At 70.1% G+C, this 43,335-nt stretch carries 47 protein-coding genes, 1 tRNA gene and 1 pseudogene (1 of these 49 running past the window's edge); 24 read left to right on the forward strand and 25 right to left on the reverse strand.

All coding sequences use genetic code 11. From position 1 onward, the window contains the following. Both KUM40_RS10035 and KUM40_RS10040 read right to left on the reverse strand, forming a co-directional pair. Positions 1-498 carry the 5' portion of an aldose epimerase family protein gene (locus tag KUM40_RS10035; RefSeq protein WP_217165253.1) on the reverse strand. Its footprint begins 483 nt before the window's first position, so 498 of the gene's 981 nt are visible here — the first part of the coding sequence; it begins with the start codon at positions 496-498; its stop codon lies beyond the left edge, outside the window. Positions 499-569: 71 nt separating this feature from the next. Beyond that, a complete protein-coding gene (locus KUM40_RS10040; RefSeq protein WP_217165254.1) occupies positions 570-1,487 on the reverse strand; it encodes an SGNH/GDSL hydrolase family protein in 918 nt (305 codons plus the stop codon). A gap of 284 nt (positions 1,488-1,771) precedes the next feature. On the opposite strand from KUM40_RS10040, the gene KUM40_RS10045 reads away from it, so the two are divergent. Beyond that, positions 1,772-2,266 carry a DUF3145 domain-containing protein gene (locus KUM40_RS10045; RefSeq protein WP_217165256.1) on the forward strand — a complete coding sequence of 165 codons (495 nt, stop codon included), beginning with the start codon at positions 1,772-1,774 and terminating at the stop codon, positions 2,264-2,266. A gap of 88 nt (positions 2,267-2,354) precedes the next feature. On the opposite strand, the gene KUM40_RS10050 is transcribed toward KUM40_RS10045, so the two are convergent. The 5 genes from KUM40_RS10050 to fasR form a co-directional block, all read right to left on the reverse strand. Beyond that, positions 2,355-3,644, reverse strand: a complete 1,290-nt coding sequence (locus tag KUM40_RS10050; protein ID WP_217165259.1) for a beta-ketoacyl synthase — start codon at positions 3,642-3,644, stop codon at positions 2,355-2,357. Between the two features lie 109 nt (positions 3,645-3,753). After that, positions 3,754-4,002 (reverse strand): acyl carrier protein, encoded by a 249-nt coding sequence (locus KUM40_RS10055; protein ID WP_007449219.1) that lies wholly within the window; start codon positions 4,000-4,002, stop codon positions 3,754-3,756. A 104-nt stretch (positions 4,003-4,106) separates the two neighbouring features. Next, complete coding sequence (locus KUM40_RS10060) at positions 4,107-5,138, reverse strand: ketoacyl-ACP synthase III (protein ID WP_217165261.1); 1,032 nt, start codon at positions 5,136-5,138, stop codon at positions 4,107-4,109. 16 nt (positions 5,139-5,154) lie between these two features. Beyond that, complete coding sequence (locus KUM40_RS10065) at positions 5,155-6,087, reverse strand: ACP S-malonyltransferase (protein ID WP_217165262.1); 933 nt, start codon at positions 6,085-6,087, stop codon at positions 5,155-5,157. An 89-nt stretch (positions 6,088-6,176) separates the two neighbouring features. Further along, on the reverse strand, positions 6,177-7,382 hold the full coding sequence (gene fasR / locus KUM40_RS10070; RefSeq protein ID WP_217165265.1) for a fatty acid biosynthesis transcriptional regulator FasR: 1,206 nt from the start codon (positions 7,380-7,382) through the stop codon (positions 6,177-6,179). A 62-nt stretch (positions 7,383-7,444) separates the two neighbouring features. On the opposite strand from fasR, the gene KUM40_RS10075 reads away from it, so the two are divergent. Then, a complete protein-coding gene (locus KUM40_RS10075; protein WP_217165340.1) occupies positions 7,445-8,101 on the forward strand; it encodes a pirin family protein in 657 nt (218 codons plus the stop codon). A gap of 30 nt (positions 8,102-8,131) precedes the next feature. Here KUM40_RS10075 and KUM40_RS10080 read toward each other — a convergent pair whose 3' ends face one another. After that, on the reverse strand, positions 8,132-8,404 hold the full coding sequence (locus KUM40_RS10080) for a hypothetical protein (RefSeq protein ID WP_217165267.1): 273 nt from the start codon (positions 8,402-8,404) through the stop codon (positions 8,132-8,134). Positions 8,405-8,518: 114 nt separating this feature from the next. Here KUM40_RS10080 and KUM40_RS10085 point away from each other — a divergent pair. Further along, positions 8,519-8,764: pseudogene (locus KUM40_RS10085) on the forward strand (hypothetical protein); the annotation flags it as partial. Positions 8,765-8,784: 20 nt separating this feature from the next. Here KUM40_RS10085 and KUM40_RS10090 read toward each other — a convergent pair. Then, positions 8,785-10,167 carry an IS701 family transposase gene (locus tag KUM40_RS10090; RefSeq protein WP_374227363.1) on the reverse strand — a complete coding sequence of 461 codons (1,383 nt, stop codon included), beginning with the start codon at positions 10,165-10,167 and terminating at the stop codon, positions 8,785-8,787. Positions 10,168-10,184: 17 nt separating this feature from the next. Here KUM40_RS10090 and KUM40_RS10095 point away from each other — a divergent pair, with 17 nt between their 5' ends. From KUM40_RS10095 to KUM40_RS42640, 3 genes are all read left to right on the forward strand, one after another. Further along, positions 10,185-10,469 carry a hypothetical protein gene (locus KUM40_RS10095; protein WP_217165269.1) on the forward strand — a complete coding sequence of 95 codons (285 nt, stop codon included), beginning with the start codon at positions 10,185-10,187 and terminating at the stop codon, positions 10,467-10,469. 8 nt (positions 10,470-10,477) lie between these two features. Then, positions 10,478-10,888, forward strand: coding sequence for a hypothetical protein (locus tag KUM40_RS10100; RefSeq protein WP_217165271.1), 411 nt, complete (start codon positions 10,478-10,480; stop codon positions 10,886-10,888). Between the two features lie 233 nt (positions 10,889-11,121). After that, the gene (locus KUM40_RS42640; RefSeq protein WP_374227364.1) at positions 11,122-11,697 is read left to right on the forward strand and encodes a transposase family protein; all 576 of its coding nucleotides are present in this window, start codon (positions 11,122-11,124) and stop codon (positions 11,695-11,697) included. Here KUM40_RS42640 and KUM40_RS10115 read toward each other — a convergent pair. From KUM40_RS10115 to KUM40_RS10140, 6 genes are all read right to left on the reverse strand, one after another. Further along, complete coding sequence (locus KUM40_RS10115) at positions 11,666-12,052, reverse strand: hypothetical protein (RefSeq protein ID WP_217165273.1); 387 nt, start codon at positions 12,050-12,052, stop codon at positions 11,666-11,668. The two genes, KUM40_RS42640 and KUM40_RS10115, sit on opposite strands and share 32 nt — an antisense overlap. Before the next feature lie 50 nt (positions 12,053-12,102). After that, on the reverse strand, positions 12,103-12,495 hold the full coding sequence (locus KUM40_RS10120; RefSeq protein ID WP_217165274.1) for a hypothetical protein: 393 nt from the start codon (positions 12,493-12,495) through the stop codon (positions 12,103-12,105). Positions 12,496-12,520: 25 nt separating this feature from the next. Further along, the gene (locus tag KUM40_RS10125; RefSeq protein WP_217165276.1) at positions 12,521-12,718 is read right to left on the reverse strand and encodes a DUF397 domain-containing protein; all 198 of its coding nucleotides are present in this window, start codon (positions 12,716-12,718) and stop codon (positions 12,521-12,523) included. Beyond that, positions 12,687-13,523, reverse strand: a complete 837-nt coding sequence (locus KUM40_RS10130) for a helix-turn-helix transcriptional regulator (protein WP_217165278.1) — start codon at positions 13,521-13,523, stop codon at positions 12,687-12,689. Before KUM40_RS10130 ends, KUM40_RS10125 begins: the two co-directional genes overlap by 32 nt. 200 nt (positions 13,524-13,723) lie before the next feature. Then, positions 13,724-14,545 carry a serine hydrolase gene (locus KUM40_RS10135; RefSeq protein WP_217165280.1) on the reverse strand — a complete coding sequence of 274 codons (822 nt, stop codon included), beginning with the start codon at positions 14,543-14,545 and terminating at the stop codon, positions 13,724-13,726. Positions 14,546-14,563: 18 nt separating this feature from the next. After that, the gene (locus KUM40_RS10140) at positions 14,564-15,046 is read right to left on the reverse strand and encodes a GNAT family N-acetyltransferase (RefSeq protein WP_217165282.1); all 483 of its coding nucleotides are present in this window, start codon (positions 15,044-15,046) and stop codon (positions 14,564-14,566) included. 88 nt (positions 15,047-15,134) lie between these two features. On the opposite strand from KUM40_RS10140, the gene KUM40_RS10145 reads away from it, so the two are divergent. Further along, the gene (locus KUM40_RS10145) at positions 15,135-15,632 is read left to right on the forward strand and encodes a MerR family transcriptional regulator (protein WP_217165284.1); all 498 of its coding nucleotides are present in this window, start codon (positions 15,135-15,137) and stop codon (positions 15,630-15,632) included. Next, positions 15,629-16,642: an aldo/keto reductase gene (locus KUM40_RS10150; protein WP_217165286.1), complete on the forward strand. Its 1,014-nt coding sequence runs from the start codon at positions 15,629-15,631 to the stop codon at positions 16,640-16,642. Before KUM40_RS10145 ends, KUM40_RS10150 begins: the two co-directional genes overlap by 4 nt. Positions 16,643-16,658: 16 nt before the next feature. Here KUM40_RS10150 and KUM40_RS10155 read toward each other — a convergent pair whose 3' ends face one another. The 3 genes from KUM40_RS10155 to KUM40_RS10165 form a co-directional block, all read right to left on the reverse strand. Continuing rightward, the gene (locus tag KUM40_RS10155; protein ID WP_217165288.1) at positions 16,659-17,570 is read right to left on the reverse strand and encodes a DUF4429 domain-containing protein; all 912 of its coding nucleotides are present in this window, start codon (positions 17,568-17,570) and stop codon (positions 16,659-16,661) included. Between the two features lie 66 nt (positions 17,571-17,636). Further along, on the reverse strand, positions 17,637-18,857 hold the full coding sequence (locus KUM40_RS10160; RefSeq protein ID WP_217165290.1) for an alpha/beta hydrolase family protein: 1,221 nt from the start codon (positions 18,855-18,857) through the stop codon (positions 17,637-17,639). A gap of 86 nt (positions 18,858-18,943) precedes the next feature. Continuing rightward, the gene (locus KUM40_RS10165; protein WP_217165291.1) at positions 18,944-19,615 is read right to left on the reverse strand and encodes a TetR family transcriptional regulator; all 672 of its coding nucleotides are present in this window, start codon (positions 19,613-19,615) and stop codon (positions 18,944-18,946) included. Between the two features lie 104 nt (positions 19,616-19,719). Here KUM40_RS10165 and KUM40_RS10170 point away from each other — a divergent pair, with 104 nt between their 5' ends. After that, on the forward strand, positions 19,720-21,330 hold the full coding sequence (locus KUM40_RS10170) for an MFS transporter (protein ID WP_217165294.1): 1,611 nt from the start codon (positions 19,720-19,722) through the stop codon (positions 21,328-21,330). A gap of 258 nt (positions 21,331-21,588) precedes the next feature. Next, a complete protein-coding gene (locus KUM40_RS10175; protein ID WP_217165344.1) occupies positions 21,589-21,897 on the forward strand; it encodes a small hydrophobic protein in 309 nt (102 codons plus the stop codon). 203 nt (positions 21,898-22,100) lie between these two features. On the opposite strand, the gene aceE is transcribed toward KUM40_RS10175, so the two are convergent. Continuing rightward, positions 22,101-24,857 carry a pyruvate dehydrogenase (acetyl-transferring), homodimeric type gene (aceE, locus tag KUM40_RS10180; protein ID WP_217165296.1) on the reverse strand — a complete coding sequence of 919 codons (2,757 nt, stop codon included), beginning with the start codon at positions 24,855-24,857 and terminating at the stop codon, positions 22,101-22,103. 387 nt (positions 24,858-25,244) lie between these two features. Here aceE and KUM40_RS10185 point away from each other — a divergent pair, with 387 nt between their 5' ends. The 6 genes from KUM40_RS10185 to KUM40_RS10210 all read left to right on the forward strand — a co-directional run bounded on the left by KUM40_RS10185 (position 25,245) and on the right by KUM40_RS10210 (position 29,849). Beyond that, entirely contained in the window at positions 25,245-25,682 is a 438-nt protein-coding gene (locus tag KUM40_RS10185) for a DUF3052 domain-containing protein (protein WP_007449195.1), read from the forward strand. 122 nt (positions 25,683-25,804) lie between these two features. Further along, complete coding sequence (locus KUM40_RS10190; protein ID WP_217165298.1) at positions 25,805-26,263, forward strand: peroxiredoxin; 459 nt, start codon at positions 25,805-25,807, stop codon at positions 26,261-26,263. Between the two features lie 176 nt (positions 26,264-26,439). After that, positions 26,440-27,015, forward strand: coding sequence for a calcium homeostasis/redox stress adaptation protein (locus tag KUM40_RS10195; RefSeq protein WP_217165300.1), 576 nt, complete (start codon positions 26,440-26,442; stop codon positions 27,013-27,015). A gap of 176 nt (positions 27,016-27,191) precedes the next feature. Continuing rightward, complete coding sequence (locus KUM40_RS10200) at positions 27,192-27,767, forward strand: TerD family protein (protein WP_217165302.1); 576 nt, start codon at positions 27,192-27,194, stop codon at positions 27,765-27,767. Positions 27,768-27,816: 49 nt separating this feature from the next. Continuing rightward, on the forward strand, positions 27,817-28,959 hold the full coding sequence (locus KUM40_RS10205; protein ID WP_217165304.1) for a DUF475 domain-containing protein: 1,143 nt from the start codon (positions 27,817-27,819) through the stop codon (positions 28,957-28,959). A gap of 152 nt (positions 28,960-29,111) precedes the next feature. Beyond that, complete coding sequence (locus KUM40_RS10210; protein ID WP_217165306.1) at positions 29,112-29,849, forward strand: Tellurium resistance; 738 nt, start codon at positions 29,112-29,114, stop codon at positions 29,847-29,849. Positions 29,850-29,958: 109 nt separating this feature from the next. On the opposite strand, the gene KUM40_RS10215 is transcribed toward KUM40_RS10210, so the two are convergent. Next, positions 29,959-30,924 carry a TerD family protein gene (locus KUM40_RS10215; protein ID WP_217165308.1) on the reverse strand — a complete coding sequence of 322 codons (966 nt, stop codon included), beginning with the start codon at positions 30,922-30,924 and terminating at the stop codon, positions 29,959-29,961. Positions 30,925-31,132: 208 nt separating this feature from the next. Here KUM40_RS10215 and KUM40_RS10220 point away from each other — a divergent pair, with 208 nt between their 5' ends. The 3 genes from KUM40_RS10220 (at position 31,133) to KUM40_RS10230 (ending at position 35,793) form a co-directional block, all read left to right on the forward strand. Further along, positions 31,133-32,299 carry an HpcH/HpaI aldolase/citrate lyase family protein gene (locus KUM40_RS10220; RefSeq protein WP_217165311.1) on the forward strand — a complete coding sequence of 389 codons (1,167 nt, stop codon included), beginning with the start codon at positions 31,133-31,135 and terminating at the stop codon, positions 32,297-32,299. Positions 32,300-32,377: 78 nt separating this feature from the next. Continuing rightward, a complete protein-coding gene (locus KUM40_RS10225; protein WP_217165313.1) occupies positions 32,378-34,981 on the forward strand; it encodes a phosphoribosyltransferase in 2,604 nt (867 codons plus the stop codon). After that, on the forward strand, positions 34,981-35,793 hold the full coding sequence (locus KUM40_RS10230; RefSeq protein WP_217165315.1) for an HAD family hydrolase: 813 nt from the start codon (positions 34,981-34,983) through the stop codon (positions 35,791-35,793). Before KUM40_RS10225 ends, KUM40_RS10230 begins: the two co-directional genes overlap by 1 nt. On the opposite strand, the gene KUM40_RS10235 is transcribed toward KUM40_RS10230, so the two are convergent. Then, a complete protein-coding gene (locus KUM40_RS10235) occupies positions 35,711-36,580 on the reverse strand; it encodes a DedA family protein (protein WP_217165317.1) in 870 nt (289 codons plus the stop codon). The genes KUM40_RS10230 and KUM40_RS10235 overlap by 83 nt on opposite strands. A 132-nt stretch (positions 36,581-36,712) precedes the next feature. On the opposite strand from KUM40_RS10235, the gene KUM40_RS10240 reads away from it, so the two are divergent. Together KUM40_RS10240 and KUM40_RS10245 are read left to right on the forward strand one after the other, a co-directional pair. Continuing rightward, positions 36,713-37,855, forward strand: coding sequence for a sensor histidine kinase (locus tag KUM40_RS10240; protein ID WP_217165319.1), 1,143 nt, complete (start codon positions 36,713-36,715; stop codon positions 37,853-37,855). Then, positions 37,846-38,490, forward strand: a complete 645-nt coding sequence (locus KUM40_RS10245; protein WP_217165321.1) for a response regulator transcription factor — start codon at positions 37,846-37,848, stop codon at positions 38,488-38,490. The genes KUM40_RS10240 and KUM40_RS10245 overlap by 10 nt, the downstream gene beginning before the upstream one ends. A 24-nt stretch (positions 38,491-38,514) precedes the next feature. Here the strand turns inward: KUM40_RS10245 and KUM40_RS10250 are convergent, their stop codons facing one another. The 3 genes from KUM40_RS10250 to KUM40_RS10260 form a co-directional block, all read right to left on the reverse strand. Continuing rightward, complete coding sequence (locus KUM40_RS10250; RefSeq protein ID WP_217165322.1) at positions 38,515-38,745, reverse strand: zinc ribbon domain-containing protein; 231 nt, start codon at positions 38,743-38,745, stop codon at positions 38,515-38,517. Between the two features lie 114 nt (positions 38,746-38,859). Then, a complete protein-coding gene (locus KUM40_RS10255) occupies positions 38,860-40,275 on the reverse strand; it encodes a hypothetical protein (RefSeq protein ID WP_217165324.1) in 1,416 nt (471 codons plus the stop codon). Between the two features lie 71 nt (positions 40,276-40,346). Then, on the reverse strand, positions 40,347-41,117 hold the full coding sequence (locus KUM40_RS10260) for a DUF4097 family beta strand repeat-containing protein (protein ID WP_217165327.1): 771 nt from the start codon (positions 41,115-41,117) through the stop codon (positions 40,347-40,349). A gap of 226 nt (positions 41,118-41,343) precedes the next feature. Here KUM40_RS10260 and KUM40_RS10265 point away from each other — a divergent pair. The 3 genes from KUM40_RS10265 (at position 41,344) to KUM40_RS10275 (ending at position 42,760) form a co-directional block, all read left to right on the forward strand. After that, positions 41,344-41,418 (forward strand) — tRNA-Val (locus tag KUM40_RS10265). Between the two features lie 83 nt (positions 41,419-41,501). Beyond that, complete coding sequence (locus tag KUM40_RS10270; RefSeq protein ID WP_217165329.1) at positions 41,502-41,987, forward strand: DUF6153 family protein; 486 nt, start codon at positions 41,502-41,504, stop codon at positions 41,985-41,987. 83 nt (positions 41,988-42,070) lie between these two features. Further along, positions 42,071-42,760 carry a DUF305 domain-containing protein gene (locus tag KUM40_RS10275; RefSeq protein WP_217165331.1) on the forward strand — a complete coding sequence of 230 codons (690 nt, stop codon included), beginning with the start codon at positions 42,071-42,073 and terminating at the stop codon, positions 42,758-42,760. Between the two features lie 38 nt (positions 42,761-42,798). On the opposite strand, the gene KUM40_RS10280 is transcribed toward KUM40_RS10275, so the two are convergent. Then, positions 42,799-43,155 carry a hypothetical protein gene (locus KUM40_RS10280; protein WP_217165333.1) on the reverse strand — a complete coding sequence of 119 codons (357 nt, stop codon included), beginning with the start codon at positions 43,153-43,155 and terminating at the stop codon, positions 42,799-42,801. Between the last annotated feature and the right edge of the window lie 180 nt (positions 43,156-43,335).

Here is a 43,335-nt window from a genome sequence, read left to right on the forward strand (position 1 = left end):
GTCCGTGACCGCCTCGTAGGCGATCCGCAGCGCCCCCGGCTCCTGAAGCGTGTACGTCACCGAGATCTCCACCCGGCCCGGGAAGCCCTCCTCGCCGTGCGGGCTGACCAGGCGGAGCCGGATGCAGTGTCCGGCGTCCCCGACGGGCTCCACGTCCCACACGCGCTTGTCGAAGCCGCGCTCGCCGCCGTGCAGCGAGTTCGGCCCGTTGTTGAGGGCCAGCGTGTACGTCCGCCCGTCCAGCGCGAGACGTCCGCCCGCGATCCGGTTGGCGTAGCGCCCGACGAGCGCGCCGAGGTAGGGCTCCGGGTGCGTCACATAGCCGTCCAGATCGGCGAACCCCAGCACCACGTCGGCGGTGTTCCCGTCCCGGTCCGGGACCTCGGCCGACTGCACGATCCCGCCGTACGACAGGACCCGTACCCGTACGCCGGACCGCTCCAGGGTCCAGCGGTGTACCGGGGTGCCGTCGGAAAGTGTGCCGAAGAGTTCGCTCATGTGCGGAACTCTAGGACATGCCCAGGTCAGGCCGGTCAGGTCGGTCACGCTGGTTACGCCGGCCACGCCGGTCAGGGCGTCTTCGCGGTCACCGCGCGGTACGCGATCTCGGCCAGCCGGGCCTGCCCGCTGACGCTCGGGTGGAACCAGTCCCAGTGGCTCAACTGGTCCGTGCCGAACCGGTACGCGTGGACCGCGCCGTCGTCGGTGCGGCACCGCCGGTCCTTCGCGCAGACCTCCCGCAGCACCTCGTTGTAGTCCTCCACCCGGTCCCGCACGGTGTTGCGCCGCAGGGTCGCCGCCGAGTCCATGGAGTCCGCGTCGCCCAGCATCGACGGGCACAGGCCCAGCTTCCACACCTGTTTGCCCAGCGCGTTGGTGCGCCCCTGGGACCACAGCCGCTTCAGGTCCGGGATGCTCGACACGTACACCTGCGCCTTGGGCAGCTTCTCGCGCAGGGTGGCCATCGCCTCCTCGAACTGGGCCCGGAAGTCCGCCACCGAGGTCATCGCCGAGGTCGTGGACCGGCACGCGTCGTTCGCCCCGGCCATCACCGCCACCAGTTGCGGCTCGTGCTTCGCCGCCCGGGTCACCTGGGCGGTCAGATCCGCCATCCGGGCCCCGGTGACCGCGTAGTTCCAGCTTTTCCCGGGCGCCTTCGCCTTACCCAGCAGGCGTACGGCGAGAGAGTCGACCTCGGCGCTGCTGCCGGTCGCCCACGACACTTCGGGGCAGTCCGACAGGACCGTACAGGCGTCGAAGCCGCGCGTGATGGAGTCGCCCACGGCGGCGACCGACGCCGGACTCGTGTCCCAGGCCGGAGCGGTCTTCGACCGCTTCGACGCGCTGGGCGAGGGGGCGGGGGAGTCGCCGCCCGCGGCGTCGCAGCCCGCCACGCCCAGGACGGCGGCGGTCAGGACGGCGAGCGCGGCACGCGCACGGCCAAGGCCGCGGCCACCCCGCGTCCTGCGCTCCGACACTCGCCCCATACCGGTCCCACCCCTCGCCTCGTGCCTCCAACGTGCTCAACCCATGACACCGCGCGAGGGTTCCCGAGGGCGGCGATGCAACGGCTCACACCCGTACAAGGGTCCTGCCGGGTGAATGGCGGAGGTTTGTCGGCGGCGGGACCGACGGTACGTCACACTCCTTGCGCCGTCGCACGGTAGCCTCGCCATCAACGTGACCCGCCCGGTCACCGCCGTTCCACCAGTTCCACCAGTTCTACCCGTTCCACCCGTTCCGAGATGTCCCGCTCAGCCCGGAGGTTCCGGTGACGACACGTGGAGTTCTGTACGTGCACTCCGCGCCGCGCGCGCTCTGCCCGCACGTCGAGTGGGCCATCGCCGGGGTGCTCGGCACGCGCGTCGGCCTGGACTGGATCCGGCAGCCCGCCGCGCCCGGCACCTGGCGCTCGGAGTTCTCCTGGCAGGGCCAGGCCGGCATCGCCTCCAAGCTCGCCTCCGCGCTGCGCGGCTGGCAGTTGCTGCGCTTCGAGGCCACCGCGGAACCCTCCGCGAACGCCGAGGGCGAGCGCTATAGCTGCACTCCCGACCTCGGCATCTTCCACGCCGTCACCGGCATCCACGGCGACATCATGATCCCCGAGGACCGGCTGCGCGCCGCCCTGGTCCGCTCCCGGCGCGGCGAGAGCGACCTGGAGTCCGACATCGCCAAGCTCCTCGGCAAGCCCTGGGACGACGAACTGGAGCCCTTCCGCCACGCGGGCGAGGGCGCCCCGGTCCGCTGGCTGCACCAGGTGGTGTGACACCTCCTGCTCCCCGCCCCGGCACACGTGAAGGGCCCCACCGAAACGTTCCGTTCGGTGGGGCCCTTCACGTACGTACGGCAGTCGCTCAGACCGACCGGAACGCGAGCACGACATTGTGCCCGCCGAAGCCGAACGAGTCGTTCAGCGCGGCGATACGGCCCTCGACCGGGAGCTTGCGGGCCTCGCCGCGGACGATGTCCGCGTTGGCCTCGGCCTCGGGGTCGAGGTTCTCGACGTTGATGGTCGGCGGCGCCACCCGGTGGTACAGGGCGAGCACGGTCGCGACCGACTCCACGCCGCCCGCGCCACCGAGCAGGTGACCGGTCATCGACTTGGTGCCGGAGACCGCCATGTGGTCGACGTCGTCTCCGAGGACCTTGCGCAGCGCCTTCAGCTCGGCGATGTCACCGGCCGGCGTCGAGGTGGCGTGCGCGTTGACGTGCACGATCTCGGCCGGGTCCAGGTCATTGCGGTCCAGCAGGTTCTGCAGGGCGGCCGAGATGCCGCGGCCCTCCGGCTCCGGCTGCACGATGTCGTGGCTGTCGGCGGAGACGCCCTGGCCGACCGCCTCCGCGTAGACGCGGGCACCGCGCGCGGCGGCGTGCTCGGCGGACTCCAGGACGACGACGCCGGCGCCCTCACCGAGGACGAAGCCGTCCCGGCCCGTGTCGAAGGGGCGCGAGGCACCCTGCGGGTCGTCGTTGTTCTTGGACATCGCCATCATGTTGCCGAACGCGGCGATGGGCAGCGGGTGGATCGCCGCCTCCGTGCCACCCGCGACGACGACGTCGGCGCGGCCGGTGCGGATCATCTCGATGGCGTAGCCGATGGCCTCGGCACCCGACGCGCAGGCGGAGACCGGCGTGTGCACGCCGGCACGGGCGCCCACGGCCAGGCCCACGTTGGCCGAGGGGCCGTTCGGCATCAGCATGGGGACGGTGTGCGGGGAGACGCGGCGGACGCCCTTCTCCTTCAGCACGTCGTACTGGTCGAGCAGGGTCGTCACGCCGCCGATGCCGGAGGCGATGACCGCACCGAGCCGGTCGGGGTCGACATGGGCCGCCCCGTCGTCCACGGGGCTCTCGCCCGCCTTGCCGGAGTATCCGGCGTCCTTCCAGGCCTCCTGGGCCGCGATCAGCGCGAACTGCGCCGAGCGGTCCAGTCGGCGGGCCTGCGGTCGCGGGATGACCTCGGAGGGGTCCACGGCGGCGGGCGCGGCGATGCGGACCGCCTGGTCGGCGGCCCACTCCTGCTCCAGGGGCTGGACGCCGGACTTGCCGGCCACCAGGCCCTCCCAGGTCGAGGCTGCGTCGCCACCCAGCGGTGTGGTTGCGCCGATACCGGTGACGACCACGGTGCGATTGGTCGAGCTCACGGGAATTCTTTCTCCAACGGGATACGGATTCGTACGGCGCCACCGCCGGGCGGCGGGGCAGTCTGCCCGGATCTGTCCGATACCCGGGTTATGCCCGAGTATCGACGGATCAGGCCTGGTGGTCGAGGATGTACTTCGTCGCGTCGCCGACCGTCTTGAGGTTCTTGACGTCCTCGTCCGGGATCTTGACGTCGAAGCGCTCTTCGGCGGCGACGACGACCTCGACCATGGACAGGGAGTCGACGTCCAGGTCGTCGGTGAAGGACTTGTCCAACTGGACGTCCTCAACCGGGATGCCGGCGATCTCGTTCACGATGTCCGCGAGACCGGCGACGATCTCTTCCTGAGTGGCGGCCATGATGGCGCTCCTTCTTTGTTGTCCGGAGGGTGTGGCGGCCCGCCGCGTCGGCGGCAGGGTGTTGCTGCTCTCCGTTCCGGACCGCGTGATCCGGCACGGAGTGCCTAGGGGAGGGTAACGACCGTCGCGGCGTAGACGAGACCCGCCCCGAAGCCGATGACGAGGGCGGTGTCGCCGCTCTTCGCGTCGCCGGTCGCCAGAAGCCGCTCCATCGCGAGCGGAATCGAGGCGGCCGAGGTGTTGCCGGTGGTGCGGATGTCACGGGCGACCGTGACGTGCTCCGGCAGTTTAAGCGTCTTCACCATCGAGTCGATGATCCGCACGTTGGCCTGGTGCGGGATGAAGACGTCCAGGTCGTCCGGGCTGATCCCGGCCGCGTCCAGCGCCTGCTGAGCGACCTTCGCCATCTCGAACACGGCCCAGCGGAACACCGCCTGGCCCTCCTGCGTGATCGCAGGAAACTTGACGTTGCCCTCGGAGTCGAGGGGCAGTTCGGAGACGTCGCCGATCCTGAACCGGTCCCAGGGGACCGTCTGCTTGATCGTCTCGGACTTGTCGCCCTCCGAGCCCCAGACCGTCGGGCCGATCGCCGGCTCCTGGGACGGGCCGACCACGACCGCGCCGGCGCCGTCGCCGAAGAGGAAGGCGGTGGCCCGGTCCTCCAGGTCGGTCAGGTCGGACAGCCGCTCCACGCCGATGACGAGTACGTACTCCGCCGAGCCCTCGACGATCATGCCCTTGGCCAGGGTCAGGCCGTAGCCGAAGCCCGCGCAGCCCGCCGAGATGTCGAAGGCCGCGGCCTTGTCCGTGCCGAGCCGGTCGGCGATCTCGGTGGCGATGGCCGGGGTCTGGCTGAAGTGCGACACGGTCGAGACGACCACGGCGCCGATCTGCCCGGCGTCGATACCGGCGTCCGCGATCGCCTTGCCGGACGCCTCGACCGACATCGCGGCGACGGTCTCCTCGGGGCCGGCCCAGTGCCGGGTCTCGATGCCGGAGCGTGAGCGGATCCACTCGTCGGACGAGTCGATCGTCTCGAGGATCACCTCGTTCGGCACCACCCGGGTCGGACGGTATCCGCCGACGCCGAGGATGCGCGCGTACGGGGCGCCCTTGCTGGGCTTGATCTTCGACATGCTGTCGCGCTCCTTGTCAGGCCTGCTGGGTGTGCTCGGCGACGAGCTCGCGGGCCGCGTCGAGGTCGGCGGGGGACTTCAGGGCCAGCGTCTTCACGCCGGGCAGCGCACGCTTGGCCAGCCCGGTCAGCGTGCCGCCCGGGCACACCTCGACGATCGCGGTGACGCCCAGCTCCTTGAACGTCTCCATGCACAGGTCCCAGCGGACCGGGTTGGCCACCTGGCCGACCAGCCGCTCCAGCACCTCGGCGCCGGTGGCGACGGCCCGCCCGTCCTTGTTCGAGACGTACGTCACCTTCGGGTCGCCCGGCGTCAGCGCCTTCGCCGCCTCGGCGAGCGTGTCCACCGCCGGCGCCATGTGCCGCGTGTGGAACGCGCCGGCCACCTTCAGCGGGACGACCTTGCGGACACCCTCGGGCTTGTCCTCGCTCAGCGCGGCCAACTGCTCCATGGTGCCGGCCGCCACGATCTGCCCCGCGCCGTTCACGTTCGCCGGGGTCAGGCCGAGCTTCTCCAGGTGCGCGACGCTCACCTCGGGGTCGCCGCCGAGCAGCGCCGACATGCCGGTCTCCGTCACCGCGGCGGCCTCGGCCATGGCCAGGCCCCGACGGCGTACGAGGGTCAGCGCGGCGGTGTCGTCGAGGACGCCCGCGAACGCGGCGGCGGTGATCTCACCGACGCTGTGCCCCGCGACCGCGCCGGGCGCGATCTCGGCCGCAATGTCACCGAGTGCCGCGGCGGAGAGGAGACCGGCGGCGACCAGCAGCGGCTGGGCGACGGACGTGTCACGGATCTCGTCCGCGTCGGCCTTGGTACCGAAGTGGGCGAGATCGAGTCCAATGGCGTCGGACCACGCGGCGACGCGGTCCGCGGCGCCGGGAAGGGCGAGCCAGTCAGTCAGGAAGCCGGGCGTCTGGGCGCCCTGGCCGGGAGCGACGAGTACGAGCACTCTCACACTCTCTCTTGAGGACGGCCAAGACCGCCCGTGAGGACAGGGACGAAGAACACGAAGGGGTTTTGTGGACCCCCGACAAAAGCTTAGAGTTGCGGATCTCCATCGGCCAGACGCCCCAGGATGAGCGCGATCCGCAGTGTGAACGCAGACCGTACATCAGAGGGTGACCATCCGGTGACGTCAGTCACACGTCGGAGCCGGTAGCGCACGGTGTTCGGGTGAACGAAGAGCATGCGGGCAGCGCCCTCCAGACTGCTCGCCTGCTCCAGATAGACGCTGAGCGTCTCAAGGAGCGCCGCCCCGGCCTCCTCCAACGGTCTGTAGATCTCCTCCACCAGTTGCTCGCGGGCCGAAGGGTCGGAGGCGATCGCGCGCTCCGGCAGCAGATCGTCCGCCAGCACGGGGCGCGGAGCGTCCTGCCAGGCGGTACCGGCCTTCAGCCCGGCCGCGGCGGCCTGCGCGGACCGGGTCGCGGCCTGCAGGTCCGGCACCACGGGACCGGCCACCACCGCACCCTGCGCGAACGGCCCGATCAGCGACTTCGCGACGGCCAGCGGATTGTCACTGCCCCCCGCGATCACCACCAGCCGGTCCCCGAGCACCCCGGTCAGCACCTGGAGCTTGGCATGCCGGGCCGCGCGCCGGATCGCCTCCACCGTCAGCTCGGAGTCCCCGTCGGGAGCGGTGCCCAGCACGACACACACATGCTCCGGCGAGCTCCACCCCAGCGCGGCGGCCCGCGACACCGCCCCCTCGTCGGCCTCCCCGCTGAGCACGGCGTTCACCACCAGCGACTCAAGGCGCGCGTCCCAGGCACCGCGTGCCTCGGCGGCCTGCGCGTACACCTGGGCGGTCGCGAAGGCGATCTCCCGCGCGTACACGAGCAGCGCCTCGCGCAGCACCGACTCGTCACCGGGCGCGGCCACCTCGTCGATGGCGGACTCCATCACCTCGATGGTCGTCCGCACCATCTCCACGGTCTGCCGCAGCGTGATCGCCCGGGTCAGCTCCCGGGGCGCCGTGCCGAAGACATCGGTGGAGATGGCCTGGGGCGCGTCCGGCCGCCGGAACCACTCGGTGAACGCGGCGATGCCGGCCTGGGCGACCAGCCCGATCCAGGAACGGTTCTCCGGTGGCATGGCCCGGTACCACGACAGGGTCTCGTCCATGCGCGCGATGGCCTGCGCGGCGAGCGACCCGGAGGACTGCTCCAGCCGCTTCAGCGTCGCGGTATGCGGGTGGGCGGGCTGGGCGGGGGCGTCAGGCTTGCCGGTTTCGGGTTCGGGCACGGGGACAAGACTGCCTTATCGGAACGGGCGGGGGTGCCGCCGGGGCTACGGTGGACGACGTGATGGACGTACGGCGCGCCGACGAGCGCTACCCCGGAGGCGACGAGGCGGCGGGCATCACCTCCCGCCACGCCTTCTCCTTCGGCCCCCACTACGACCCCGACAACCTCCGCTTCGGAGCGCTGATCGCCTGCAACGAGGAACGCCTCGCGCCCGGTTCGGGCTTCGACGAGCACCCGCACAGCCACACGGAGATCGTCACCTGGGTCGTGGAGGGCGAACTGACCCACCGCGACAGCACCGGCCACGAGACGGTCGTCCGCGCCGGGGACGTGCAACGCCTCAGCTCGGCGGGTGGCGTCCGCCACATCGAACGCAACGACGCCGCCGTCCCCCTCACCTTCGTCCAGATGTGGCTGGCCCCGCACGACCCCGGCGGCGACCCCGCCTACGAGATCGTCCACGGCATCGCCGACTCCACCCCGTACGCCGTCCCCGAGGCCGCCGCGATGCTCCACGTACGCCGCCTGTCGCCGGAGGAGCGGACGGCGGTGCCGGACGGGGCGTTTGTGTACGTGCATGTGGTGCGGGGCGAGGTACGCCTGGGCGACGAGGAGCTGACCGCGGGCGACGCGGCGCGCGTCACGAACGCCGAGGCGCTGGACGCGGTGGCGGTGACGCGGGCAGAGGTGCTGCTGTGGGAGATGGCGGCGCCGTGAAGACGTCGGGTGATCTCGACCTCAGTTGTCCTACTGCTGACGCACCGTCAACCATGGTGAAAGGACAGCACAGAACTCCTCGTCAGTTATATGCTTGTCTCCCCAGTCGAATCGCTCCCATGCCTGAGCGCGTTGCAATACAGGTAGGGGGATGTCGAACGCGTGACGGAAGACGGCGATGAATGAGATGACGCCGAACGTCGCCCCCATTCTCTCTCGGGAAAGCAAGGCAAGTTCCATCGCGTCCATCCCTTCGGCGTGGGCCGCTTGCAGCTCGCCCGCAATTTTCTCCAGCTCGGTCATCTTGTACTCAGCCTCATCTTGTGTGCTGATGGGCGATTCCGAAGTGTGCCGGGGTGGGCTCCAACCGTGGTCCCGGTCCTGACCGCGGCGTCCGCCGTCAGCTTGGCGGCCTGCGCGTCGTACGCCGTCCCCGAGGCCGGCGTGATGCTTAACGTACGCCGTCTGTCGCCGGGAGAGCGGACGGCGGTGCCGGACGGGGCGTATGTGTACGTCCATGTGGTGCGGGGCGAGGTACGCCTGGGCGACGAGGAGCTGACCGCGGGCGACGCGGTCCGCGTCACGAACGCCGAGGCGCTGGACGCGGTGGTGGTGACGCCGGTCGAGGTGCTCCTGTTACTCCAGTCGCACTTCGTGATCTGACGGGTGGTTGAGGCGCGGAATCACGCAAGGGCGGCCAGGTGGCGCTTGTAGTGGTGCCAGCGGGAGCGGGCTTGGTGGCGGCGTCGCCAGCTGGACCATTGCAGGTGGAAGATCATCCGGCGGGTGGCCACGGCGGTGGGCAGGTCCCGCAGCAGGGCAGTGAACAGTTGGAACAGGCGGCGGGCCTCGGTGACGGTCAATGCGATCTGGCCGAAGTGCTCGGGCGGGGCCGCATTGCCGTCGGCAGGCAGGACCGGGTCGGGATGGGCGCATCGGTCCAGGCTGGCGATCACGGCGAGCAGGGCGAGGGCGGCCATCGCGAGCACGACGTGTCGGCGCCAGGAGCGGTAGCGGCGGGCCTGCGTGTGGTCGAGGCCGACGGCGTCCTTGCCGTTGGCGAAGTCCTCCTCGACCGCCCGTCTGATCCCGGCGATCTTGACGAGATCGGCCAGTGCCATCGACCGGCCCGGTGGTACGTAAGTGTAGAAGAAGGCCAGTTCGGTGGGGTCGGCGAGGGAGCGGCGGACCAGTAGATGGTGCCGGGGGCCGGCCGTGGCGGCCAGGGCCCAGTCGTAGACGCGTGGCCCTTTGGCGCCCTGTCCGCACGAGAGCCGGTTCCACGCCCGTTTGGGGATCTTCCGTGCCGTCAGCAGGTCGGCACGCATCGGCCCGACGCCGGTGGACACCTGGAAGTTGATGCCGACGGCGAAGACGTAGCCGATGGCGTGCTCCTCGAAGAAGCCGCGCAGTCTGGAGCTGCGGCCGTAGACCTCGTCGCCCGCCGCCCAGTCAACTGCGACGCCGGCCGCGAGTGTCCGTCGGGCCTGTTCCAGGGCGATGGCGGTCTTGGTGCGGAAGGTGAAGTCCTGTCCCAGGCCGGCACGTTCACAACGGTCGGGGTCCTTGGCCCAGTGCTCCTGGACGTACAGGTCACCGTCGATCAGGCAGTGCCCCAGGGCGCTGGCGTAGGTGCAGTACACCGCGACCACCGCGTTGCTGACCTGGCCGGTCGTGCCGGTGTACTGGCGTCCGACCCCGGCGGTGGCGGTGCCCTTCTTTTCCTGGCCGGTCTCGTCGAAGACCAGCACCGCGCCGGGAGCGGTCAGGTGACGCACGGCGAAGCGGCGGACCGCGTCGCGGGCGCCGTCCTCGTCCCAGACAGCCTGGTAGAGCAGGCGTTGCATCCCGAACGCACGCGTCCGCCCGGCGTGCTCGGCCAGCGTCCAGCAGTTCTTGCGCGGCAGGTCGGCCAGCAGGCCGCGCACGTACGCCACGGCATGCGCCCGAGGCTCACGACGGGCGAACAGCGGCGCCAGCTCGGCCTCGACCTCGTCGAACTTCTCCTGGAACAACGAGGGATCTATGCTGACGGCAGAGGCCGCCTGATCTTCATGATGCGTCACAACACCATGATCAACAGGTGGCCTCGCCCATGCCCCGGCGCCCCCACACCGCCCGTCACCCCGTCAGATCACGAAGTGCGACTGGAGTACTGGGCGACGGTCAGATCGTCCGATTTGGCCCGGCAGGCACGTTCTTTGGCAACTATCGTCGTCAGGAGACCATCAACTGGAACAACGGCAACCACGTCGTAGTAGTACTCAATGGCCGGGTCTACGACGCGTTCACTCCGAAGGGCGGGGAGTCAATCGCGGAGTACAAGGCCCAGTGGGACTTCGGCGATATCATCGATTTCGGGTTCTAAGGACATCCATGAACGACAGGGAAGTCATCGAGCAGGTCCGATCCAGACCCGGGCTCTACGGCTTCGAGGGATCGTACGAAAACGTGCACATGTTTCTCGTCGGATTCAACGTGGCCCGCTCGGGCGGGCTCATGCGGGGATTCACCGAGTGGATGGTCGTGCGCAAGGGAGAATGCACCAGCTTCGGATGGCAAGCGCTCGTCCTTGACGAGGCGTTCCCCGACCTCCAGCCCATGGGCTGGAACAAACTGGGCCAGCTGACGCCGGAGCAACAGCAGGAGGCTGTCGACCTGCTGCTGTCCCTCCTGCTTGAGTTCCTGGCCATGCGGGACGATGCGCATGGGCCGAAGTTGGCCCACATGTATGCGAAGTACTACGCGATGTACGCGGCGATGCCCGAGAGGGGCTCTGAGCACTAGCCAGGACCCGAAGTGCGCGAGCGAGAGGTCGCCGCCGGAAGTACCGGCGGCGGCCTCTCACCGCTCCAGAAAGCCCTGGAACACCGTCACCCCTACCCCCAGGGCTCCGGTAAATTCGTCTGGTAGCCCCGTGACGTGGGGTTTTGCGGTGGGTGAGGTGCGCGGGCGTGCTCCGGTCCGGTTGGATGGAGGTTCCTACGCCTTCTGTCCGACCAGGGAACAACGCCTGCGTCATGCCATCGTCCCGCATCTCCGCACCTGTTCGCACGCCCGTTCCGGATCACGAGCTCCTCTTTGACCTGCTCGGCCGGATGCCCGATCCGCGCCGGCTGCGCGGGGTCCGCCATCCGGCAGGAGCTCTTATCGCGGTCGCGGTGTGCGCGGTCATGGCCGGAGCACGGGGCTTCACCGCGATCGGGGAGTGGGTCCGGGACGCCGGGGCGGTGGCCATGACGCGGCTGGGTCTGGAGCGGGGTTCAGATCGACATCCCGTAGTCGCTTGCGGCCCCCGGACCCGGCCACCGGGCTCATCGCCTGCTTCAGTTCACGCAGCCCGCGCGACACCGTGGACGCCGCCACTCCCGCAGCTTCAGCCACCAGGCGAACTCCGCTGTGCCCCCGTGCCCGGACGGCAGCCCCCAGCACCAACCGCCGTTGCCGCTCATCCAGATGCGGCAACAGCAACTCGAACACCCCTGCCAGATTCGCCTCGGTCCCCTCCGTCACCCCTGCATCCTACGGGCCAACAGCCCACTCAAACAGAGGAGTTATTTTCCGTCAGCTCCCTGCCTCGAAGGCCGCCAGGGTGATCGCGGGAATGAAGACGGAATCGTCCTCCATTCCCTCGGGCAGGTGTACGCGCATGCCCTCAGGGCAGAGGAAGGCGCCGCTGGGAATGAGGATTCCCGCGCCAAGTCGATCCGTCAGCTTAATGACGATCTTCCAAACCTCACCGGCCTGCGGATTTTCCACGCTGACGAAGTTTTCGAAGATGCTCACCTCGGCTTCGCTGCCGTCATCGGCCCGGATCCAGTACTGCGTGGCGCCGTCGCCGACCTTCTCCCGCCCGGCGCGGACGGGCGAGAGGACTGCCCGGACCACGTCCATGTCGGGCTCGGCCAACTCGCCGTCCGTGAACCTGTAAAGGCTCAGGGTGTAGCTCATTACGCTTGCTCCTGCCCGAACATGATTTCGGCATGGACATGCAGTTGGAGCTATCCAGGGGTGACGCGTACCGCCAGCGGGTCCATGTCGTCCTTGCTGGGGGCAGCTTCAAGCCCTGCTGCCCCGAGGATTCCGATGATGGCTTCCTGCATGTGCCGAGCAACGGCTCCGTTCTGTCGGATCACCGGTGCCTGCAGGTCTCCGCTCAGCAGGCTCTCAGTGAGAGCTGGCCCGAAATTGGCTGTCCAGGTCACGAAGATCCCTCCCGCTGAATCTTCCCCCGGATCAACGGCGACTTCTGCACCGACCGATCCATCCACGTCGCGATTCCAGCGATGGACTGGGAGGCCGGCCATGCGCAGTTCCTCACATACGCGGTCAGCGATTCCGCTTCGCTCAGCCAGTACCTCTTCCGAGGCGTATGGGTAGCCGTAGTCGCTCACGGTGTGACGACAGGTGTTGCGCGGACTACCGCAGGCCGTCGACGAACGTCTGCCAAGCGTGTGCACCCACGGTCACGACCGGACCGGCCGGGTTCTTGCTGTCGCGCACGGGGACGGAGCCGATGGGGCAGTTCTCGGCGACCTCGACGCATTCGCCGCCGTTGCTTCCGCTGTAACTGGACTTGCGCCACTCAACGTTGCTCGGTGCTGTCCGGGACCGCATAGCGTTCCTCCATCACGCGGGTGATCAGTCTCGCCGAGTCCTCGGGGGAGAGGGCTGAGGCTTGCAGTCGAGCGTAGCCGAATGAGCGTTCCTTGATCACATTCGGGCTGGCGGTCATGTGACCTTGGTCGTAGCCGTCCTTGTAGAAGAGGTCAGGGTTTGAGTCGAACCTCAGCAGCGTGAACGTACCCATCATGCCCGCGTGTTGGCCCGCAGCAAGCGGCAGAATCTGGATCTGGACCCAGGGTGCGGCCGCGAAGCCCAGCAGGTGGGCGAGTTGACCACGCATGACGTCCCGCCCACCGATCTCTCGCAGCAGGGCCGCCTCGTCCAGGATGACCCACAGCGCGGGTGGCTGGTCTCGCTGGAGGATGCGCTGGCGTTCCAGCCGGGCGGCGACCATCTCGTCCACATTGCCGCCCTCAACGCTGAGCACCGCCCGCGCGTACTCCTCCGTCTGCAGCAGCCCGTACACCAACTGCGCCTGATACGTGGAGATGTACGTCGCCTTCGCCTCCATCTCCGCGTACGGCTGGAACCACGTGGGGAGTTGGCTGCGCAGGACCAGGCCGATCAGGCGGGAGAACAGGCCGTCGGTGCCCAGCGCGGCGTCCAGGCGCTCGGAGAAGTCCCTGGTCGGGACCTTCTTCGTGGTCTCGATCTGGCCGACCAGTGAGCCGGTGCAGAAGATGATGTCGCCGAGCTGGCCCTGTTTGAGGCCGTGGGCCTCGCGCTGGCGGCGCAGTTCCCAGCCGTAGTAGTCGAGTGGGGACGCGGTCGGGTCGAGGGACTGGATGTTGGCCACTGCGGCACCTCACTCCGGGACTACGGACAGCGACGCCTTACGACGTTCGTTTCTGTGCGTAGTCGAGCGTACGCAGTGCGTCGCAGTCTTGTGGCGTGAATCACGTAACCGGTCCGCAGGCTGCCGACGTTGAGAGGGAGGCACATCCGACGTGACCGAATCCGTCGCGTGTGCCTCCTGCTCCAGCCCGGTGAGGGTCGTCAGCCTCGTACTTCCGCGAGTACCGCGTCCGTGAAGGGCGGCCACGCCTCCACCGCCCAGGGGCCGAACGCGCGGTCGGCGAGGGCCACGCAGGCGATGGCCGCGTCCGGGTCGATCCACAGGAACGTGCCGGACTGGCCGAAGTGGCCGAAGGTGCGCGGGGAGGAGGCGGAGCCCGTCCAGTGCGGGGACTTGCCGTCGCGGATCTCGAAGCCGAGGCCCCAGTCGTTGGGGCTTTGGTGGCCGTAGCCCGGCAGGACGCCCTTCGTGCCGGGGTACTGGACCGTCATCGCCTCGGCGACCGTGCGCGGGTCCAGCAGTCGCGGGGCCTGGACCTCGGCGGCGAAGCGGAGCAGGTCCTCGAGCGTGGACACGCCGTCTTTCGCCGGGGAGCCCTCCAGCGAGGTCGCCGTCATGCCCAGCGGCTCCAGCACCGCCTGGCGCGCATACTCGGCGAACGGCATGTCCGCCGCCTTCGCGATGTGGTCGCCGAACTGCTCGAAACCGGCGTTGGAGTACAGCCGGCGGTCCCCGGGCGGGGCGGTCACCCGGTGTTCGTCGAAGGCCAGGCCCGAGGTGTGCGCGAGCAGGTGGCGGACCGTCGCCCCGGGCGGCCCGGCGGGCTCGTCCAGCTCGATCGCACCCTCCTCGTACGCCACGAGCGCCGCGTAGGCCGCGAGCGGCTTGGTGACCGAGGCGAGGGGGAAGCGGTGCGTGGCCGGGCCGTGGGTGCCGAGGGGCGTGCCGTCGGCACGTACGACGCCTGCCGCGGCGGTGGGGACCGGCCAGTTCTCGATCGACGCGAGGCTCTGCAAGGACATGGCGTCGAGCCTAAGCGCTCAGAGCCGCAGCTCCAGCAAGGGGTTCGGCTTGAGCCGGAAGCCCATCGACACGTACATGGGCTCGGCCTGCGTGGACGCGGTGAGACGGACCCGCCGGGCGCCACGCTCGCGGAACCACTCCAGCAGCCCTTCCATGCAGGCGCGCGCGTACCCGCGGCGGCGCGTGTCCGGGTCGGTGGCGACGCTGAACACGTAACCGTCGGTGCCCTGTGGATTGCCCGCGCCGCCGATGCGGTAGTCGATCGTCCCGGCCACCAGCGCCGCCAACGCCCCCGGGCGCTCCGGATGGTCCACGACGAACGCGGCGAAGACGCCGTCCGGCTCGGCCAGCCTGCCGCGCAGCACGGGCAGGGACTCCGCGTGCCACCCGGTGGAGGCATCGGACCGGGCCAGTGAATCGATCATCACCTGACGCAGCCGGATTACTTCCTCCGCGTCCTCGGGCAGTGCACGGCGTACAAGGGTCGTCATGCCGGGCATGCTAATCAGTCGTCGCGCCCGCCATCCCGCGATTTTCCCACCGTACGCGCTTGCTTGGAGTGCACTCGAAGGTCATAGCGTGGAGGTCATGACGGTGATGCAGAGCACGGCCGGGACACTCGGGCCGAACGCCACCAGAGACGCCACCAGAACAGACATCTGCTCGGCTCCGCCCCGGCGCCACCCGTGCCCCGACGGGCAGGACCACTACACGATCAGCGAGGTCGTCGCCTTCACCGGACTGACGGCCCACACGCTGCGCTGGTACGAGCGGATCGGCCTGATGTCCCACATCGACCGCTCGCACACCGGGCAGCGCCGCTACAGCAACCGCGACCTGGACTGGCTCGACTTCGTCGGCAAGCTGCGCATGACGGGCATGCCGGTCGCCGACATGGTCAGGTACGCGGAGCTGGTGCGCGAGGGCGAGAGCACCTACCTCGACCGGCGGGAACTGCTGGAGTCCACCCGGCGCGACGTGCTGACGCGGATCGCCGAGCTCCAGGAGACCGTCGCCGTACTCGACCGGAAGATCAGCTTCTACGGGGACGCCGGACGCCCCCGTGAAGGAGAGAGGAACCGATGACGGACAGCAACATCCCGACGGCGCGGCTCGGCGGGGACGGCCCCGAAGTGGGCGTCCAGGGCCTCGGCTGCATGGGCATGAGCTGGGCCTACGGCCCCGTCGACACCGACGCGTCCCGCGCCACGTTGGAACGGGCGCTGGAACTCGGCGTCACGCTCTACGACACGGCCGACGCGTACGGTGCCGGGGACAACGAGCGGTTTCTGGCACCGTTTTTCCAGGCCCACCGCGACGAGGTGGTGATCGCCACCAAGTTCGCGCTCTCCTCGCCTCCCGATGCCCCCTTCCGGCGGATCATCCGCAACGACGCGCCCTACATCCGCGAGTCGGTCGAGGCGAGCCTGCGCCGCCTGGGCGTCGACGTGATCGACCTCTACTACATGCACCGGCGCGACGTGAACGTGCCGATCGAGGAGACCGTCGGCGTCATGGCCGACCTGGTGCGCGAGGGCAAGGTCAAGCACCTGGGCCTGAGCGAGGTGACGGGCGACGAGCTGCGGGCGGCGCGGACGGTGCATCCGATCGCCGCCGTGCAGTCGGAGTGGTCGCTGTTCAGCCGGGACATCGAGGCGGGCGTGGTGCCGGCCGCCCGCGAACTGGGCGTCGCCCTCGTCCCGTACTCACCGCTCGGCCGGGGCTTCCTCACCGGTGCCGTCACCGGCACCGACACGCTCGCCGCCGACGACTTCCGCCATCGGCAGCCCCGCTTCACCGGCGACAACGCGGCGGCCAACGCGGCCCTCCTCGACCCGGTCCGCACCCTCGTCGAGGCCCACGACGCCACCCTCGGCCAGATCGCCCTGGCCTGGGTCCAGCAGCGTGCCCAGGTCCACGGTCTGCCGGTGGTCCCGATCCCGGGCACGCGCAAGCCCGCGCGGGTGGAGGAGAACACGGCGGCGACGAGGATCGTGCTCACCGACGCGGAGCTGTCCCTGCTGGAGCCGATCGCGGAGAAGGTCGCGGGGGACCGGTACGCGGACATGACGTTCACGTCTGCCGGACGGGAGTAGAGACACCCGGGGTGTGCTAGAGCTCCGCCAGCAACTCCGCCTTCTTCGAGGAGAACTCCTCGTCCGTCACCAGCCCCTGCTGGTGCAGCTCGCCCAGGTGCCGGATCCGCTCGGCGATGTCCGCGGGGTCACGCCTGGGCGCCGGCACCGGAACCGGCATGGCGGGGCCCCGGCCCCGCACCGCCGCCAGTACCGCGGCGGCGAACGGCAGCGACTCGTGCACCGGTCCGTACCCGAGCCCGAAGACGACCGCCGCCGGATCCTGGTCGGCCTGCGGGACGGCCGGAGCGGCGGGGGCGGCGGAGACGGAGGAGACGGAAGAGGCGCCGGAGACGGAGGCGGCGGAGGCGGCGGCTTCGCGCGGCAGTAGGCGCAGGTAGCCCTCGAACATCTCGGGGGACCGCCATTCCACCCCGCCCAGGTCGGCGACCGGGAAGCTCTGGTCGCCGGCCTTCCACTTCGCCGACGACGCGCCCGTCCAGGACCACCGGAAGGACACCGCCTTGCCGTCGAAGGACGCCTTCCCGTCGTACGCCTTGAAGTGCAGCGGAGCCTCGGGCGCGGCGACCAGGTACCGCTCGGTCTTGCCGGGCTCGGTCAGCAGCGCCCGCAGCTCGTCGGCGTAGTACTCCGCGAGCGTCTCCCGTTCGGCGGGCAGCACCAGGCGGTAGGGGTCGCCGCTCTCCTTCAACTGTCCGGCCGCCGCCTCGATGAGCGGGTCGGCGCCCGCACGTGGTTCGATGCGCAGCACGACGGTGCCACGCCGGCCGGGCGTGAGCGTCACGCCGGCGATCGCCTCCAGGGGGACACGGCGTTCCCCCAGGGCCTGGAACAGCTTGGGTGTTCGAATCCCCCGTTCGTAGCGGATGAGCACGGAGTCGGACTCGAACTCCCAGGCGGCATGAAATCCGGCCAGTACGTCACCCATGCGGCTCATCGTATGCGGCACGAGCCTCTCCGTCCCCTCCCCGTGCAAACCGGAGTTTCTACGCCTCTACGCGCGTCCGGCCGCCGTCGCCACGGACAAACCCGCCCGGCATGTGTCATCTTCGCCGGCACAGGCCACCGTGCGGTATGCGCCAACCCCGATCTCCGCGAAGTTCCGCAGGCTGTCCGTACCGGGTACGAAGTAGCCCGCGTGGCCCTCGGCACCCCGCGCCGACAGCACGCGTGCCCCGAACGCGGCGGACACCGGGTCGGCGCCGTGTCCGAGGCCGCCGACCTCCAGGTACGGCACGTCCTGGATCCAGTCGTCGGCGTCCCGCATCGCCCACACATGGGCGGAGGTGTCCAGGTGGGAGGCGTTCTCGGCGCGCATGCCGGGACTGCCCGCCACCGCTATGTCGGTCACCCGGGCCGGCAGTGCGTCGGCGGCGAGGCCGCACACCACCGAGCCGTAGCTGTGGCAGAAGAGGGAGACCGGGGCCCGGCCGGGCAGCGCCCGCAGCAGCGCGTTCAGCCGCACCGCCCCGTGCTCGGCGCGGTTCGCGGTGGCCGCCTCCATGCCGAGCCCGCTGGGGGAGGTGTAGTCGGCCCAGGCGATCACGGCCGTGCCGGTGCCGGGGCTCGCCGTGCGCTCGGCCGCGTACAGGGACTCGGCCATGCCTACGGGCGCCGAGTACTTTTTGCGGTCGGTGCGCTGGAAGGTGAGCAGTTCGGTGTCCACGCCGGGCACGACGACGGACACGCGGTCGGCGCGGTTCAGGTTCCCGAACACCTCGGCGACCTTGCCGGAGCCCGCCGGGTCGAAGGCGAGGATGTGCCGGTCGGGGTCGAGCAGCGACTCGTAGTTGTGCATGCGCCGGCCCGCCTCGCGCTTACCGGCCGGGGACAGCCGCTTGTCGTGCGTGCGTTCTCGCGCCACCGCTCTCGCTTTGTCGAGTGCGGCCCGGTTGGCGAGGTAGCGCACCTGGACGGGGGCGCCGTTCATGTTGCCGACGGCCAGGGGGTAGCGGCGGGCCAGGCTCGTGCGCTGCCATTCGGAGAGCGAGGCGAAGAAGCGGGCCAGCCGGGCGGGAGCCGCCTGCGCGTCGGGCAGCCGCCGTCCGTCGATCCGGCCGTGCTCCCAGGCCGTGACCGACGCTTCGAGGGCCGTGGGGCCCCGCTGGTCGCGCAGGGCGGTCCAGCCGGTGGTCGCCAGCATCACGAACACCACGGCCAGGGCGAGCAGTACGCGCCAGACGTTTAGCTGCGGGGAGGTGTCGAAGGAAGTCACTGGGAGGACACACTAGGAGAACGGCACGGTCTCGCGTGAATCCAGTGACACGGATCACGTTTCGGCGTGGTGCTGATGCTGCTGTGCTACGGGGCTGGGTCTGCGGGTTCGGTGTCCGCGGGTTCGGCGAGGGGGCGGTCACGCCAACTTCCGGTGAGCGCGGGCGCCACCTGGTCGAGGTAGGAGGCCGTCAGGTCCCGTAGCGCCGCCAGACTGGCGTCGTCCCGCGCCGACCAGATCCGCTCGGTCACCCGCATCACCGCTCCGAAGACGGCCACGACCACACGGGGCCGCGGGTCCGTGTCCACGTCCAGGCCCTCGCGGCGGGCGACGACGCGGGCGATCTCCTCCTCCAGCTCCGTCGCGCGCCGCAGATGGGCGGCGAGCAGTGCGGGTGTCGACTCGATCACCCGGTAGAACCGCATGTGCAGCTCGAGCGGAATCAGTTGCTCCACGGCCTCGCCGATGGTGCTCCAGCTCTCCACGAGGGCCAGACGCAGGGCGTCCAGGGGCGCCTCCTCGGGCGGGCGGGCGCGCACGGCCTCGACGAAGCGGGACTCCGCGAGCCGCGACACGAAGAACGCCGCGTCCTCCTTGGAGGCGAAGTAGCGGAAGAAGGTGCGCTGCGAGACGTCGGCGGCCTCCGCGATGTCGTCGACGGTCGTCTCCTCGTAACCGCGCTCGGTGAACAGTTCGAGGGCGGAGCGCAGCAGGAGGTCCCGGGTGCGCTGCTTCTTGAGTTCGCGCAGGCCGCCCAAGAGTTCACTCCTTCACGCAGGTGACACAGGTGCAATTTAAAATGTCAGTTACTGACTCGTGAATTGGTTTGTCAACTGTCAGAGGCTGTCATTAGCCTCACGGTATGACTAGTCAGACCACGCTCGACAAGCCGGGACCGGGCGACGGCGCCCCGTCGGGTTCCGCGCCCGCCAGGGGACTGCGCGGCCATCCGTGGGTCACCCTCGTCACCGTCGCGGTCGGGGTCATGATGGTGGCCCTGGACGGCACCATCGTGGCGATCGCCAACCCGGCCATCGGCAAGGACCTGGGTGCCAGTTGGTCCGAACTGCAGTGGATCACCAACGCCTACTTCCTCGCGCTCGCGGTCTGCCTGATCACCGCGGGCAAGCTCGGCGACCGCTTCGGTCACCGGCAGACCTTCCTCATCGGTGTGGCCGGCTTCGCGGCCTCCTCCGGCGCCATCGGGCTGTCCGACAGCATCGCGATGGTCATCGTCTTCCGGGTCTTCCAGGGCCTGTTCGGCGCGCTGCTGATGCCGGCCGCGCTCGGCCTGCTGCGGGCCACCTTCCCGGCCGAGAAGCTCAACATGGCCATCGGCATCTGGGGCATGGTCATCGGCGCCTCCACCGCGGGCGGCCCGATCCTGGGCGGCGTGCTGGTCGAGCACGTGAGCTGGCAGTCGGTGTTCTTCATCAACGTGCCGGTCGGCATCCTCGCCGTGGTGCTCGGCGTGCTGATCCTGCTGGACCACCGGGCCGAGAACGCCCCGCGCTCCTTCGACATCCTCGGCATCGCCCTGCTGTCCGCCTCGATGTTCTGCCTCGTCTGGGCGCTCATCAAGGCGCCGGAGTGGGGCTGGGGCTCCGGCCAGACCTGGCTGTTCATCGGTGTGGCGGTCGTGGGCTTCGCCGCGTTCTCCTTCTGGGAGACCAGGGTGCGGGAGCCACTGATCCCGCTCGCGATGTTCAAGTCGGTGCCGCTGTCGGCGGGTGTCGTCCTGATGGTCCTGATGGCCATCGCCTTCATGGGCGGCCTGTTCTTCGTCACCTTCTACCTGCAGAACGTGCACGGCATGAGCCCGATCGACGCCGGCCTGCACCTGCTGCCGCTCACGGCCATGATGATCGTCGCCTCCCCGCTGGCGGGCGCGATGATCACCAAGGTCGGTCCGCGGATCCCGCTCGCGGGAGGCATGGTGTGCACCGCGGTCGCCATGTACGGCATGTCCACCCTGGAGACGGACACCGGCAGCGTGACGATGTCCATCTGGTTCGCGCTGCTCGGTCTCGGTCTCGCGCCGGTCATGGTGGGTGCCACGGAGGTCATCGTGGGCAACGCGCCGATGGAGCTGTCGGGCGTCGCGGGCGGCCTTCAGCAGGCGGCGATGCAGATCGGCGGCAGCCTGGGCACGGCGGTGCTGGGCGCCGTGATGGCCTCCAAGGTCGACAGCGACCTCGCGGGCAACTGGGCGGACGCGGGGCTGCCCAAGCTCTCGCCGGCCCAGGAGGAGCTGACGGCCCAGGCCGTGCAGCAGGGCATCGCACCGGTGCCCGAGGGCACCCCGGCCCAGGTCGCCGGAAAGATCGCGGACGTCGCCCACGACACCTTCATCTCCGGCATGAGCCTGGCCTCGCTCGTCGCCGCCGGCGTCGCGGTCGTGGCGGTGTTCGTCGCCTTCCTCACCAAGCGCGGTGACAACGCGGAGGCGGGCGCGGGCGCGGGCCACATCTGATCCGCGCCCACGAAGTCCTCGACCACGCGATCCCGGGGCCGCCCTGTCACCCGATTCGTCCATCAGGGTGACAGGGTGCGCGAACCCTCCCCTCGGCGGGACACCGCAGGTCACAGTGGGTCAAGTCCTCCGCAGGGCACGGGGGGTGAGAGGCTGCGGCGCGCTGCCGGAGGGGGGCGGCGCGCAGGCAGCACGTTCGAGGCAGGCATGACACGCCGCACGCGGGTACCCGAACTCCACGAGGAGTTCAGGGAGTTGATGATGGCGAGCTTCGGACAGGGATCGCGCGGGCACCCCCGCTCACGTGGCCGGACGAGGTTACGGGCCGGGCCGGATCGCGCGACGTTCGGAATCGTCGGAGTCGTCTGCGCGGTCGCCGGGTTCTTCGTGCTGGGGATCGTCCTCGGCCCCGTGGCGGTCGTCTGCGGCTGGCTCGCCATGGGCCGCGGCTGGGCGGGGTCCCGCCCGGTACCGGCCGTGGTCGCCCTGGTCCTGGGAGCCATCGACACGCTCCTGGCGCTCATCCGGCTCGTCGGAGCGGCAAGCCCGGGCTACGGCATGTTCTAGCCGTACCCGCGCATCACCCGTCGCCCAGATGTTCCCACCCCCGCCCGCCACGGACGGGGGTGAGCCACGCACGACCGGCGGCGGGCGGTGTGACGCCCTGTGCTGTGCGACCGGCGGCAGGGCGGCGTGACGCCTACACGGTACGAGCAGCGGCGCCCGGTGTGACGCCTACGCGGTGCGACCGGCGGCGCCCGGGGCTGCGCCTACGCGTCCCCGCCGGCCACCCCCGGGTCCGCCGCGGTCACCTCGAGCAGTTGGTACCGGTCGATCGCCTGCTTCAGCACCGACCGGTCGACCTTCCCCTCGCGTGCCAGCTCCGTCAGCACTCCCACCACGATCGACTGGGCGTCGATGTGGAAGAACCGCCGCGCCGCCCCCCGCGTGTCCGCGAAGCCGAAGCCGTCCGCGCCCAGCGACTGGTACGTCCCCGGCACCCACCGCGCGATCTGGTCCGGCACCGACCGCATCCAGTCGGACACCGCCACGAACGGCCCCTGCGCGCCGGCCAGCTTCCGCGTCACGTACGGCACCTGCTGCTCCTCCTCGGGATGCAGCAGGTTGTGCTCCTCGCAGGCCACGGCCTCGCGCCGCAGCTCGTTCCAGGAGGTCGCCGACCAGACGTCGGCGCGCACGTTCCACTCCTCGGCGAGGATCCGCTGGGCCTCCACGGCCCACGGCACCGCGACCCCGGACGCCATGATCTGCGCCGGAATGGAGCCGCCCGTGCCCTCGCTGAAGCGGTGGACGCCCTTGAGGATGCCCTCGACGTCCACGTTCTCGGGCTCGGCCGGGTGCCGGATGGGCTCGTTGTAGAGGGTGAGGTAGTAGAAGACGTCCTCGCCGTGCGGGTGCTGTTCGTCCCCGCCGTACATCCGGCGCAGCCCGTCCTTGACGATGTGCGCGATCTCGAACCCGAAAGCCGGGTCGTACGCCACGCATGCCGGGTTGGTCGAGGCCAGCAACTGCGACTGCCCGTCCGCGTGCTGAAGGCCCTCACCGGTCAGAGTCGTACGGCCCGCGGTCGCGCCCAGCACGAATCCGCGCGCCAACTGGTCGCCCATCTGCCAGAACTGGTCGCCGGTGCGCTGGAAACCGAACATCGAGTAGAACACGTAGACCGGGATGAGCGGCTCGCCGTGCGTGGCGTACGCCGAACCCGCCGCGATCAGGGAGGCCGTGCAGCCGGCCTCGGAGATGCCGTCGTGCAGCATCTGCCCGTTCGGCGCCTCCTTGTAGGCGAGCAGCAGATCGCGGTCCACGGACTCGTACTGCTGCCCGAGCGGATTGTAGATCTTCGCACTCGGGAAGAACGAGTCCATGCCGAACGTGCGGTACTCGTCCGGCGCGATCAGCACGAAGCGCTTGCCGAGCTCCTTGTCCCGCATGAGGTCCTTCAGGAGACGCACGAAAGCCATCGTCGTCGCGATGGACTGCTGCCCCGACCCCTTCTTCACGGTCGCGTACGTCTTGTCCTCCGGCAGAGCGAGCGGCTTCGACCGCACGACCCGGGTCGGCACGTATCCGCCGCAGCCCAGGCGCCGGTCGTGCATGTACTGCATCTCCTCCGTGTCCCGGCCGGGGTGGTAGTACGGTGGCGGGCCGGACTCCAGCTCCTTGTCGGAGATCGGCAGGTGCAGCCGGTCGCGGAAGCGCTTGAGGTCGTCGACCGTCAGCTTCTTCATCTGGTGCGTGGCGTTGCGGCCCTCGAAGTTCGGGCCCAGGGTCCAGCCCTTGATCGTCTTGGCGAGGATGACCGTCGGCTGGCCCTTGTGCTCCTGGGCCGCCTTGTACGCCGCGTAGATCTTCCGGTGGTCGTGACCGCCGCGGCCCAGGTGCAGGATCTGGTCGTCGGTCATGTTCTCGACCATCGTGCGCAGCCGGTGGTCGTCGCCGAAGAAGTGGTCGCGGATGTACGCGCCGGACTCCGTGGCGTAGGTCTGGAACTGGCCGTCCGGGGTCGTGTTCATGCGGTTGACCAGCACGCCGTCGCGGTCCTGGGCGAGCAGCGGGTCCCACGTGCGGTCCCACACCAGCTTGATCACGTTCCAGCCGGCGCCCCGGAAGACCGACTCCAGCTCCTGGATGATCTTGCCGTTGCCGCGCACCGGGCCGTCCAGGCGCTGGAGGTTGCAGTTGACCACGAAGGTCAGGTTGTCCAGGCCCTCGCGGGCGGCGATGGAGAGCTGGCCCAGCGACTCCGGCTCGTCCATCTCGCCGTCGCCCAGGTAGGCCCACACGTGCGAACGCGACGTGTCCGCGATCCCGCGCGCGTGCATGTAGCGGTTCATCCGCGCCTGGTAGATGGCGCCGATCGGGCCGAGGCCCATCGAGACCGTCGGGAACTCCCAGAAGTCCGGCATCGACCGCGGATGCGGATACGACGACAGCGCGTGCGGCGCCTTCGACTTCTCCTGCCGGAAGCCGTCCAGGTGCTCCTCACTGAGCCGGTCCAGCAGGTACGCGCGCGCATAGATGCCGGGCGAGGCGTGCCCCTGGAAGAAGACCTGGTCACCGCCGTCGCCCTCGTCCTTGCCCCGGAAGAAGTGGTTGAAGCCCACGTCGTACAGGGACGCGGAGGACGCGAACGTCGCGATGTGGCCGCCGACGCCGATACCGGGCCGCTGCGCGCGTGAGACCATCACGGCGGCGTTCCAGCGGGTGGCGTTGAGGATCTTGCGCTCGATCTCCTCGTTGCCGGGGAAGAACGGCTCACTCTTGGTCGGGATGGTGTTGACGTAGTCCGTGCTGCGCATCTCGGGCACGGCCACGCGCTTCTCGCGGGCCCGCTCGATCAGCCGCAGCATCAGATAGCGGGCCCGCTCCCGGCCGCGCTCGTCGACGGCGGCGTCGAGGGAGTCGAGCCACTCCTGGGTTTCCTCGGGATCGAAGTCAGGAACCTGACTCGGAAGGCCGCCAATGATGATCGGACTGCGATCATTGCGATCGGATGCGGAAGCCACGCTGTTCCTTCGCTTTCAGAGGGCCACTTTGCCGGGTGTGTGGGCCGATTCCCCCGTTGGTTCCCCATCGTGTACCTCACGGGGGCAATCGTCATCTGTACCGTGGGGTAACCGGTTCTCCCATGAGGATCGGGGGCACGTTCATTCGAGTCTCGTACCCACACTTGGTTCCCAAATACGCAAACGGGGCAGATAGGTGTGGTGTACGTCACCTTCGGGTTGGAGGGCATGGCTGGAGTTGCGGCGACACGGCCGGGATCGTCACCGTTTCGGCGGTCCCAGACGCCGGGTACTTGCGCGATCCGTCCCGCCCGTGTGGACTACGGCCAAGCCTCGCGCACGCGCGTGGCTGAAGACATCTACCGAAACATGATCAGGAGGCAACCCGTGAGCGCGACCGCGGACCACGCGGAGGAGCGGACGAACCCTGCCGCCAGGCTGGGGTTCCAGCCCGGGCAGGTGGTCCAGGAGATCGGCTACGACGACGACGTCGACCAGGAGCTCCGCGAGGCCATTGAGGGCGCCGTCGAGGGCGAGCTGGTGGACGAGGACTACGAGGACGTGGCCGATGCCGTCGTGCTGTGGTTCCGTGACGACGACGGCGACCTGACGGATGCGCTGGTGGATGCCACCACGTACATCGAAGAAGGCGGGTCGATCCTCCTTCTCACGCCGAAGACCGGCCGTGACGGGTACGTCGAGGCCAGTGACATCTCGGAGGCGTCGACGACCGCCGGACTGACGGCGTCCAAGAGCGTCAGCGTCGGCAAGGACTGGAGCGGCAGCCGGCTGGCTACGCCCAAGGCCGCAAAGTCCAAGCGGTAGCCCCGGCTCCGCACCACCCGGACTCCGGACGGGCCGACCGCGGTCGGCCCGTCCGCGGGTTCGCGATCGTCCCTGCGTAGGGTGTTTCCAGCGAACCATCCTCGGAAGGGACGAAACAGGACATGGCGATCCAGGTAGGCGACAAGGCCCCCGACTTCGAACTCAAGGACAACCACGGCGCGACCGTCCGGCTGTCCGACTTCCGCGGCCGGAAGAACGTCGTGGTGCTCTTCTACCCCTTCGCCTTCACCGGCGTGTGCACCGGCGAGCTGTGCGAGATGCGCGACAACCTGCCGCAGTTCTCCGACCGCGACACCCAGGTGCTCGCCGTTTCCAACGACTCCATCCACACCCTGCGCGTCTTCGCCGAGCAGGAGGGTCTGGAGTACCCGCTGCTGTCCGACTTCTGGCCGCACGGCAACGTCTCGCGCGCCTACGGCGTCTTCGACGAGGACAAGGGTTGTGCCGTCCGCGGCACCTTCATCATCGACCGGGAGGGCGTCGTGCGCTGGACCGTGGTCAACGGCCTGCCGGACGCCCGTGACCTGACCGAGTACGTGAAGGCGCTCGACACCCTGTGACCGGCGCCCCCGCCGTTCGGCATCACGGCTCGCCGTGTCGACTCCACGTGTCGACACCACGTGATTTGTCGCCTCCGGGGACTGCGGGGCGCGGGAACCCGTCACTAGGATCGAATCGTTGATCCGATATCCATGCACTACGGGGCACCCCGCCCCTGGACACCAATGGAGGACTCGTGGGAGTCAGCCTCAGCAAGGGCGGCAACGTTTCGCTGACCAAGGAGGCCCCCGGCCTGACCGCGGTCATCGTCGGTCTGGGGTGGGACATCCGTTCCACGACCGGCACCGACTTCGACCTCGACGCCAGCGCGCTGCTGCTGAACAGCGCCGGCAAGGTCGCCAGCGACGCGCACTTCATCTTCTTCAACAACCTGAAGAGCCCGGACGGATCCGTCGAGCACACCGGCGACAACACCACCGGTGAGGGCGAGGGCGACGACGAGCAGATCAAGATCAACCTCGCCGGCGTCCCGGCCGACATCGAGAAGGTCGTCTTCCCGGTCTCGATCTACGACGCCGAGAACCGCCAGCAGTCCTTCGGCCAGGTCCGCAACGCGTTCATCCGCGTCGTCAACCAGGCCGGCGAGGCCGAGATCGCCCGCTACGACCTGAGCGAGGACGCCTCCACGGAGACCGCCATGGTCTTCGGCGAGCTGTACCGGCACGGTGCGGAGTGGAAGTTCCGGGCCATCGGCCAGGGCTATGCCTCCGGCCTGCGCGGCATCGCCCAGGACTTCGGCGTGAACGTCTGAGCGACCCGGCCACCGGCCACCGGCCACCGGGGCGACGGCCTCGAACGTCCGGCGAGGCGATGATCTCGATACGTCCGGCGAGGCCACCGTCTCGATACGTCCGGCGCCGCACGGTTTACGTGCGGCGCCGGACGCGCAGGAACCCAAGAACCATCACCCGGGGAGGGACCATCACCATGGGCGTCACGCTTGCCAAGGGAGGCAACGTCTCCCTGTCCAAGGCCGCACCGAACCTCACACAGGTACTGGTCGGGCTCGGCTGGGACGCGCGTTCCACCACCGGAGCACCCTTCGACCTCGACGCCAGCGCACTCGCGTGCAGCAGTGGCCGGGTGCTCGGCGACGAGTGGTTCGTCTTCTACAACCAGCTCAAGAGCCCGGACGGCTCGATCGAGCACACCGGCGACAATCTCACCGGCGAGGGGGACGGCGACGACGAGTCGGTGCTGGTCGACCTCTCCAACGTGCCCGCCCACTGCGACAAGATCGTCTTTCCGGTCTCGATCCACATGGCCGACGAGCGCGGCCAGACCTTCGGCCAGGTCAGCAACGCCTTCATCCGGGTCGTCAACCAGGCCGACGGCCAGGAGCTGGCCCGCTACGACCTCAGTGAGGACGCCTCCTCGGAGACCGCGATGATCTTCGGCGAGCTCTACCGCTACCAGGGCGAGTGGAAGTTCCGTGCAGTGGGACAGGGGTACGCGTCGGGGCTTCGGGGCATCGCTCTAGACTTCGGAGTCAACGTTTCGTAAAGCCGAGTACGGCGCGGGGGAGCCCCGTACACACACGATTGGGTAGCCAGTGCTTCTGAAAACCTTCGGCTGGTCGTTCGCGGTCACCGCGCTCGGCCTGGTCGCGGCGGTCTTCTACGGGGGGTGGACCGCCTTCGGCATCGTGGCGATCCTCTCCGTCCTGGAGATCTCGCTGTCCTTCGACAACGCGGTGATCAACGCCGGGATCCTGAAGAAGATGAATGCCTTCTGGCAGAAGATCTTCCTCACCATCGGCGTTCTCATCGCCGTCTTCGGCATGCGCCTGGTGTTCCCGGTCGTGATCGTGGCGGTCAGTGCCCAGCTCGGACCGATCGAGGCCGTCGACCTCGCGCTCACCGACAAGGACCGCTATCAGGAGCTGGTGACGGACGCCCATCCGTCCATCGCCGCCTTCGGTGGCATGTTCCTCCTGATGATCTTCCTCGACTTCATCTTCGAGGACCGGGACATCAAGTGGCTGGCCTGGCTGGAGCGCCCGCTGGCCAAGCTCGGCAAGGTCGACATGCTGTCGGTCTGCATCGCCCTGATCGTGCTGCTGATCTCCTCCATCACCTTCGCCACCAACGCCCACCAGCACGGCGGTACGCACGCCGACAAGGCGGAAACCGTTCTGCTCGCCGGCATCGCGGGCCTGATCACCTACATGATCGTCGGCGGTCTCTCCGGCTTCTTCGAGGACAAACTCGAAGAGGAGGAGGAACGCGAGCACGAGGCGGAGGAGGCGGCCGCCCGCGCCGGCAAGCCCAAGTCGGCGGTCGCCCTGGCCGGCAAGGCCGCGTTCTTCATGTTCCTCTACCTGGAGGTCCTGGACGCGTCCTTCTCCTTCGACGGTGTCATCGGCGCCTTCGCCGTCACCAACGACATCGTCCTGATGGCCCTCGGCCTCGGCATCGGCGCCATGTACGTCAGGTCGCTCACGGTCTACCTGGTCCGCCAGGGCACCCTCGACGACTACGTCTACCTGGAGCACGGCGCCCACTACGCCATCGGCGCCCTGGCGATCATCCTGCTGGTCACCATCCAGTACCAGATCCACGAGCTCATCACCGGCCTCGTCGGCGTCGTCCTGATCGGCTGGTCCTTCTGGTCCTCGGTGCGCCGCAACCGCGCATTGGCGGCGACCGGGGGAGACGGCGACCAGGAGAAGGCGGAGGTCTCCTCCGGGGTGTGAAACCCTTTCGTTCCCGGGCCGGGTTCGCCCCCGGTGCGCCTGCTCCGCTGGTGTGAACAGGGCCCGGGCGAGGAACGCTCTGTGCGGGGCGGCCGACGAGGACGACTCCTCGGGGGCCGCCCCGTCGGCGGTCGAGTGAAGGTGGGGCGGGAATGGGCTTCTTGGACGGGCTGAGGCGCGGCCGCGAGTCCGAGTTCGACTCGGGCAGCGCGGCGACCAACTCCATCCAGTTGACCAAACGGCACAGCCAGGTCTCCCTGACCAAGCAGGGCGCGGCGACCGGCAATCTGCGCATCAACCTCTCCTGGCGGATGCGGACCTCGGACATCAGGGGCGTCCAGCGGGAGAGCCTGCTGCGGCACCCCTTCAAGGCGCTCAAGCCCCCCGAGGTCGTCGGCCACAGCCAGAGCATGGTCAACGTCGACCTCGACCTCGGCTGTCTCTACGAACTCATGGACGGCACCCGCGGCGTCGTCCAGCCGCTCGGCGGCTTCCTGGGCGACGTCAACGGCCCGCCGTACGTCAAACTCAGCGGCGACGACCGGTTCGGCTCGGCCTCCGGCGAGACGATCTACGTCAACCTCGACCACAAGGACGCCATCAAGCGCCTGCTGCTCTTCGCCTACATCTACGACCAGACCCCCGCCTTCGACCGGACGCACGCCATTGTCACGCTCTACCCGAGCAACGGCCCCCGCATCGAGATAGGCCTCGACGAGCGGCATCCGCAGGCCCGGTCCTGCGCCGTGGTGATGATCGAGAACGTCAAGGGCGAGATCTTCGTCCGCCGCGAGGTGAAGTTCGTGTACGGCTTCCAGGGAGAACTGGACCGGCTGTACGGGTGGGGCCTGCAATGGGGCCGGGGACACAAGAGCAAGGCGGACCGATGAGTCCCGCCCCGCATCACTGAGCCGCCACGCGGCGCGGTCTGTGACACGTCACACGGTCGGTCCTGTGACGCGTCACACGGCCGGGCCCCCGCGGCGGCCGGCGAGGCGACTACCGTCCGACGAACTGCGGGCCCTGCGGGGGCAGCCGGAAGTCCGGATCGGGCACGCCCGTGACCGGCTGCGGATAGCCGTAGCCGGACTGCGCGCCGGCGGCCCCGGCCGCCGCGGGCGCCTGCGGATAGCCGTACCCGGACCGTGCGGCGGCCGGCTGCGGATAACCGTAGGCGGGCTGCGTCGTCGGCGGCTGCTGCGGATAGCCGTACGTGGGCTGTGCGGGTACGCCGGCGGGCTGCTCCGGCGGCAGCGGCCGCGAGGCCTCCGGGAGGGGCTGCACGGTCGTCGGCTGGTCGTCGGGACCGACCACCGGAGCGGCGGGCGCGGACCGGGCCGGTGTCGGCCGGTCGGGTGTGGACTGAGAGGGAGCGGACGGGACCGGTTCGGGCCGGGGGGCCGACATGGGGTCGTCCGCCCCCTCCGACTCGTCCACCGAGATGCCGAAGTCGGTGGCCAGGCCCGTGAGCCCGTTGGAATACCCCTCACCCAGCGCCCGGAACTTCCAGCCGTCCCCGCGCCGGTACAGCTCACCGCAGATCAGCGCCGTCTCCTGACCGGTCTCCGGTTTGACGTCGAAGTACGCCAGCGGTTCCGCGTCGGCCGAGGCGTCGTGCAGCAGGATGCGCAGTGACCGGACCCGGTCGAAGGTGACGCCGTCCGCCGACGCGACCAGCAGGATCCGCCCCACGGAGGGCTCGACCCCGGAGAGATCTGTCTGGATCGTGTCCGTCAGGCCCTCGGTGACCCGCTTCTTGCCGAGCCGCCAGACCTGCCCGGAGGGGTGCCGGGGCTGGTTGTAGAAGACGAAGTCCTCGTCGGAACGCACGCGGTCGTCCGGCCCCAGCAGCAACGCGGAGGCGTCGACGTCGGGAACCCCCTGCCCGGGTGTCCAGCGCAGCACGGCGCGTACCGTGGTGGCTTGCAGCGGGACGTTCGACCCCTTCAGCATCGCGTGCGTCATGCCGTCATCCTGCCCTCTCGGTCCTGGTCACGACAACGCGGGGGCGGGTACTCGGTTCGTGTCCGCTCGCCCCGGGTGGCCATCGCCGACATGGCCGGGTTACCTGGAATTCATGCCCGGTGGGAACCTCCGACATGGATATGTACGTACTATTACCGGCCACCTTTCGACGATTCACAGGTTGCCCAGACACCACGGGGGAGTTTAAATGCGTCATTTCGGACAGATAGCCCCTGATGTGCGGAAGCGTCTCTTTCATCAGGAGCCCTGCTCCTTCACGGCGGACGCCCCGGCCCGGCTGCTGTCCGCGGCCCTGGGTGCCACGCTCTACAGCCCGGCCACCAGACCGGGCCTCGCCGACGACATCCTGAAGCAGAGCGCGCGCGGGCTGGTGTCGATGGTGCTGTGCCTGGAGGACTCGATCGACGACGCGGACGTACCCGTCGGCGAGGCGAACCTCGTCCGCCAGCTCACGGACCTGGCGAAACGTTCCCCTTCCGACCTCCCCCTGCTGTTCATCCGGGTCCGTACCCCCGAGCAGATACCCGACCTCGCACGGCGCCTCGGCCCCGCCGTGCGGCTGCTGTCCGGATTCGTGCTGCCGAAGTTCACCGAGGAACGCGGCATGCCCTTCCTGGAGGCGCTCTCCGCCTCCGAGACCGCCAGCGGCCGCAGACTCTTCGCCATGCCCGTGCTGGAGTCCCCGGACCTGCTGTACCGGGAGTCCCGGGTACAGACGCTGGAGGGCATCTTCCGCGCGGTCGACAAGTACCGCGACCGCGTACTCGCCCTGCGGCTCGGCGTGACCGACTTCTGCTCCTCCTACGGGCTGCGCAGAGGCCCCGACATGACGGCCTACGACGTCCAGATCGTCGCCTCCGTGATCGCCGACGTGGTGAACATGCTCGCCCGCGCCGACGGCACCGGATTCACGGTGACCGGACCGGTGTGGGAGTACTTCCGCGTCCAGGAGAGGATGTTCAAACCGCAACTGCGCCAGAGCCCCTTCCTGGAAGGACAGGCCGTCGAACTCCGCCAGAAGCTCATCGAGCACTCGATGGACGGCCTGCTGCGGGAGATCTCCCTCGACCGTGCCAACGGCCTGCTCGGCAAGACCTGCATCCACCCCTCGCACGTCCTCCCCGTGCACGCGCTGTCCGTCGTCAGCCACGAGGAGTTCAGCGACGCCCAGGACATCCTGCGGCCCGAACGGTGCGGCGGCGGTGTGATGAGGTCGGCCTACACGAACAAGATGAACGAGGTGAAGCCCCACCGAGCCTGGGCCGAGCGGACACTGCTGCGCGCCGAGATCTTCGGGGTGGCGAACGAGGACATCGGCTTCGTGGAGCTGCTCGCCGCCGGCCTGTCCGACTGAACGCAAGGAACCCATGACCGACACCAGGGCCCATGCCGCGATGGACAAGCCACGATGGACAACGGGAGGCACCAGCACATGACCGAGAGGGCGCACGCCGAGGGACGCGCCGGAGTGTGGTCCGGCAACTGGGTCGCCGAGCGGCTCGGCGTCGAACTCACCGGCGACGACACGCTGACCGGCCTGCTGGGCCTCGCCCTGCGCCGCAACCCCAAGCGGGCGCACCTGCTCGTCTCCAACGTGCTCGGCAAACACGTTCCGCAGTCGCCCTCCGTCGTGTACGGCCACGGCGTCGCCCTCGGCCGGCGCGTCCGTGAACTGCTCGGCACGGAGGCGGCCGGACACGCGGTCGTCCTCGGCTACGCGGAGACCGCCACCGGACTCGGCCACTCCGTTGCCGACGGCCTGGGCCTCGCCCCCTACCTGCACTCCACCCGCCGTCCGGTCACCGGAGTCGCCCGGGCGGGCGGCTTCGAGGAGTCCCACTCGCACGCGACCTCCCACCTCCTGCTGCCGGAGGATCCGGCGCTGCTGGCGGGCGACGGGCCACTGGTCCTCGTCGACGACGAGTTCTCCACCGGAAACACGGTGCTCAACACCATCCGCGCCCTGCACGAGCGCTATCCCCGCAAGCGGTACGTCGTGGTGGCCCTGGTCGACATGCGCTCGTCCGCGGACGCCGGCCGGCTGGAGGACTTCGCCCGGGAGATCGGCGCCCGCGTGGACCTGGTGACCACCGCCTCGGGCACCGTCCAACTGCCGCCGGGCGTGCTGGAGAAGGGCCAGGAACTGGTCGCCCGCCACGAGACGCCCGGCACGGACGGCGCGCCGGACGCCGCAGCCCCCGCAGCGGCCCCCGCAGCGGCCTCCGCGGCGGCCCCCGCAGCGGCCTCCGCGGCGGCCCCCGCAGCGGCCTCCGCGGCGGCCCCCGCAGCGGCCTCCGCGGCGGCCCCCGCCGAGGCGTCCGCCCCGCAACCGTCCGGCTCCGTCGCACGGGTCGAGCTGGACTGGCCCGACAGGGTCCCCGACGGCGGGCGGCACGGGTTCACCGCAGCCCACCGGGACCGGCTGGAGGGCGCCCTGCCCGGCATGGCGGAGCGGATCGCCGAGGCGCTGCCCGCCGGGGCGCGCCGCGTGCTGGTCCTCGGCTTCGAGGAGCTCATGTACGCCCCGCTGCGACTGGCCCACGCGCTGGAGCAGACCACCGGCCTCGAGGTGCGCTACTCCACCACCACCCGCTCTCCCGTCCTCGCGGTCGACGACCCCGGCTACGCCATACGCACCCGCCTGGTCTTCCCCGCCCACGACGACCCGGCCGACGGCCCCGGCGAGCGCTACGCCTACAACGTCGCGGGCGCCGGCTTCGACGCCGTCGTCGCCGTCGTCGACTCGGTCGCCGACACCCTCGCGCTGCACGCCCCGGACGGACTGCCGGCCCGGCTCGCCGCCCACGTCCCACACGTCCTGCTCGCGGTCGTCCCGTCGTACGTCCCGCACAACCCGCACGCCCCCGAAAGGCCCTCCATGCTGCCCGAGCCCCTGCGCGGCCCCGACTTCTCCTCGTACGCGCCCGACGAGGTCGGCTGGCTGCTCCAGGACCTCTCGGACGTGACGCTGGAGGCGCCGACCGAGGAGCGCGAGGAGGCGATCCAGCGCGGCGGCGCACACTACGCCGAGTCGCTGCCCGTGGAGTACCAGCCCAGCGAGCAGTACCAGGACCTGTTCCACGCGGCGCTGGAGACGTCCGCGGCCCGGCTGGCGCGCGCCGTCGGTGCCGTCACCGAGATCGTGCTCGCGGAACGATCGCCCCGCCCCGTCCTGGTCTCCCTCGCCCGCGCGGGCACCCCAGTCGGTGTTCTGATGCGCCGCTGGGCGCAGTTCCGTCATGGTCTCGACCTCCCTCACTACGCCGTGTCGATCGTCCGGGGCCGCGGCATCGACGCCAACGCGCTGCGCTGGCTGGCCGACCACCACGACCCCGCCGACGTCGTCTTCGTCGACGGCTGGACCGGCAAGGGCGCCATCACCCGCGAACTCGCCGCGGCCCTGCTCGACTTCGAGGCCTCCGACGGCGTCACCGGCTTCGACCCGGAGATCGCCGTACTGGCCGACCCCGGTTCCTGCGTACGCACCTACGGCACGCGTGACGACTTCCTCATCCCCTCCGCCTGCCTCAACTCCACCGTCTCCGGCCTGATATCCCGCACCGTGCTCCGCGACGACCTGGTCGGCCCGCACGACTTCCACGGCGCGAAGTTCTACCGCGAACTCGCCGGCGCCGACCTGTCACCGGCCTTCCTCGACGCCGTCTCCGCCCGCTTCCCGGACGTCACCGACACGGTCGACGCCCAGGCGAAGGACCTCCTCTCCGCCGACCGCACCCCCACCTGGGAGGGCTGGGCCGCCGTCGAGCGCATCAGCGAGGAGTACGGCATCCACGACATGAACCTCGTCAAGCCCGGCGTCGGCGAGACCACCCGCGTGATGCTGCGCCGCGTCCCCTGGAAGGTGCTGGCCCGCGCCGGTGCCGGCACCGACCTGGACCATGTGCGCCTGCTGGCCGAACAGCGGGGCGTACCCGTGGAGGAGGTCGCCGACCTGCCCTACACCTGTGTCGGGCTGATCCACCCCCAGTACACGCGGGGCGCCACCGGCGCCGACGGCACGGCGGTGACGCTCTGATGCCGGTGCTCGTCGCCAGCGACCTCGACCGCACGCTCATCTACTCGGCGGCCGCGCTCGGACTGACCATGCCCGACCTGAGGGCACCACGCCTGCTGTGCGTGGAGGTCTACGAGAGCAAACCCCTCTCCTACATGACCGAGACGGCCGCCCAACTGCTGTCCGACCTCGGCGACACGGCGGTCTTCGTACCGACCACCACCCGGACCCGCAAGCAGTACCAGCGCATCAACCTCCCCGGCCCCGAGCCGAAGTACGCGATCTGCGCCAACGGCGGCCACCTGCTGGTGGACGGCGTCTCCGACCCCGATTGGCACGCGCGGGTGACCGCACGGCTGGCCGACGAATGCGCGTCGCTGGCCGAGGTCCGCGACCACCTGATGAACACCGCCGACCCACTGTGGGTGCGCAAGCACCGGGTCGCCGAGGACCTCTTCGCCTACCTCGTGGTCGAGCGTGAACTCCTGCCCGAGGACTGGGTGAAGGAACTCGCCGTGTGGGCCGAGAACCGCGGCTGGACCGTGTCCCTCCAGGGCCGCAAGATCTACGCCGTCCCCAAGCCGCTCACCAAGAGCGCCGCCGTGCACGAGGTCGCCCGCCGCAGCGGTGCCGAACTCACCCTCGCCGCAGGCGACTCACTCCTCGACGCCGACCTGCTTCTCGCCGCCGACCACGGCTGGCGCCCCGGCCACGGCGAACTGGCCGACTCCGATTGGACGGCTCCGACGATCAACGTCTTGCCCGAGCGCGGTGTCCTGGCCGGTGAGCGGATCCTGCGGGAGTTCCTGCGTGCGGTGAGCCCGGCTCGCTGACCCGGCCGCCCGGATCCCCGGCATCGTCCCCGGTGCCGGTGCCGGTGCCGGTGCCGGTGCCGGTGTCCGTGCCGGTGGTGTCGCTGTCGCCGTCGGCCGGCGGTCGTATGTCCTGCCGCCCGTCGCGTCCGCGGCCCCGCCTGCGATGGCCGGCTCCCGGCCGCAGCAGGCGCATCACGACGAAGACCAGCAGTGCCAGAGCGGCGATCGCGAGGATCACCTTCGAGTACGTGGAGGCGATGCCCGAGACCTCGGACCAGTTGTCCCCCAGGGCGTAGCCCGCGAGGACGAACACGGTGTTCCAGATCGCGCTGCCCAGCGTGGTCAGGGCGAGGAAGAGGGGCAGCCGCATCCGTTCGACACCCGCCGGCACGGAGATCAGGCTCCGGAAGATGGGAATCATCCGGCCGAAGAACACGGCCTTGGTCCCGTGCTTGAGGAACCACGCCTCCGTCTTCTCTATGTCGGACACCTTCACCAGCGGCAGCTTCCCCGCTATCGCCACCGTGCGGTCCCGGCCGAGCAGGGCTCCGATCCCGTACAGGGCGAGCGCGCCGATCACCGACCCCGCCGTCGTCCACAGCAGGACGGCGATCAGGTTCATCCGGCCGGAACTCGCCGCGAACCCGGCGAGCGGCAGGATCACCTCGCTCGGCAGGGGAGGGAAGAGATTCTCCAGAGCGATGGCAAGGCCGGCGCCCGGCGCGCCGAGCGCGTCCATGAGGTCGTTGATCCACTGCGGTGCCGCACCGTTGTCCACGGCCGGCTGCGCTGCGATGGCTGTCATGACGACCACGCTAGAAAATCTCGGCTGAAGGGACCCTGAGGAAGACCGCAGGATCGACTGCGGTGTACCGCAAGCGGGAATTGCGGTTTTCCGCAGTGTGCGCCACTACCGCGCCCGACTAGCCTCGCGATCATGCGAGAAATGGTGCGACGAGTAGTGCGGTGCGGGGTGGGCCTCATCATGGGGACCGCCGCGGCCGCCGTCGAGCTGCTCTTCGCCCTGCTGGCCGGCGCGGCCCTGCTGCCGGTGGCGGCCTGGCCGGAAGGACGCCGTGCCGTGCTGCGCCCGGTCCTCGCGAGCGCGCGGATACTGGCGGAGCTGGAGCGGGCCCGGCTGGGAATGTGGCTCGACCTGCGCGTCACACCCGCGTACGAAGACGTGCGGGCGCTGCGGTACGTGGCCTGCCACTGGGCGCTGGGCGTCCTCGGCGGGGTGGTGATGCTGACGGCCGCCATCGGCCTCGGGTACGGCACCTTCGGGATATACGGCTGGCTCCTGCTGGACGGCATACGCAACCCCGGTTCGTTCGTCCTGAGCAGTCTGGGCGGCTTCTTTCTCGTGTTCCTCGCCGTGCAGGGAATATTCGGCGTAGTCGGATTGGAGGGGCAGCTCGCCCGTCACTTCCTCGGCCCTCGCCACCAGGAGGAGCTGGAGCGACGGATCGCCGAGCTGTCCGCCAGCCGCGCCGCGGTGGTCGACGCGGTGAACGACGAACGGCGCCGCATCGAGCGGGACCTGCACGACGGTGTGCAGCAGCGTCTCGTCGCCCTCGGCATGCTGCTCGGCCGGGCCCGCCGCAGTCAGGACGCCGACCGCCGGAACCGGCTGCTGGGCCAGGCACACGACGAGAGCCGCCATGCCCTGGACGAACTGCGCGAGGTGGCCTGGCGGATCTATCCGACCACCCTGGACGAGGCAGGGCTGCGCGCGGCCCTGGAAACGGTCGCCGAGCGGGCGTCCGTGCCGGTGGGGGTGGAGTACGACCTCGCCGACGAGCCCGAGCAGGCCGTGGCGACCGTCGCGTACTTCGTGGTCTGCGAGGCGGTCACGAACGCGGTCAAACACGCGGCGCCGACCTGTATAAGCGTCGCCGTCAGAGCGGAGGAGGAGCGGATGTACGTGAGCGTGCGGGACGACGGCTGCGGCGGGGCGAACGCCGCCGGCAGCGGACTGTTCGGGCTCGCCCGGCGCGTCGCCGCCCTCGACGGCAGCCTCAGCGTGGTCAGCCCGCCGGGCGGGCCCACCCTCGTGGCCGCGGAGCTGCCATGCGGGTGATCCTCGCCGAGGACTCGACCCTGCTGAGGGAGGGGCTGGTGCGGCTGCTGGCGGAAGAGGGCCACGAGGTGCTCGCGGCCGTCGGCAATGCCGAGCTGCTCCTGAAGGCGGTCGCCGAGGATCCGCCGGACGTGGTCGTCGCCGATGTCCGGATGCCGCCCACGCACACGGACGAGGGCCTGCGCGCGGCCCTGGAGATACGCGGGCGCTGGCCGGAGGTCGGGGTGCTGGTGCTCTCGCAGTACGTCGAGAAGCGGTACGCGACCGAGCTGCTCACCGGAGAGACGGAAGGAGTCGGATACCTGCTCAAGGACCGGGTGGTCCAGGTCGACGAGTTCCTTGACGCGCTGGAGCGGGTGGCCGCCGGACGCGCCGCATTCGACCCGGAGGTCGTCCGTCAGTTGCTCGGCCGCACGACCCACACCGACCTGCTCGCCCGGCTCACCGTGCGGGAGCGGGACGTGCTGGCCGAGATGGCGCAGGGCCACACCAACGCGGCCATCGCCCGTCGCCTGCACATCTCGCAGAGCGCGGTGGAGAAGCACACCAACGCGATCTTCGACAAGCTGGAACTGTCCGGAGGTGAGGGCTATTCGCGCAGAGTGCTGGCAGTGCTGCGCTATCTCGGGAGCTGAGGGGAGGTGAGAGGGGAGCTGACCTCAGCCGCAGCAGCCGCCACCGCAGCAGCCGCCACCCCCACCGCCACCGCCACCGGGCGAGGGGGCCGGCGCGGAAGCGGAGGCCGAGCCGCCGACCGCGACCGTCGACAGCAGCTTCACCGTGTCGTCGTGGCCCGCCGGACAGGCGGCGGGGGCGGAGGACTCGGCCATGGGACGGCTCAGTTCGAAGGTGTCGCCGCAGCTCCGGCAGCGGTACTCGTAACGAGGCATGCGCACAGGTTAACCGGCGCGGTCGGCGGCCGACCCCGGCGGCGGAGAACCCGTCGCCACCGGCTCCCCGGTGACGGGGACGCCCGCCGGTCGGTGACGGGGAGCGCCCGCCGGTCAGTGACCTCCCCCGCGCTCCTCACGGATCTGGGTGACCACGTGGGCCACCGTCTGCCGGACCGCTTCCGTCTCCGTCAGGAAGTGCCAGTAGTCGGGGTGCCGGCCCTCCAGCGTGGTGATCGCCTGTTCCAGCCGGGCCACGGCGTCGTCCAGTGGGCGCGCGTGACGGGGGTCGGGGGTGTTGCGTCCGGCCATGGCCAGGCGCTGGGCGTCGCGGATCGCGAAGCGGGTGCGCTCGATCTCCTGCTGCGGGTCCTTCTGCACGGCGTTGAGCTGCCGCAGCCGGTCGCCGGCCGCCGAGACGGCCTCGTCGGTCGAGTTCAGCAGGGCTCGCACCGTCGACAGCAGGGCGGTGGCGTCGGGCCAGCGCTGCTCGTCGCGGGCGGTCTGCCCCTCGGCGAGTTTCCGCTCCGCCTGCCGGACCGATTCGGTGGCCTGGTCCGGCACCCCTTGGAGATCTTGCCAGCAGGCGGCGGTGAACCTGCGCCGCAGCTCGCTCAGTACCGGCTCGACCTGCTCGGTGCGGGTCGTCAGGGCCTGGGCGCGGGTGCGCAGGGAGACCAGGCGGTGGCTGATCTCGGCGGCGCGTTCGGGCAGCCGATCGGCCTCGGCGCGCACCGCCTCGGCCTCGCGGGTGACCCGTTCGGCCCGCTCGAGGGTCTGGGGCACTCCGTGCTGTCCCGCGCCCTGGTTCAGCCGGGTCAGCTCCGGGCCGAGGGTGGCGAGCCGGGCGGCGAGGTCGTCCGCCTTCAGCCCGGATCCACGCGCGGCGTCCAGGGCGTTGGAGGCGGCGAGCAGAGCCTGCCGGGCGCGCTCGACGGCGGGCGCCAGCCGCGCAAGCTGGGTCTCGGCCTTGCCGAGCAGGGGGCCGAGGCCCTCGGCGAAGCGGTCCAGTTCCTGCTTGACCCGGCCCAGCTCGTTCTTCGCGGCGGACAGTTCGGTGCGGGCCTGGGCGGCGGCCGAGGCCTCCAGGTCGTCCCGGTCCAGGTCGTGGGCATCGACGGCGCCGATGTACTGGTGGCTGACCTCGTCGATGCGCCGGCCGAGTGCCTCGAAGTCGGTGACCGCGCGCCGGGCGGCGGGGGAGGAGTCGACGGCCGCGATCGTCTCTATCGAGATCCGCAGGTCCCGCTGGGCGGTGTCCAGCTCGTAGAACGCGGCCGCCGCGTCGTCCTTCGCGGTCTGGGCCTCGGCCCGCTGGCTCTCGGCCCGCCCGCCGAACCAGCGCCGCGTACCGCCCCCGGCGAACGCGGCGGGCAGTGCGAGCACGGCGAGGAGCGGCAGGCCCATCAGGGTGAGCGTGTCACGGACCGCGCCGGGCGGGCGGCGGTGGGGGCGGCGGTAGGGGCGGTGCGGCAGGCGCCGGGCGCGCGCCACCATCGGCGAGTACGGCTGCGATGGTGTCGCCGTCACATCCCTCTCCCGTGTCGTCCGTCCTGCCCGGGTTCATTCTCCCACCCGTAAGGAACGAACACACGGGCCAGTCAGTTCGCGGTTCGGACCGTGACTTTGCCGTCACCGGTGCGGGCGTCCACCACGTGGGCGCTCGCACCGTCCCGGGGCACGGACACGTCGACCCCGCCGTCACCGGTCTTCGTCGACACCTTGTACGTGGCCCGGGGCAGGGTGATCGTCACGGAGCCGTCGCCGCTGCGGGACTCCACCAGGTCGGGGACGGTGCCGAGTTCGAGACGGACGGAGCCGTCGTTGGTGTGCGTGCTCACCCGACGGGAGGAGACCTCCGCGCGCACGGACCCGTCACCGGTGCGCACCTCAAGCGGTCCGGTCGAGTCGGTGACGTGCACGGACCCGTCGCCCGTGCGGATGCTCAGCGCGTCCCGGAACCCCCGTGCCCGTACGCTGCCGTCCCCGTCGTTCACGTTGACGGCGATGCCTCGCGGAACCTCGACGCGGTGTTTGGCCGCGCAGTCGGCGATCACGCCGGAGCAGTGCATCCGCAGCACCAGCCTGTCGCCGTCCATCTTCCAGGTCACCTCGGGATCCGAGCCGACGGCGACCGACCCGGAGAACCACCGGGTGACCTCGATCTCCCCGGACGCCTGGTCGTCCGAGGCGACGATCTCCAGGGCCGAGTCGCCGGAGTCGACGGTGAGCGTGCTGCCCTGGAGCGCGAACGACCGGTGCTCGGGTTCCTTGTCGTCCGAGGCGGAGGCGCAGGCGCTCAGGCCCGCGACGAGAACGGCGACGGTGCCGACGGCGGCGAACGCGCGGACGGGAACGGTACGGGCGGGCATGACGGTCTCCCCCTGGAACGGACGACGAGGTGCCCCGCCCGGACCCTCCGCAGTGCCGGAGACACCCTTTTCGACGAGGCTCTTCGACCGTACGGAGCACGGGCGCCCGGGGGGATCCGGGCCACTACCGGATCGAGGGTGGGGTTAACCCCCGCCCCGGCCGGAGTACGGCGCCAACACGTTTGCCGGGCGGTGCCCGGGGCCATGTAGGCTGTCCACTCGTCCTGGGTGCGTAGCTCAGGGGTAGAGCGCCTGCCTTACAAGCAGGATGTCGGCGGTTCGAAACCGTCCGCGCCCACCAGGACCGGCGCCGGTGTCGTCGGTGCGGGCCCCCGGAGATCTTCCGGGGGCCTTTCGCGTGCGGTGGTTCGTGCTCTCCCTAGGATGAGGTCCGTGAGGAGTTCCGAGCAGCACGTCCAGCGGCCGCCCGCGCGGTGGTGGCAGGCCGTGCGCGTGCTCGGGCTGCTCGCCGGGCTGATGGGCATGCACGGGCTCGCTCCCGGCGGCGGCCTCCCGGAGCACACCGATCGGCATCCCCACGCGTCGTCGGCGTCCTCAGCGCTTTCGGCGCCGCCGTCAACCCGGTCAACCCCGTCAACCCCGTCAGTCCTGTCCGCGTCGATGGCCGTCGACACGGCGCACGCCGGGTGCTCGCAGAACGACGGCTCCTGCGGCGGCGGACATCTCCAGCACGCCGACGCGGTGTGCGCGTCCGGCGCGGTGAGTGACGGGCCGGTGCTGCCGGCGCCTGTTCCCGACCCGGTCCCCGTCGTCGTGGGCGACGGGATCGTCCGCGCATACGCGGCCGACGCGCCGGACGGTGCGCGGGCACCGCCCTCCCTCGCCGAACTCCAACTCCTGCGGATTTAGACACACCACTCCCGCACACACGCCGCCCGAGCGCGGCGCGGTGCACCGGCATGTGTCAATCCCCCTCACAGCAGGAGTCACCCATGAACAGCATCCGTACCCTTACTCGCCGTACCGCGCTGGTGGCGGCGACGGCCACCGCCGCCCTCGTCCTCGCCGCCTGCGGGGGCGACGGTGGCGGCAACGGCCACGAAGGTCCGCACGGCTCCCCGTCCGCGAACGCCGACGCCGACTCCGGCGCAGGAAGCACCGCCGGGAACGAGTCCGGCGAGAACGCCCACAACGCCCAGGACGTCGCCTTCGCGCAGGGCATGATCCCGCACCACCGGCAGGCGCTGGAGATGGCCCGGCTGGCCGCCGACCGGTCGGCGTCGGCCGAGGTCGAGGACCTCGCCGCGCGCATCGAGAAGGCACAGGACCCGGAGATCACGACCATGACCGGCTGGCTGACGGCCTGGGGCGAGGAAGTGCCCCAGCCGACCGGGTCGACGGGGTCAACGGGTTCGATGCCAGGCATGGACCACTCGGCGCACTCGGGCATGCCCGGGATGATGGACGGCCAGGACATGGCGGAGCTGGAGAAGGCCTCGGGCCGGGCGTTCGACACCAAGTTCCTGACCATGATGGTCGAGCACCACGAGGGCGCCGTCGAGATGGCCGGGACCGAGAAGGCCAAGGGCGGCTACGCCCCCGCCAAGGCCCTGGCCGAGGACATCGTCACCGCACAGAACGCCGAGATCACCGAGATGAACACGCTCCTCGGCGAGGACTGACCCGGCAGTCCTCACGAGCCCCGCCCGGGCGATGCTCCTCAGGCGTCCCCGGGCGGGGGCTTCGGAAGCGGAACCTCGTGGGTGCGTTTCAGTTCCGATCTGGCGCTCACCTGGTCGGGGCCGGTTATCTCCGACCAGTACCGATGAGTGCTGACGAACACGGCCAGCTCGCGCTCGCGCCGGCGGAGCTTCTCGACCTCGGCCTGTTCGTCCGCCGACCAGCCGGGCGAGGCCGGGCGTTCGATCTTGCGCCAGCCGTTGTCGTCGCTGAATCCGTCGAGCGGCTCGACGGACCAGGGAAGCCTCTTCAGCAGGGCCGACAGCTCGGACCGGACCTGATGCAGTTCCTCCTGACCGGCGAGGAGATCACTGGGGAAATCATAGGTCGTAGCCACGCATCAATGATACGCCTGTTCGATTTTGAGGCGCGCGTTCCCTTCGGTGGTTCACGCGAAAGGGTGGCGCTGGGGCCGGGGCCCACTGATGCTCCTATTGCTGTCAAGCGGTCTGGATCCAGTCGCGGTAGGCGTGGGCCAGATCGTCGTCGCGGGTGAGCCCTCGTTCGAGTCTGGAGA

This window comes from Streptomyces sp. AC512_CC834, from assembly GCF_019049325.1.
Taxonomy (GTDB): Bacteria; Actinomycetota; Actinomycetes; order Streptomycetales; family Streptomycetaceae; genus Streptomyces.

Coding starts and splice junctions, on each gene's coding strand:
- KUM40_RS10155 (WP_217165288.1), bottom strand. CDS start 17,570: ATGGGTGACGTACTGGCCGGATTTCATGCCGCCTGGGAGTTCGAGTCC.
- KUM40_RS10275 (WP_217165331.1), top strand. CDS start 42,071: ATGAACAGCATCCGTACCCTTACTCGCCGTACCGCGCTGGTGGCGGCG.
- KUM40_RS10190 (WP_217165298.1), top strand. CDS start 25,805: ATGGCGATCCAGGTAGGCGACAAGGCCCCCGACTTCGAACTCAAGGAC.
- KUM40_RS10240 (WP_217165319.1), top strand. CDS start 36,713: ATGCGAGAAATGGTGCGACGAGTAGTGCGGTGCGGGGTGGGCCTCATC.
- KUM40_RS42640 (WP_374227364.1), top strand. CDS start 11,122: ATGCCATCGTCCCGCATCTCCGCACCTGTTCGCACGCCCGTTCCGGAT.
- KUM40_RS10225 (WP_217165313.1), top strand. CDS start 32,378: ATGACCGAGAGGGCGCACGCCGAGGGACGCGCCGGAGTGTGGTCCGGC.
- KUM40_RS10230 (WP_217165315.1), top strand. CDS start 34,981: ATGCCGGTGCTCGTCGCCAGCGACCTCGACCGCACGCTCATCTACTCG.
- KUM40_RS10125 (WP_217165276.1), bottom strand. CDS start 12,718: ATGCGGTCCCGGACAGCACCGAGCAACGTTGAGTGGCGCAAGTCCAGT.
- KUM40_RS10235 (WP_217165317.1), bottom strand. CDS start 36,580: ATGACAGCCATCGCAGCGCAGCCGGCCGTGGACAACGGTGCGGCACCG.
- KUM40_RS10210 (WP_217165306.1), top strand. CDS start 29,112: ATGGGCTTCTTGGACGGGCTGAGGCGCGGCCGCGAGTCCGAGTTCGAC.
- KUM40_RS10100 (WP_217165271.1), top strand. CDS start 10,478: ATGAACGACAGGGAAGTCATCGAGCAGGTCCGATCCAGACCCGGGCTC.
- KUM40_RS10135 (WP_217165280.1), bottom strand. CDS start 14,545: ATGTCCTTGCAGAGCCTCGCGTCGATCGAGAACTGGCCGGTCCCCACC.
- KUM40_RS10140 (WP_217165282.1), bottom strand. CDS start 15,046: ATGCCCGGCATGACGACCCTTGTACGCCGTGCACTGCCCGAGGACGCG.
- KUM40_RS10055 (WP_007449219.1), bottom strand. CDS start 4,002: ATGGCCGCCACTCAGGAAGAGATCGTCGCCGGTCTCGCGGACATCGTG.
- KUM40_RS10245 (WP_217165321.1), top strand. CDS start 37,846: ATGCGGGTGATCCTCGCCGAGGACTCGACCCTGCTGAGGGAGGGGCTG.
- KUM40_RS10115 (WP_217165273.1), bottom strand. CDS start 12,052: ATGAGCTACACCCTGAGCCTTTACAGGTTCACGGACGGCGAGTTGGCC.
- KUM40_RS10080 (WP_217165267.1), bottom strand. CDS start 8,404: ATGACCGAGCTGGAGAAAATTGCGGGCGAGCTGCAAGCGGCCCACGCC.
- KUM40_RS10220 (WP_217165311.1), top strand. CDS start 31,133: ATGCGTCATTTCGGACAGATAGCCCCTGATGTGCGGAAGCGTCTCTTT.
- KUM40_RS10060 (WP_217165261.1), bottom strand. CDS start 5,138: ATGTCGAAGATCAAGCCCAGCAAGGGCGCCCCGTACGCGCGCATCCTC.
- KUM40_RS10200 (WP_217165302.1), top strand. CDS start 27,192: ATGGGCGTCACGCTTGCCAAGGGAGGCAACGTCTCCCTGTCCAAGGCC.
- KUM40_RS10270 (WP_217165329.1), top strand. CDS start 41,502: ATGAGGTCCGTGAGGAGTTCCGAGCAGCACGTCCAGCGGCCGCCCGCG.
- KUM40_RS10215 (WP_217165308.1), bottom strand. CDS start 30,924: ATGACGCACGCGATGCTGAAGGGGTCGAACGTCCCGCTGCAAGCCACC.
- KUM40_RS10260 (WP_217165327.1), bottom strand. CDS start 41,117: ATGCCCGCCCGTACCGTTCCCGTCCGCGCGTTCGCCGCCGTCGGCACC.
- KUM40_RS10145 (WP_217165284.1), top strand. CDS start 15,135: ATGACGGTGATGCAGAGCACGGCCGGGACACTCGGGCCGAACGCCACC.
- KUM40_RS10075 (WP_217165340.1), top strand. CDS start 7,445: ATGGACGTACGGCGCGCCGACGAGCGCTACCCCGGAGGCGACGAGGCG.
- KUM40_RS10175 (WP_217165344.1), top strand. CDS start 21,589: ATGATGGCGAGCTTCGGACAGGGATCGCGCGGGCACCCCCGCTCACGT.
- KUM40_RS10170 (WP_217165294.1), top strand. CDS start 19,720: ATGACTAGTCAGACCACGCTCGACAAGCCGGGACCGGGCGACGGCGCC.
- KUM40_RS10040 (WP_217165254.1), bottom strand. CDS start 1,487: ATGGGGCGAGTGTCGGAGCGCAGGACGCGGGGTGGCCGCGGCCTTGGC.
- KUM40_RS10150 (WP_217165286.1), top strand. CDS start 15,629: ATGACGGACAGCAACATCCCGACGGCGCGGCTCGGCGGGGACGGCCCC.
- KUM40_RS10250 (WP_217165322.1), bottom strand. CDS start 38,745: ATGCCTCGTTACGAGTACCGCTGCCGGAGCTGCGGCGACACCTTCGAA.